Source organism: Paraburkholderia sp. J7, assembly GCF_905220155.1.
Lineage (GTDB): Bacteria > Pseudomonadota > Gammaproteobacteria > Burkholderiales > Burkholderiaceae > Paraburkholderia.
Window position 1 is genome coordinate 1 of record NZ_CAJMYZ010000036.1, and the last position, 56,519, is coordinate 56,519.

51 protein-coding genes and 1 tRNA gene (1 of these 52 running past the window's edge) are annotated in these 56,519 nt (G+C 64.3%); 15 read left to right on the forward strand and 37 right to left on the reverse strand.

Annotation, left to right across the window (positions count from 1 at the left end):
* The 7 genes from U5A58_RS36960 to U5A58_RS36990 form a co-directional block, all read right to left on the reverse strand.
* On the reverse strand, nt 1-210 hold a 210-nt coding region (locus tag U5A58_RS36960; RefSeq protein ID WP_321965055.1), incomplete at its 3' end, for a hypothetical protein.
* Between the two features lie 29 nt (nt 211-239).
* On the reverse strand, nt 240-557 hold the full coding sequence (locus U5A58_RS36965) for a hypothetical protein (protein ID WP_321916744.1): 318 nt from the start codon (nt 555-557) through the stop codon (nt 240-242).
* 93 nt (nt 558-650) lie between these two features.
* Nucleotides 651-1,874, reverse strand: coding sequence for a ribonucleotide-diphosphate reductase subunit beta (locus tag U5A58_RS36970; RefSeq protein ID WP_158758656.1), 1,224 nt, complete (start codon nt 1,872-1,874; stop codon nt 651-653).
* 561 nt (nt 1,875-2,435) lie between these two features.
* Nucleotides 2,436-5,426 (reverse strand): ribonucleoside-diphosphate reductase subunit alpha, encoded by a 2,991-nt coding sequence (locus U5A58_RS36975; RefSeq protein ID WP_321965056.1) that lies wholly within the window; start codon nt 5,424-5,426, stop codon nt 2,436-2,438.
* A 559-nt stretch (nt 5,427-5,985) separates the two neighbouring features.
* Nucleotides 5,986-6,624, reverse strand: coding sequence for a 1,6-anhydro-N-acetylmuramyl-L-alanine amidase AmpD (gene ampD / locus U5A58_RS36980; protein ID WP_321965057.1), 639 nt, complete (start codon nt 6,622-6,624; stop codon nt 5,986-5,988).
* The gene (locus U5A58_RS36985) at nt 6,621-6,947 is read right to left on the reverse strand and encodes a PP0621 family protein (RefSeq protein WP_321916750.1); all 327 of its coding nucleotides are present in this window, start codon (nt 6,945-6,947) and stop codon (nt 6,621-6,623) included. Before U5A58_RS36985 ends, ampD begins: the two co-directional genes overlap by 4 nt.
* Nucleotides 6,948-6,969: 22 nt before the next feature.
* A complete protein-coding gene (locus U5A58_RS36990) occupies nt 6,970-7,911 on the reverse strand; it encodes an inner membrane protein YpjD (protein ID WP_321916751.1) in 942 nt (313 codons plus the stop codon).
* A gap of 116 nt (nt 7,912-8,027) precedes the next feature.
* Between U5A58_RS36990 and ffh the strand changes: the two genes are divergently transcribed.
* Nucleotides 8,028-9,395 (forward strand): signal recognition particle protein, encoded by a 1,368-nt coding sequence (gene ffh, locus U5A58_RS36995; RefSeq protein ID WP_321916752.1) that lies wholly within the window; start codon nt 8,028-8,030, stop codon nt 9,393-9,395.
* Between the two features lie 146 nt (nt 9,396-9,541).
* Nucleotides 9,542-10,093: a hypoxanthine-guanine phosphoribosyltransferase gene (locus tag U5A58_RS37000; RefSeq protein ID WP_028207817.1), complete on the forward strand. Its 552-nt coding sequence runs from the start codon at nt 9,542-9,544 to the stop codon at nt 10,091-10,093.
* 87 nt (nt 10,094-10,180) lie between these two features.
* Here the strand turns inward: U5A58_RS37000 and U5A58_RS37005 are convergent, their stop codons facing one another.
* Nucleotides 10,181-10,780, reverse strand: a complete 600-nt coding sequence (locus tag U5A58_RS37005) for a MarC family protein (protein ID WP_321916754.1) — start codon at nt 10,778-10,780, stop codon at nt 10,181-10,183.
* 35 nt (nt 10,781-10,815) lie between these two features.
* On the reverse strand, nt 10,816-12,552 hold the full coding sequence (locus U5A58_RS37010; RefSeq protein ID WP_321965058.1) for a proline--tRNA ligase: 1,737 nt from the start codon (nt 12,550-12,552) through the stop codon (nt 10,816-10,818).
* A 251-nt stretch (nt 12,553-12,803) separates the two neighbouring features.
* Here U5A58_RS37010 and U5A58_RS37015 point away from each other — a divergent pair, with 251 nt between their 5' ends.
* Nucleotides 12,804-13,493, forward strand: coding sequence for an RNA pyrophosphohydrolase (locus U5A58_RS37015; protein ID WP_321965059.1), 690 nt, complete (start codon nt 12,804-12,806; stop codon nt 13,491-13,493).
* A gap of 119 nt (nt 13,494-13,612) precedes the next feature.
* The gene (locus tag U5A58_RS37020; RefSeq protein ID WP_321916758.1) at nt 13,613-14,182 is read left to right on the forward strand and encodes a CNP1-like family protein; all 570 of its coding nucleotides are present in this window, start codon (nt 13,613-13,615) and stop codon (nt 14,180-14,182) included.
* Between the two features lie 105 nt (nt 14,183-14,287).
* Here the strand turns inward: U5A58_RS37020 and proB are convergent, their stop codons facing one another.
* The 4 genes from proB to rplU form a co-directional block, all read right to left on the reverse strand.
* Nucleotides 14,288-15,406, reverse strand: a complete 1,119-nt coding sequence (gene proB, locus U5A58_RS37025; protein ID WP_321965060.1) for a glutamate 5-kinase — start codon at nt 15,404-15,406, stop codon at nt 14,288-14,290.
* Nucleotides 15,407-15,491: 85 nt separating this feature from the next.
* Nucleotides 15,492-16,595 carry an Obg family GTPase CgtA gene (gene cgtA, locus U5A58_RS37030; protein WP_321965061.1) on the reverse strand — a complete coding sequence of 368 codons (1,104 nt, stop codon included), beginning with the start codon at nt 16,593-16,595 and terminating at the stop codon, nt 15,492-15,494.
* Nucleotides 16,596-16,796: 201 nt separating this feature from the next.
* Nucleotides 16,797-17,060, reverse strand: a complete 264-nt coding sequence (rpmA, locus tag U5A58_RS37035; RefSeq protein WP_158758669.1) for a 50S ribosomal protein L27 — start codon at nt 17,058-17,060, stop codon at nt 16,797-16,799.
* Between the two features lie 26 nt (nt 17,061-17,086).
* Complete coding sequence (rplU, locus tag U5A58_RS37040; protein ID WP_007180329.1) at nt 17,087-17,398, reverse strand: 50S ribosomal protein L21; 312 nt, start codon at nt 17,396-17,398, stop codon at nt 17,087-17,089.
* Between the two features lie 291 nt (nt 17,399-17,689).
* Between rplU and U5A58_RS37045 the strand changes: the two genes are divergently transcribed.
* The 9 genes from U5A58_RS37045 (at nt 17,690) to U5A58_RS37085 (ending at nt 25,655) form a co-directional block, all read left to right on the forward strand.
* A complete protein-coding gene (locus tag U5A58_RS37045; protein WP_321916763.1) occupies nt 17,690-18,682 on the forward strand; it encodes a polyprenyl synthetase family protein in 993 nt (330 codons plus the stop codon).
* 37 nt (nt 18,683-18,719) lie between these two features.
* Nucleotides 18,720-18,796 (forward strand) — tRNA-Pro (locus tag U5A58_RS37050).
* Nucleotides 18,797-18,970: 174 nt separating this feature from the next.
* Nucleotides 18,971-20,290 (forward strand): HlyC/CorC family transporter, encoded by a 1,320-nt coding sequence (locus tag U5A58_RS37055; RefSeq protein WP_321916765.1) that lies wholly within the window; start codon nt 18,971-18,973, stop codon nt 20,288-20,290.
* A 141-nt stretch (nt 20,291-20,431) separates the two neighbouring features.
* On the forward strand, nt 20,432-21,661 hold the full coding sequence (locus tag U5A58_RS37060; RefSeq protein WP_321965081.1) for a GspE/PulE family protein: 1,230 nt from the start codon (nt 20,432-20,434) through the stop codon (nt 21,659-21,661).
* Nucleotides 21,658-22,887, forward strand: a complete 1,230-nt coding sequence (locus tag U5A58_RS37065; protein ID WP_321965062.1) for a type II secretion system F family protein — start codon at nt 21,658-21,660, stop codon at nt 22,885-22,887. The genes U5A58_RS37060 and U5A58_RS37065 overlap by 4 nt, the downstream gene beginning before the upstream one ends.
* A 28-nt stretch (nt 22,888-22,915) precedes the next feature.
* Nucleotides 22,916-23,833 (forward strand): A24 family peptidase, encoded by a 918-nt coding sequence (locus U5A58_RS37070; protein WP_321965063.1) that lies wholly within the window; start codon nt 22,916-22,918, stop codon nt 23,831-23,833.
* Nucleotides 23,834-23,837: 4 nt separating this feature from the next.
* Nucleotides 23,838-24,458, forward strand: coding sequence for a dephospho-CoA kinase (gene coaE, locus U5A58_RS37075; RefSeq protein ID WP_321965064.1), 621 nt, complete (start codon nt 23,838-23,840; stop codon nt 24,456-24,458).
* Nucleotides 24,459-24,643: 185 nt separating this feature from the next.
* A complete protein-coding gene (zapD, locus tag U5A58_RS37080) occupies nt 24,644-25,399 on the forward strand; it encodes a cell division protein ZapD (protein ID WP_028207804.1) in 756 nt (251 codons plus the stop codon).
* Between the two features lie 61 nt (nt 25,400-25,460).
* Nucleotides 25,461-25,655: a DNA gyrase inhibitor YacG gene (locus U5A58_RS37085; protein ID WP_069268498.1), complete on the forward strand. Its 195-nt coding sequence runs from the start codon at nt 25,461-25,463 to the stop codon at nt 25,653-25,655.
* A gap of 83 nt (nt 25,656-25,738) precedes the next feature.
* Here the strand turns inward: U5A58_RS37085 and mutT are convergent, their stop codons facing one another.
* The 4 genes from mutT to secA form a co-directional block, all read right to left on the reverse strand.
* Nucleotides 25,739-26,170, reverse strand: a complete 432-nt coding sequence (mutT, locus tag U5A58_RS37090; protein ID WP_321965065.1) for an 8-oxo-dGTP diphosphatase MutT — start codon at nt 26,168-26,170, stop codon at nt 25,739-25,741.
* On the reverse strand, nt 26,167-27,039 hold the full coding sequence (locus U5A58_RS37095) for an ATP-binding protein (protein WP_321965066.1): 873 nt from the start codon (nt 27,037-27,039) through the stop codon (nt 26,167-26,169). The genes mutT and U5A58_RS37095 overlap by 4 nt, the downstream gene beginning before the upstream one ends.
* 55 nt (nt 27,040-27,094) lie before the next feature.
* On the reverse strand, nt 27,095-28,336 hold the full coding sequence (gene argJ / locus U5A58_RS37100; RefSeq protein ID WP_321965067.1) for a bifunctional glutamate N-acetyltransferase/amino-acid acetyltransferase ArgJ: 1,242 nt from the start codon (nt 28,334-28,336) through the stop codon (nt 27,095-27,097).
* Nucleotides 28,337-28,454: 118 nt separating this feature from the next.
* Nucleotides 28,455-31,259, reverse strand: a complete 2,805-nt coding sequence (secA, locus tag U5A58_RS37105; protein ID WP_321965068.1) for a preprotein translocase subunit SecA — start codon at nt 31,257-31,259, stop codon at nt 28,455-28,457.
* Nucleotides 31,260-31,621: 362 nt separating this feature from the next.
* On the opposite strand from secA, the gene U5A58_RS37110 reads away from it, so the two are divergent.
* On the forward strand, nt 31,622-32,095 hold the full coding sequence (locus tag U5A58_RS37110; RefSeq protein ID WP_321965069.1) for a DciA family protein: 474 nt from the start codon (nt 31,622-31,624) through the stop codon (nt 32,093-32,095).
* A 115-nt stretch (nt 32,096-32,210) separates the two neighbouring features.
* On the opposite strand, the gene lpxC is transcribed toward U5A58_RS37110, so the two are convergent.
* The 18 genes from lpxC to coq7 all read right to left on the reverse strand — a co-directional run bounded on the left by lpxC (nt 32,211) and on the right by coq7 (nt 52,691).
* Complete coding sequence (gene lpxC, locus U5A58_RS37115) at nt 32,211-33,128, reverse strand: UDP-3-O-acyl-N-acetylglucosamine deacetylase (RefSeq protein WP_028207797.1); 918 nt, start codon at nt 33,126-33,128, stop codon at nt 32,211-32,213.
* A 259-nt stretch (nt 33,129-33,387) separates the two neighbouring features.
* Entirely contained in the window at nt 33,388-33,897 is a 510-nt protein-coding gene (locus tag U5A58_RS37120; protein WP_321965070.1) for a peroxiredoxin, read from the reverse strand.
* A gap of 271 nt (nt 33,898-34,168) precedes the next feature.
* Nucleotides 34,169-35,371, reverse strand: coding sequence for a cell division protein FtsZ (ftsZ, locus tag U5A58_RS37125; RefSeq protein WP_321916780.1), 1,203 nt, complete (start codon nt 35,369-35,371; stop codon nt 34,169-34,171).
* Between the two features lie 139 nt (nt 35,372-35,510).
* Nucleotides 35,511-36,743: a cell division protein FtsA gene (gene ftsA / locus U5A58_RS37130; protein WP_042270315.1), complete on the reverse strand. Its 1,233-nt coding sequence runs from the start codon at nt 36,741-36,743 to the stop codon at nt 35,511-35,513.
* Nucleotides 36,744-36,770: 27 nt separating this feature from the next.
* Complete coding sequence (locus U5A58_RS37135) at nt 36,771-37,526, reverse strand: cell division protein FtsQ/DivIB (protein ID WP_321916781.1); 756 nt, start codon at nt 37,524-37,526, stop codon at nt 36,771-36,773.
* A gap of 60 nt (nt 37,527-37,586) precedes the next feature.
* Entirely contained in the window at nt 37,587-38,540 is a 954-nt protein-coding gene (locus U5A58_RS37140) for a D-alanine--D-alanine ligase (RefSeq protein ID WP_321965071.1), read from the reverse strand.
* A 5-nt stretch (nt 38,541-38,545) separates the two neighbouring features.
* Nucleotides 38,546-39,940 carry a UDP-N-acetylmuramate--L-alanine ligase gene (gene murC, locus U5A58_RS37145; protein WP_321965072.1) on the reverse strand — a complete coding sequence of 465 codons (1,395 nt, stop codon included), beginning with the start codon at nt 39,938-39,940 and terminating at the stop codon, nt 38,546-38,548.
* A complete protein-coding gene (murG, locus tag U5A58_RS37150; RefSeq protein ID WP_321916786.1) occupies nt 39,937-41,040 on the reverse strand; it encodes an undecaprenyldiphospho-muramoylpentapeptide beta-N-acetylglucosaminyltransferase in 1,104 nt (367 codons plus the stop codon). Before murG ends, murC begins: the two co-directional genes overlap by 4 nt.
* Nucleotides 41,037-42,302 (reverse strand): putative lipid II flippase FtsW, encoded by a 1,266-nt coding sequence (gene ftsW, locus U5A58_RS37155; RefSeq protein WP_233882959.1) that lies wholly within the window; start codon nt 42,300-42,302, stop codon nt 41,037-41,039. Before ftsW ends, murG begins: the two co-directional genes overlap by 4 nt.
* Nucleotides 42,299-43,816 carry a UDP-N-acetylmuramoyl-L-alanine--D-glutamate ligase gene (murD, locus tag U5A58_RS37160; RefSeq protein WP_321965073.1) on the reverse strand — a complete coding sequence of 506 codons (1,518 nt, stop codon included), beginning with the start codon at nt 43,814-43,816 and terminating at the stop codon, nt 42,299-42,301. The genes ftsW and murD overlap by 4 nt, the downstream gene beginning before the upstream one ends.
* 26 nt (nt 43,817-43,842) lie before the next feature.
* Complete coding sequence (gene mraY / locus U5A58_RS37165) at nt 43,843-45,012, reverse strand: phospho-N-acetylmuramoyl-pentapeptide-transferase (RefSeq protein ID WP_028207787.1); 1,170 nt, start codon at nt 45,010-45,012, stop codon at nt 43,843-43,845.
* A 20-nt stretch (nt 45,013-45,032) separates the two neighbouring features.
* The gene (locus tag U5A58_RS37170; protein ID WP_321965074.1) at nt 45,033-46,445 is read right to left on the reverse strand and encodes a UDP-N-acetylmuramoyl-tripeptide--D-alanyl-D-alanine ligase; all 1,413 of its coding nucleotides are present in this window, start codon (nt 46,443-46,445) and stop codon (nt 45,033-45,035) included.
* Complete coding sequence (locus U5A58_RS37175) at nt 46,442-47,992, reverse strand: UDP-N-acetylmuramoyl-L-alanyl-D-glutamate--2,6-diaminopimelate ligase (protein WP_321965075.1); 1,551 nt, start codon at nt 47,990-47,992, stop codon at nt 46,442-46,444. Before U5A58_RS37175 ends, U5A58_RS37170 begins: the two co-directional genes overlap by 4 nt.
* Nucleotides 47,989-49,881: a penicillin-binding protein 2 gene (locus U5A58_RS37180; RefSeq protein WP_321916792.1), complete on the reverse strand. Its 1,893-nt coding sequence runs from the start codon at nt 49,879-49,881 to the stop codon at nt 47,989-47,991. The genes U5A58_RS37175 and U5A58_RS37180 overlap by 4 nt, the downstream gene beginning before the upstream one ends.
* Nucleotides 49,878-50,234, reverse strand: coding sequence for a cell division protein FtsL (ftsL, locus tag U5A58_RS37185; protein WP_158758689.1), 357 nt, complete (start codon nt 50,232-50,234; stop codon nt 49,878-49,880). The genes U5A58_RS37180 and ftsL overlap by 4 nt, the downstream gene beginning before the upstream one ends.
* A complete protein-coding gene (gene rsmH / locus U5A58_RS37190; RefSeq protein ID WP_321965076.1) occupies nt 50,231-51,172 on the reverse strand; it encodes a 16S rRNA (cytosine(1402)-N(4))-methyltransferase RsmH in 942 nt (313 codons plus the stop codon). Before rsmH ends, ftsL begins: the two co-directional genes overlap by 4 nt.
* A 28-nt stretch (nt 51,173-51,200) precedes the next feature.
* On the reverse strand, nt 51,201-51,629 hold the full coding sequence (gene mraZ / locus U5A58_RS37195) for a division/cell wall cluster transcriptional repressor MraZ (RefSeq protein WP_028207782.1): 429 nt from the start codon (nt 51,627-51,629) through the stop codon (nt 51,201-51,203).
* Between the two features lie 399 nt (nt 51,630-52,028).
* Nucleotides 52,029-52,691, reverse strand: a complete 663-nt coding sequence (gene coq7 / locus U5A58_RS37200; RefSeq protein WP_321916796.1) for a 2-polyprenyl-3-methyl-6-methoxy-1,4-benzoquinone monooxygenase — start codon at nt 52,689-52,691, stop codon at nt 52,029-52,031.
* Between the two features lie 308 nt (nt 52,692-52,999).
* On the opposite strand from coq7, the gene U5A58_RS37205 reads away from it, so the two are divergent.
* Nucleotides 53,000-54,193 carry a porin gene (locus U5A58_RS37205; protein WP_321965077.1) on the forward strand — a complete coding sequence of 398 codons (1,194 nt, stop codon included), beginning with the start codon at nt 53,000-53,002 and terminating at the stop codon, nt 54,191-54,193.
* A 167-nt stretch (nt 54,194-54,360) separates the two neighbouring features.
* On the opposite strand, the gene U5A58_RS37210 is transcribed toward U5A58_RS37205, so the two are convergent.
* Together U5A58_RS37210 and U5A58_RS37215 are read right to left on the reverse strand one after the other, a co-directional pair.
* The gene (locus U5A58_RS37210; protein WP_321965078.1) at nt 54,361-56,034 is read right to left on the reverse strand and encodes a long-chain fatty acid--CoA ligase; all 1,674 of its coding nucleotides are present in this window, start codon (nt 56,032-56,034) and stop codon (nt 54,361-54,363) included.
* Nucleotides 56,035-56,182: 148 nt separating this feature from the next.
* Nucleotides 56,183-56,519: the 3' portion of a molybdopterin oxidoreductase family protein gene (locus tag U5A58_RS37215; protein ID WP_321965079.1), read on the reverse strand. Its footprint extends 1,754 nt past the window's final position; only the last 337 of its 2,091 coding nucleotides appear in the window; its start codon lies beyond the right edge, outside the window — the gene reads right to left on this strand; its stop codon occupies nt 56,183-56,185.

A 56,519-nucleotide genomic window follows, 5' to 3' on the forward strand; every position in this document is an offset into this window, starting at 1 on the left:
GACTTTCTTGGCTGCAACCTTCTTCGCTGCGGCCTTCTTCGCCGGCGCTGCCTTCTTCGCAGCAACCTTCTTCACGGCGACTTTCTTGGCTGCGACCTTCTTGACCGCGACCTTCTTCGCTGCGGCCTTCTTCGCCGGAGCTGCCTTCTTCGCTGCAACCTTCTTCACTGCGGCCTTCTTAGCCGCCGGTTTCTTCTTGGCAGTAGCCATTTTTTTTCTCCTTCAGGTTCAGATGAGAGTCAGTTCAAACTACACCCTTCGTCAAAACCCGCTTCCCGCGAACGCTTCTCACGGCGCACGCTGCGAAGCGGGCTATTCATCGGCGTACGCTGATCCCGCGCGCTTACGCTAATGAATGCGGTAAGGCGCGCCGTGCCACGAGGCACAGCGCGCCAAGTCATTCCGGCGTCGGCTACCGACACCGGGCAACGTTCGTTGAAAGCGGCGGCTACATAGCCAGCACGCTTTTCCGGGGGGAAGTTTGCCCATCCCTCTGAAGGGTTCGCAAAGTGCCTGTCACGTCGGTGAGCCAACCTGGCTCCGGGCATGCTTTGCATCAGGCGTTCCTGCTCCTAATCATCATGCCGGTCGAGGCGGCTAGCGCGCCGCCTCCGGCAACCCCTAAAGACTTGCACCGCAGTGCGCCCGGGTTATTCCCAGGACAGCGCACCGCCCGTCTGATATTCGATCACGCGCGTCTCGAAGAAGTTGCGTTCCTTCTTCAAGTCGATCATCTCGCTCATCCACGGGAACGGATTCTCTTCGTTCGGGAACAGCTGATCGAGACCGATCTGCTGGCAACGGCGGTTGCAGATGAAGCGCAGATAGCTCTTGAACATCGATGCGTTCAGACCCAGCACGCCACGCGGCATGGTGTCTTCAGCATAGCGGTACTCGAGGTCGACCGCATGCTTGAACAGTTCGGTGATCTCCGCACGGAACGCCGGGGTCCACAGGTGCGGGTTTTCAAGCTTGATCTGGTTGATGAGGTCGATGCCGAAGTTGCAGTGCATCGACTCGTCGCGCAGGATGTACTGGTACTGCTCCGCGGCGCCGGTCATCTTGTTCTGGCGGCCGAGCGCCAGAATTTGCGTGAAGCCCACATAGAAGAACAGGCCTTCCATGATGCAGGCGAACACGATGAGCGACTTGAGCAGGCTCTGGTCGGCTTCGAGCGTGCCGGTCTTGAACGCGGGATCAGTCAGCGTCTGGATGAACGGGATCAGGAACTCGTCCTTGTCGCGGATCGACTTGACCTCGTGGTACGCGTTGAAGATCTCGCTCTCGTCCAGACCCAGCGACTCGACGATGTACTGGTAGGCGTGCGTGTGGATCGCCTCTTCGAACGCCTGGCGCAGCAGGAACTGGCGGCATTCGGGCGCCGTGATGTGCCGGTAGGTGCCGAGCACGATGTTGTTCGCGGCGAGCGAGTCGGCCGTCACGAAGAAGCCGAGGTTACGCTTGACGATGCGGCGCTCGTCCTCGGTCAGACCGTTCGGGTCCTTCCACAGGGCGATGTCGCGGGACATGTTGATTTCCTGGGGCATCCAGTGGTTCGCGCAGCCCGCCAGGTATTTTTCCCAAGCCCACTTGTACTTGAACGGGACCAACTGATTCACGTCGGTCTGGCCGTTGATGATGCGCTTGTCGGCGACATTCACGCGCGCTTCGGTCGAGACCGGTGCTTGCGGCGGCGGTGCAACGGCGAAGTCGCTGGCGAAGATGTTCGTCGCCGTGGAAGCCTGAGGAGCGGAACGCAGACCAAACTGCATCTCGGCAGCCTGGACAGCCTGACCCGCGGGGTTGCGCATTGCGTTTTGCTGCGCACCGCTCGACGGAGTTACGGCCGTGATCTCGTCATCCCAGTTGAGCATAAATGTCACCATCAATTTAGATCGGTTTGTACCATCTTTTCGTGAGCGATAAAAGGGTTCGCACACGAAAAATCCTGTTTTCGATTCGCGTTGCGACCTCGATACAACACTTTGTTATCGCATCGTGTCGATTGCATCGCATGAGCACTGCGTAGAGAGCACTGCTTCGTCATGCTCACTTCGCATGTGCGATGTGCTTCGAAGGTCTTCGCGACATCGAGAGCGTGTGTGAAAGACGGCGTTCGCCGCGCGATGTTCGCTCGCGCTGCGAGTGCGCTTCACTCGCCGCTCACTGCCTGCCGCGCGCGGCGCTAGATGCTCGCGCGGCCTTGGGTCTTGTCCCTGCGCGAAACTCCAGGGATTCCTTCCTGTTGCCTCTTTCGCGTACTGCAACGCGCGGGGTGCGAGTTGCCGGGAGAGTCGGCGCGCATTGCGCGCGCCTCTTTCGTTGTTACATCTCGCTACGACCAACTACTACTGTTTACTACCGACGCTTCGGTCCTCGCATGATGCGCGCGGCGTTGCACCGCACGCATCATGCGCAGCCAGCTCACCTCGTGGTTACTGGCAAGCCTCGCACTCTTCGAAGCCAGCATCGCCCGGACGCATCATGCACACCGGACCCTCTGCTTCCTGCGCGGCTTCGACCGCAGCTTCCGGCGCAGCCTGCATCGTGGTCGATCCTGCTGCACCGCCGAATGCGCCACCCGATGCGCCGCCGAATGCACCACCAGCATTGCCGCCGCCTTCGCCGCCCGTCGGCACGGCGTTGAGCGCGCCGTGCGCAACCGTCGACTTCTCGACGTGCGTCGCCGCCATCGTGCGCAGGTAGTACGTGGTCTTCAGGCCGCGCACCCAGGCGAGCTTGTAGATCTCGTCGAGCTTCTTGCCCGATGCACCCGCCATGAAGATGTTCAGCGACTGCGCCTGGTCGATCCACTTCTGACGACGCGAAGCGGCTTCGACGAGCCACGTCGGATCGACTTCGAACGCCGTTGCATACACAGCGCGTAGATCGGCCGGCACGCGGTCGATGCGCGAGAGCATGCCGTCGAAGTACTTCAGGTCGGCGACCATGACTTCGTCCCACAGGCCGCGCGACTTCAGATCGCGAACGAGGTAGTCGTTCACTACCGTGAATTCGCCCGAGAGGTTCGACTTCACATAGAGGTTCTGGAACGTCGGCTCGATGCAAGGCGACACGCCGATGATGTTCGAGATGGTCGCGGTCGGCGCGATCGCGATGCAGTTCGAATTGCGCATGCCGTGCTCTGCGATGCGCTCGCGCAGCGACGTCCAGTCCATCGACTCGCTCGAGTCGACTTCGACGTAGCCGCCGCGCGCTTCGGCCAGCAGCTTGAGCGTGTCTTGCGGGAGGATGCCGCGATCCCACAGCGAGCCGCGGTAGGTCGAGTAGCGGCCGCGCTCGGCTGCCAGCTCCGTCGACGCCCAGTATGCGTAGTAGCAGACGGCTTCCATCGAGCGGTCGGCGAACTCCACGGCTTCCTGCGAAGCAAACGGCGTGCGCAGAACGTGCAGGCAGTCCTGGAAGCCCATGATGCCCATGCCCACCGGACGGTGCTTCAGGTTCGAGTTGCGCGCCTTCGACACCGCGTAGTAGTTGATGTCGATGACGTTGTCGAGCATGCGCATCGCCACGCTGATGGTGCGCTTGAGCTTGTCGTGGTCGAGTGCGAACGTGCCGTCGGCCTGTTCGACCATGTGCGCGACCAGGTTCACCGAACCCAGGTTACACACGGCGATTTCGCTGTCGCTCGTGTTCAGCGTGATTTCCGTGCACAGGTTCGACGAGTGGACGACGCCCACGTGCTGCTGCGGCGAACGGATGTTGCACGGATCCTTGAACGTGATCCACGGGTGACCCGTTTCGAACAGCATGCCGAGCATCTTGCGCCACAGTTGCGCGGCCGGCAGCTTCTTGAACAGCTTGATCTCGCCGCGCGCGACCTTCTCTTCGTAAGCCGTGTAAGCCTGTTCGAATTCCGCGCCGAACTTGTCGTGCAGGTCCGGGCAGGTCGAGGGCGAGAAGAGCGTCCAGTCGCCGCCTTCCATCACGCGCTTCATGAACAGGTCGGGAATCCAGTTCGCCGTGTTCATGTCGTGGGTGCGGCGGCGGTCGTCGCCGGTGTTCTTGCGCAGCTCGAGGAATTCTTCGATGTCGAGGTGCCACGATTCCAGGTAGGCGCACACCGCGCCCTTGCGCTTGCCGCCCTGGTTCACGGCCACAGCCGTGTCGTTCACGACCTTCAGGAACGGCACCACGCCTTGCGATTTGCCGTTGGTGCCCTTGATGTGCGAACCGAGTGCACGCACGCGCGTCCAGTCGTTGCCCAGGCCGCCTGCAAACTTCGACAGCAGTGCGTTGTCCTTCAGCGCTTCGTAGATGCCGTCGAGGTCGTCTGCAACCGTCGTCAGGTAGCACGACGAGAGCTGCGAGCGGTGCGTGCCCGAGTTGAACAGCGTGGGCGTGGACGACATGAAGTCGAACGACGAGAGCACGTTGTAGAACTCGATCGCGCGCGCTTCGCGGTCGATCTCGTTGAGCGAGAGGCCCATCGCGACACGCATGAAGAATGCCTGCGGCATTTCAATGCGCGTGCCATGCACGTGCAGGAAGTAGCGGTCGTACAGCGTCTGCAGGCCGAGGTAGCCGAACTGCAGGTCGCGGCTCGCGTCGAGCGCGTTGCCGAGGCGCTTCAGGTCGAACTGCTGGAGCTTGTCGTCGAGCAGGCCGGCTTCCACGCCGCGCTTGATGAACTGCGGGAAGTAGTCCGCGTAACGCACGGCCATTTCGGCTTGCGTCACTTCCTCTTCGAGAATTTCGCGACGGATCGTGTGCAGCAGGATGCGCGAGGTCACCTGGCTATACGCCGGGTCCTTTTCGATCATCGTGCGCGCAGCGAGGATGGCCGAGTCGTAGACCTGGGTCATCGGCACGCCGTCGTACAGATTCTTCACCGTTTCCGCGACGATCGGGTCAGCGTTGACCGCGTCGCCGAGACCGTCGCACGACGACGCGATCAGCGCGCGCAGCGCTTGCATGTCGAGCGGGCGCGTCACGCCGTTGTCCGTCACGTTGATGCCAGGCGCTGCGGGCGCTGCCGTTTCCGGCGCGTGTGCGCGCTCCTGGTTGCGCTTCTCGCGATACAGCACGTAGGCGCGCGCGACGTTGTGCTCGCCGCCGCGCATCAGCGCGAGTTCGACCTGATCCTGGATGTCTTCGATATGGAACGTGCCGCCGTTCGGACGGCTGCGCACGAGTGCGCGCACGACGCTCTGCGTGAGCTGTTCGACCAGCTCGCGAATGCGCGCCGAAGCTGCGCCCTGGCCGCCGTTCACGGCGAGGAAAGCCTTCGTCATCGCGATCGCGACTTTCGAAGGTTCGAACGACACCACGCTACCGTTGCGGCGAATCACCTTGTGGTCGGCGAACTGCTGCGCGCTCGTCTGGCCGTCCTGCGTTTGGCCACCCAGCGTGTGCGCGGCGCTCGCGCTTTCATACCGGGTCGAGACGTTATCGGTCGTTTGCATGTGCAAAGCTCCTGGGTCCTGGAAAGGTGCGAAGAGAGTTCGCGGATTAGTACGGACGCCGACGCCGCGCCCCCGTGTGCGCGATCGATCGGGCAGAGAAAAAAGTCCAGCCTGGCGAGGCTGCCGGATGCGACAAGGCAGATGAATCACGGACTGCTTCGGTCTTCATCGTGGATGTCGCGATCATTGGCTGTACCTTCTCTCTCGATTACAGCCGGTGCGCCGGTTCTCTCGGCCGACGGCACCGTACAAAGTTTCTGTTTTTTCTATGCTGGTAACGCGCGCGGCGCCTTGCTCGTGAAGCGGGGCGCCGCGGTACAACACAACATATGGTGTGAAGCCTTGTTTCGGGTACCAAGTATAGTGGAAGAAACAAGACGATCAAATGGCTTTTTTTGCTGGTCCTATCTTGACAAGACCGCAAGCCAAGCAGCGCGGGCCTTACCGGCCAATGCGCTTTCGAGTGGTCTGCGAGGCGCGCGCCAAGACCCTGCTTTTGCGCGCGAGAGGTGCTTATTTCTTGTGCAAGCGGAGAGCGATTAGCCCACGTTCGAACGTGTCACGACGCCGCGTTTTGCGCATCGCGCCCCTGGATATAGGGGAAGCTGGCATCGGCGAGCTGCGTATCGTGTTTGAGGCGTGCCCAGTCGAAGTGTGGGCCGGGATCGGTCTTGCGCCCAGGAGCGATGTCCGAATGGCCCGCCAGCGCCTCAATCGGATAGTGGGCAACGAGCGCCTTCACGAGCGCCGCAAGCGTGGCGTATTGCGCCGCCTCGAAGGCCGTCGTGTCGCTGCCTTCCAGTTCGATGCCGATGGCGAAATCGTTGCAGCGCTCGCGCCCGAAGAAACTCGATGAGCCCGCGTGCCACGCGCGCTCGTCGCACGAGACGAACTGCTCGAGCGCGCCATCGCGATGAATGACGAAGTGCGCCGAGACGCGCACGCCGCGCAGGTTGGCGTCGAAGTACGGATGCGCGTCGCAGTCGAGTCGGTTGAGAAAAAGATCGGCGATCTCGGAGCCGCCGAACACGTTGGGCGGCAAGCTGATGTTGTGGACGACGATGAGTGTCGGCACGGCGCCTTGCGGACGCGCCTCGAAGTTCGGCGAAGGCAGATGGCGAGCGCCCGGCACCCAGCCTTGCGCATCGACTGCGTATGCGCGCGATCCTGGCCATTCTGGCGATGCAGCAGCGCTCATCGTGCGGGGCGATCCTGGGCGGTGGTGCGTGCGTCATAGGCGCGCGCATGCTCGGCGCTGCAGAACGAGCGCGCGCCGACATTCACCGATTCACTGCGCGGCGCATGCACGCCGCACTCGGCGCAGCGCACCATCGGCTCGGGCAGCGCGGCCTGGCCGCCCGCACTCGTGCCGCCATTGGCATTGCGCGCGGCGCCTTGCCCAGGCTGTGCGCCCTGCCCCGGCTGCGCACCGGGACGCGACTGTGTCTGCGCACGGCGCAGGGCCTTGACGAACCACTGTCCGATCACGAACAGCAGCACGAGGAGAAAAATCTGTCTCATCGGAACACGCGACTCAAACGACTCAAACTACGGGGCGGTGCAGCAGCACCTCGAAGACGAAACGGCTGCCCACATAAGCGAGCAGCAAGGCGATGAACGACGCGATCACCCAGCGCAGCGCGGCGCGTCCGCGCCAGCCGGAAATCTTGCGCGCGGTGAGCAGCGCACCGAACATCAGCCAGGACAAAATCGCGAAGACGGTCTTGTGATCGAGCGAGAGCGGCCGGTCGATCAACTGCTCGCTGAACACGATGCCGGAAACGAGCGTGGCCGTGAGCAGCACGAAGCCCGCGCCGATCAGGCGGAACAGCAGCTTCTCCATCGTGAGGAGCGGCGGCAACGTCTCGATCCAGTTCGACAGCCAGCCGCCGCCGCGATTGCTCGCATTGCGCTGGAAGCCCGCGCCCTTGAGCGCATGCAGCCGGCGCTCGACCGCGAGCATCAGCACTGCGTGCAACGCGGCGATCGCGAAGAGCCCATAGGCGACGTTCGCGATGACGAAGTGCAGCTTGAACATGGGCGCCGCCGCATAGGGCAGCACGCGCACACCGCCGAACACGAGCGGCAGGATCGACGCGACTGCGGCGAGCGGCAGCAGCAACAGACGCAGACCGTCGAGCGCAAAGAAAAAGCTCTCGATCCAGTAGATGCCCGCGCCGAGCCAGAACATGGCCGACAACGCGAAGGCGAAGCCGAACACCATTTCGTTGGCGGGGAAGATCGTCGTGTGCAGCAGCAGGCCGTGCGCGGCGAGCGCGCCAAAGAGCAGCGTGCGCGAAAGCGGGCCGAAGGTCCGTGCGCGCAGGGCGTCGCCACCCAGCCCCGCGCCCGCGCCGACCGTCACCGGAACGGGCGGCACGCTGCCGAGCAGCGGCGCGGTGCCCGCGCGGCGCAGCGCGCGCCAGTCGGCGGCGCACAATCCGCCGTACAGGAGGACGGTGAGGGCATACAGTACAATATCCATGTTCGAAGTTTACTATAGGCCCCCTGGCCGCGCGGCAAACACACAGAAGCGCGACGAAACGCGGCGCTTTGCCGTTTGACGCGCGCGGGCCGGGCCGCACTGCTCACCGCCTCCCCATGCTCGACAATCTCACTCAACGGATGGCGCGCGTCGTCAAGACGCTGCGCGGCGAAGCCCGGCTGACCGAAGCCAACACGCAGGAAATGCTGCGCGAGGTGCGTCTCGCCCTGCTCGAAGCGGACGTGGCGCTGCCCGTCGTGCGCGAATTCATCGCCAAGGTGAAGGAGAAGGCGCTCGGCGAGGAAGTGATCGCCAGCCTCTCGCCCGGCCAAGCGCTGGTCGGCGTGGTGCAGCGCGAGCTGACCGCCGTGATCGGCGGCGACTACGAAGGCAAGGCCGCCGAACTCGATCTCGCCGTCACGCCGCCTGCCGTCATCCTTATGGCGGGTCTGCAGGGCGCGGGTAAAACCACCACCACCGGCAAGCTCGCCAAGCTCCTGCGCGAGAAGTACAAGAAGAAGGTCCTCACCGTTTCGTGCGACGTCTACCGCCCTGCCGCCATCGCGCAGCTGAAGACGGTGACGGAACAGGTCGGCGCCGACTTCTTCCCCTCGCAGCCGGACCAGAAGCCCGTCGAGATCGCCGCCGCCGCGGTCGACTGGGCCAAGCGCCATTATCACGACGTGCTGCTCGTCGACACGGCCGGCCGCCTCGGTATCGACGAGGCGATGATGAACGAGATCACGGCGCTGCACGCGTCGCTCAAGCCGGCTGAAACGCTGTTCGTCGTCGACGCGATGCTCGGTCAGGACGCGGTCAACACCGCGAAAGCGTTCAACGACGCCCTGCCGCTCACCGGCGTCGTGCTCACCAAGCTCGACGGCGACTCGCGCGGTGGCGCGGCGCTCTCCGTGCGCCACATCACGGGCAAGCCGATCAAGTTCGTCGGCGTTGCGGAAAAGCTCGACGGCCTCGAGGTGTTCCACCCGGACCGCATGGCCAACCGTATTCTCGGCATGGGCGACATTCTCGCGCTCGTCGAGGAAGCGCAGCGCGGCGTGGACGTGCAGGCCGCGCAAAAGCTCGCCGACAAGGTCAAGAAAGGCGGCGACTTCGACCTCAACGACTTCCGCGCGCAGCTCTCGCAGATGAAGAACATGGGCGGCCTGTCGTCGCTCATGGACAAGCTGCCCGCCCAGTTCCAGCAGGCCGCCTCGGGCGCCGACATGGGCCAGGCCGAGAAGCAGATGCGCCGCATGGAAGGCATCATCAACTCGATGACGCCCGCCGAGCGCGCCAAGCCCGAACTCATCAAGGCCACGCGCAAGCGCCGCATCGCGGCGGGCGCGGGCGTGCAGGTCCAGGAAGTGAACCGCATGCTCAACCAGTACGAGCAGATGCGCACCATGATGAAGAAGCTGAAAGGCGGCAATCTGCAAAAGATGATGCGCGGCATGAAGGGCATGATGCCCGGCATGCGCTGATCCTGCGGGCCGCACGGCGCACATCGCGCGCACGGCGGCCCGACTCGACGCGGCGCGCGACGGAACAAATGCGCGGGTTTATGCTGTAGCGCGCGCCGCCGTTATTTTCCACACTTCATAGCTACAGCTACCTTCCCGCCAGAGTCATGAATCGCGAAGAAGCCCTGCACATTTTCCGCCACTCCGAAGAGATCGTTTCTGAGGGCGACGTCAATGCGTCGATCGGCCGGATGGCCGAAGCCATCCGCGCCGAGATCAGCGAGGACTTCCCGCTCGTGCTATCGGTGATGGGCGGCGCCGCCGTGTTCACCGGCATGCTGCTGCCGCACCTCGATTTCCCGCTCGAGTTCGACTACATCCACCTCACGCGCTACCGCAACGCGATCAAGGGCAGCGCCGAGATGCAATGGCGCGTGGCGCCGCGCGAGTCGGTGAAAGACCGCGTGGTGCTCGTGCTCGACGACATCCTCGACGAAGGCGAGACCATGGCCGCGATTCGCGACCGCATCATGGACATGGGCGCGAAGCGTTTCCTCTCGGCCGTGCTCTGCGAGAAGACGCTCACGAAGGCCAAGCCGCTGCATCCCGACTACTGCGGCTTTTCGGTGCCGGACCGCTACGTGTTCGGCTGCGGCATGGACGCCAAAGGTTACTGGCGCAATCTGCCGACCATCCGCGCACTGACCGAAGGCGCGTGAAGCGCGCGTCGACTAATCTGAAGCGCCATGAAAAAAGCAGCCCGCGGGCTGCTTTTTTATTGCCTGCGACGCCCGCTGCATGCCGCGTCAGAGGTGATGCACGAAGTTGGCGATACCCGCGAGGATCATCTCCACCGAGATCGCCACGAGCACGAGGCCCATCAGCCGCTCGAAGGCCGTCACGACACGCTCGCCCAGCCACTGCTGGATGCGCTCCGCCAGCACCAGCACGATCGCGCAGATCACCATCGTCACGACGAGCGCCGCGACCCATTCATAGAGTTTGCCGGGCGCCTGCGAGGTGAGCAGCATGACCGTGGCGAGCGCCGAAGGCCCCGCGAGCGCGGGAATGGCGAGCGGCACGATGAGCGGCTCGCCGCCCTTGTCGCCGCCGCCGAACGGCCCGCCCGGATGCGGGAAGATCATGCGCAGCGCGATGAGGAACAGCACGATGCCGCCGCCGATGCGCAGCGACGTGTCCGTGAGCCCCATCATGCGCAGGAAGGCGTTGCCCGCCACCATGAAGATGAGCAGGATCACGAACGCAATCGCGACCTCGCGCAGGATCACGATCGCGCGGCGCTGCTGGGCAACGCCGCGCAGGCAGGTGATGAAGAGCGGAATGTTACCGAGCGGGTCGGTGATAAGGAGCAGCAGGACCGTAGCGGACAGAAAACTGTACTCCACGCTCAGAGCGCTCCTTTAACCGTGATGGATCGTCGTTAAACCGCAAGCGCCGCGCGGATCTTCTGCGCCACCGTCTGCGCAGCCTCATCGGCGGCGAGCAGCGTCGCTTCAGTATCGCGGCGGCCCTGGTACTCGATCTTGCCGTCCTTCAGACCGCGCTCGCCAATCACGAGACGATGCGGCACGCCAATCAGCTCCCAGTCAGCGAACATCACGCCCGGGCGCTCGCCGCGGTCGTCGAGGATCACGTCCACGCCCGCTTCAACGAGTTCGTTGTACACGCGCTCGGCGTGCTCGCGCACGAGCTCGCTGCGGTCCATGCCCATCGGGCACACGACGACCTGGAACGGCGCAATCGACTCAGGCCAGATGATGCCCTTCTCGTCGAAGTTCTGCTCGATGGCTGCACCGAGAATACGCGTGATGCCGATGCCGTAGCAGCCCATCTGCATCGGCGCGGGCTTGCCGTTTTCGGCGAGGAACGTGGCGTTCATCGCTTCCGAGTACTTCGTGCCGAGCTGGAACACGTGGCCCACTTCGATGCCGCGGCAGATGTCGATCACGCCCTTGCCGTCCGGCGACGGGTCGCCCTTCTTCACGTTGCGGATATCGGCGACGACCGGCTCCGGCAGATCGCGGCCCCAGTTCACGCCCGTGGTGTGGAAGTCGACTTCGTTCGTGCCCACCACGAAGTCGCTCATGTTCGCGACCGTACGGTCGGCGATCACCTTGACCGGCTTCTTCGTGTTGAGCGGGCCGAGGTAACCCGGCGGCGTGCCGAACCACTCGACAATTTCGCTTTCCGTGGCGAAACGGAAGCCGCTCAGGCCTTCGAGCTTGCCGGCCTTGATCTCGTTCAGATCGTGGTCGCCGCGCAGCATCAGCAGCCAGATGGTCGGCTCGGCGCCTTCGTTGTCCGTCGCGAGAATGATCGACTTGATCGTGCTTTCGAGCGGAATGCCGAGCAGCTCAGCCACGGCCTCGCACTTGGCGGCGCCCGGCGTAGGCGTTTTCGTGAGTGCTTGCGTCGCGGCGCCGCGCTGCGCGATGAGCGGCAGCGCTTCGGCGGCTTCGACGTTGGCCGCGAATTCCGAGGTCGGGCAGTAGGCGATATCGTCCTCGCCCGTTTCCGCGATCACGTGGAATTCGTGCGAACCGCTACCACCGATCGAACCGTTGTCGGCCGCGACCGCGCGGAACTGCAGGCCAAGACGCGTGAAGATGCGCACGTAGGCGTCGTACATCTTCTGGTACGAGACCTTGAGACCTTCGACGTCCTTATCGAACGAATACGCGTCCTTCATGATGAATTCGCGCCCGCGCATCACGCCGAAACGGGGACGGATTTCGTCGCGGAACTTCGTTTGCACCTGATAGAAGTTCACCGGCAACTGGCGATAGCTCTTGATCTGGCCGCGCGCGATGTCGGTGACGACCTCTTCGTGCGTCGGGCCCATCACGAAGTCGCTCTGCTTGCGATCCTTGAAGCGCAGCAGTTCCGGCCCGTATTGCTCCCAGCGCCCCGATTCCTGCCACAGTTCGGCCGGCTGCACGGCCGGCATGAGCAGTTCGATTGCGCCGGCGCGGTTCATTTCCTCGCGCACGATCTGCTCGACCTTGCGGATCGAACGAAGGCCGATCGGCAAGTAGTTATAGATGCCGCCAGCGATGCGACGGATCATGCCCGCGCGAACCATCAGCTTGTGGCTGACGATTTCCGCGTCAGCGGGCGCTTCCTTCAGGGTGCCGATAAAGAAACGGGAGGCTTTCATTCAAATTATCCAAAAGCGGCGGCCCGGTGCAGACCGCCCGAAGAAGTGACCAACGGAGGAGTTCACGAACCCGCCATTATGACAACGCGCCACGTGCCGCGCCGATGACGCCTGCCAGATTCGAAGCCGATCGCGCCCCGAGACCGTTTTGCGCGGTCGCGGCCATTCGCTCAACTTTCCGGACGGCGGGTGCGTGAGGACCGTTATCTGTTTATAATCAAAGCAATTTTAAAGGATTCGAAGGTGGTTGTATGCTGGATCGTGAGGGGTTTCGCCCGAACGTCGGCATCATCCTCTTGAACGCGCGAAACGAGGTGTTTTGGGGCAAGCGGGTTCGCGAACATTCCTGGCAGTTTCCGCAAGGGGGCATCAAGTATGGTGAAACCCCCATGCAGGCAATGTTTCGGGAGTTGCACGAAGAAACCGGTTTGCATCCGGAGCACGTCAAGATCGTCGGTCGCACACGCGACTGGTTGCGTTATGAGGTGCCGGACAAGTTCATCAAGCGCGAAGTGCGCGGCCATTATCGCGGCCAGAAACAGATCTGGTTTCTGCTGCGTATGGTCGGGCGCGACTGCGATATCTGCCTGCGGGCAACGGAGCATCCCGAGTTCGATGCGTGGCGCTGGAACGAATACTGGGTGCCGCTCGAAGCGGTCATCGAGTTCAAGCGTGACGTCTATCAGCTCGCGCTGACCGAGCTCTCGCGCTTCCTGCGCCGGCCTGCGCCGCGCCAGGAGCGGCTGGGCGTGCAAGCTCACGAGGTGCGTTACCCGCGCATCGTGACGTCGGCGCACGCAGACGCGGTGCATGCCGAGCCGTACGAGGTTGCGACGGAAGGCGTGCCAGAACGTCCACCGCGTACGCCGATCGAAAGCGATTGCGCGTCGGCGCGGAGTATCATCGAGCCTGCGCAGGACGAGCAGGATCAGGGGGCTTGAGCCAACGCAAAGAACGCCCGAACCGGCGGGGTCCGGCGCATCACGCGCCAGGCCCCGCCGGTTCGCATTCGCGGCGCAGTTCGGTTGTAACGTGCGCCCGTGCTTCGAGGAAAACCAATTTGAAACGATTTGCTCTTGCTGCGGCATGCGCCGCAGGCGGTGTGCTGCTTGTGTCAGGACTGGCCGCGTGCTCCAGTTCCGGTCCCACGAACAAGGACGACAGCGCGTTCGTCTACCTTCTGGACCGCAAGGGCGAATGGCAGGAAAACAAGCTCGAAGGCCTGCCGCCTCTGCCACAGGCCGGCGCGAAGCTGCTGCCGTTCGACGTGTCGAACAATTCCCCGCTCCAGTTCGCGATCGACCCGGCTTCGCTCACGGTCGGCACAGATGGCGTCGTGCGCTACACGATCGTCATCACGAGCCCGACGGGCGCGCGTAACGTGAACTATGAAGGCATTCGCTGCGACACCTACGAGTGGCGCCTCTACGCGAGCCTCGACGCCGATCACAACGGCTGGGACCAGACCGTCGCGAACAACTGGTCGCGCATCGAGAACGGCACGCTCAACGCGTACCAGTCGAGGCTTTATCAGGACTATTTCTGCGCCAACAAGATGCCGATCGCGAAGGCGCCGACCCTCATCGAGAACCTGCGCTACGGCCGCACGCAGTCGACGCTGGTGCGTTAATAGCCGCGCCAACGCTTACGGCGACGGGCGTGAAAAAAGCCGCTGCGGCCATTGGCCACAGCGGCTTTTCAATTTTTGGCGATGCGCGGCTGGCCGGGACGGCCGTCAAACCAGCACGAGATTGTCGCGGTGAATCAGCTCCGGCTCGAGCATATAGCCGAGGATGCCCTCGATTTCGCCGCTCGGATGGCGCTGGATCAGCTTCGTTTCCGCGCTGCTGTAGTTGGTGATCCCGCGCGCGACTTCCGCGCCTGCGCCGTTCAGGCAAGCAATCACCTCACCGCGTGCGAATGCACCCTGCACGCCGGTCACGCCAATCGGTAGCAGGCTCTTGCCGTCTGCCCTGAGCTTCTGCACCGCGCCGTCATCGATCAGGACATGGCCGCGCACCTGCAGGTGGTCGGCCATCCACTGCTTGCGTGCCGCCATGCGCGCCGTGCGTGCGATGAGTTGCGTGCCGATCGCCTCACCCGCGGCCAGGCGCTCGAGCACCTGCGCTTCGCGCCCGCTCGCAATTACCGTGTTCGCGCCGCTGTGCGCGGCGCGCTTGGCCGCGAGGATCTTGGTGAGCATGCCGCCGCGGCCGATGCTCGACCCCGCGCCGCCCGCCATGGCCTCGAGTTCCGGCTTGCCTGCGTCGGCTTCCTGCACGAGTGTTGCGTTCGGGTCCTTGCGCGGATCGGCCGTATACAGGCCGCTCTGGTCGGTGAGGATGATGAGCGCATCGCCTTCGATCAGGTTCGCAACGAGCGCGCCGAGCGTGTCGTTGTCGCCGAACTTGATTTCGTCGGTGACCACGGTGTCGTTCTCGTTGATGATCGGCACGACGCCCAGACGCAGCAGCGTGAGCAACGTGGAGCGCGCATTGAGATAGCGTTCGCGGTCAGCGAGGTCGGCGTGCGTGAGCAGGATCTGCGCAGTGCGGATATCGTGCTCGGCAAAGCGGCTCTCATAAACCTGCGCGAGCCCCATCTGGCCGACCGCCGCAGCGGCCTGAAGCTCGTCGATCTCGCGCGGTCGCTTCGTCCAGCCAAGCCGCTGCATGCCTTCGGCGATCGCGCCCGAACTCACGAGCACGACTTCCTTGCCCTGTGCGCGCAGCGCCGCGATCTGCGCGGCCCAGCGGCCGATTGCCGCATGATCGAGCCCGCGGCCGTCGTTGGTGACGAGGCTCGAGCCGACTTTCACTACCAGACGCCGCGAATCGGCGATGACGGAACGCATGCTGCGCGGTCTCCCAAATGACTGATGACGCGTGAAGTTTCCTGGGCTGCGCCGGCGCGGCTCGCGCGCCGGGCGAGACGGCGAATTACTCCTGCGGCTGCTCCGCGTTTCCGCCTTGCCCCTCGCGGAAGCGCACGTCGGATGCGAGGTCTTCGGCTTCTTCAGCACGGCGTGCGTCGGAGTGCGCGGAGACGTAGTCGTATATCGCGTAACACAGGTTTTCGCAGCCCTGCCCCGTGAGCGCGGAGATCTCGAACACAGGCCCTTCCCACTCGAAGCGCTTCACGAAGTCGGCGATACGCGCTGCACGCTCATCTTCCGGCACCATGTCGAGCTTGTTCAGCACGAGCCAGCGCGGCTTCTCAAAGAGCGTCTCGTCGTACTTGCGCAGTTCGCCGACGATCGCCTTCGCCTCCGCAACCGGATCGACGCTTTCGTCGAACGGCGCGAGATCGACGAGATGCAGCAGCAGGTTCGTACGCTGCAGGTGGCGCAGGAACTGGTGACCGAGGCCCGCACCTTCGGCGGCGCCTTCGATCAGGCCCGGAATATCGGCGATCACGAAGCTCTTGCTCGGCCCCACGCGCACCACGCCCAGATTCGGCGCGAGCGTCGTGAACGGGTAGTCGGCAATCTTGGGCTTCGCGTTCGACACCGAGGCGATGAACGTGGATTTGCCCGCGTTCGGCATGCCGAGCAGGCCGACGTCGGCCAGCACCTTCAGTTCCAGCTTGAGCATGCGGCGCTCGCCGGGTTTGCCGTCGGTCTTTTGACGCGGCGCGCGGTTCGTGGACGACTTGAAATGCAGGTTGCCGAGGCCACCCGCGCCGCCCTTCGCGACCATGACCTGCTGCTCGTGCTCGGTCAGGTCGGCGATCAGCTCGCCCGTGTCCAGGTCGGTGATGACCGTGCCCACCGGCATGCGCAGCGTAATGTCGTCGCCGCCCTTGCCGTAGCAGTCCGAGCCGCGGCCGTTCTCGCCGTTGCGCGCCTGGTGTTTCTTCGTGTACCGGTAGTCAATGAGGGTGTTGATGTTGCGGTCGCCGACCGCGTAGACGCTGCCGCCGCGCCCGCCGTCACCGCCGTCCGGCCCGCCGAACGGGACGAACTTCTCGCGTCGCATCGACGCGCTGCCATCGCCCCCATCGCCGGCGATGACTTCGATCTTCGCTTCGTCAATGAACTTCATGAGTTACTCCGTCCCGTCAATTTCGATATTTTGCCCGCCATGGCCGAAACTGGCCAACCTGGCCGAACAGCCAACGACGCTCGCAAAGCCAGACGGAAGCCCGCTACGACCCCGAAAGCCTGCGGATAAACAAAAAGGCCCCGCAAACTTCGCGGGGCCTTCTTAGCGTCGCGTGTAGCCCGCTCGCGAGCGGTCTAAAGCTTAGGCCGCTGCCGGGACGACGTTGACCTGTTGCTTGTTGGCTGCGCCCTTGATCGAGAACGAGACGTGGCCGTCGACCAGCGCGTAGAGCGTGTGGTCCTTGCCGATGCCGACGTTCAGGCCCGGGTGCATACGCGTACCGCGCTGGCGAACGATGATGCCGCCTGCGAGGATAGCCTGGCCGCCGAACACCTTCACGCCAAGTCGTTTCGACTCTGAGTCGCGGCCGTTACGTGACGACCCGCCTGCCTTTTTGTGTGCCATTTGTTTGCTCCTTTACCTGCGTGCGCTTACGCGTTGATCGCGTCGATGCGCAGTTCGGTGTAGTTCTGGCGGTGGCCGCCATGCTTCTGGTAGTGCTTCCGGCGACGCATCTTGAAGATGGTCACTTTGGCGTGTCGGCCTTGCGACACAACGGTGGCCTTGACGGAAGCCCCACTGACCAGCGGCGTACCGAACTTAATCGATTCGCCTTCGCCCACTGCGAGAACCTGGTCGAGCGTGATTTCTGCGTCAATGTCAGCCGGTATCTGTTCTACTTTAAGTTTTTCGCCAACGGCAACTTTGTATTGCTTGCCGCCGGTTTTTATGACCGCGTACATTGAGAACCTCACTCTGAGTAATCTTTTCAGGCACACTGCGCGCCCGAAACCTTAGATTATACATAGAGTTAGCTGCGCGGTCAAAAGACATGCGAGTCCGTTGCGCTGATGCGCGAGGGCGCCTGGGGGTCGCCAGACAGGCCCGCGGCTGTCCGATCGGCATAGCGCCAACATCCATGCGCCCGCCCGGGCCGCGTGAAAATAGAGGGAGCCATCAGCCGGACGGCAGCGGAGCGTCCGGCATGCCGTCGATTCGCCTTATAATCCGCGGCACTACCCATATTTGCCATCATGTCGTCCACCGCCACCCCATCCCCCAGCGCAGCCACCCTGCTCGCCCCCATCGCCAGTGACATGGAGCAGGTGAATCGTGTCATCCGGCAAAGCCTGGCGTCCGAGGTGATGCTGATCAACCAGATCTCCGAGTACATCATCGGCGCGGGCGGCAAGCGGCTGCGTCCGGCGCTCCTGCTGATGGTGGCCGGCGCGCTCGGCGACGTCGGCACGCAGCGTCATGTGCTCGCGGCGGTCGTCGAGTTCATTCACACGGCTACGCTCCTGCACGACGATGTCGTCGACGAATCGGACCTGCGGCGCGGCCGCCAGACGGCCAATGCCCTTTTCGGCAACGCCGCCAGCGTGCTGGTGGGCGACTACCTGTACTCGCGCTCGTTCGAGATGATGGTGGGCGTCGGCAAGATGCGCGTGATGGAAATTCTTTCGGCGGCCACGACGATCATCTCCGAGGGTGAAGTCCTGCAGCTCCTGAACATGCACGACGCCGACGTGGACACCGACCGCTACATGCAGGTGATCCGCTACAAGACCGCCAAGCTTTTCGAAGCCGCGGCGCAGCTTGGCGCGGTGCTTTCGGGGGCGGATGCTCGCACCGAGGAGGCCGCGGCCGAATACGGGCGGCGCATCGGCACGGCATTCCAGATCATGGACGATTGGCTCGACTACACGGGCACGCCTGAATCGATGGGCAAGAACGCCGGCGACGACCTGCGCGAAGGCAAGCCCACGTTGCCGCTCATCTGGCTGATCGAACACGGCACGGCGGCGGAAGCCGCACTTGCACGCGAAGCGATCGAGCAAGGCGGCACGACGCGCTTCGACGAAATCTTCGCGGCAATTACCCGCTCGGGCGCGCTCGAACACACGCTGCAATGCGCGCGCGCCGAGGCGCAGGCTGCCGCCGATGCGATTTCAGCGTTCCCCCCTTCCATTTACAAAGATAGCCTGCTAGAATTATGTTCTTACTCGACGACGCGCCAGTCTTGAAACAGACGAAGCGGGTTGTGGAGTCCAGCAGTAAATTCGGGGTGTAGCTTAGCCTGGTAGAGCGCTACGTTCGGGACGTAGAGGCCGGAGGTTCGAATCCTCTCACCCCGACCAGAATTCAAAAAAAACCGCGCATGCAATGCGCGGTTTTTTTTCGTCTGTACCTCCTGTGTGCCGGGCCACGCGGGGGCGCGGCGGCCACGGCCTTGTCCGATCGGCCAGTGGCCCTGGAAGTGCGGAACCCCTCTGTTATAGTTTCCCCATCCGCCCCCCTCATTTTCTCGACGCGTGGACCACCTTCCCTTATGGGCGCAGATTTGCGCCGTCTTCGTCCTGCTCATCTGCTCCAGCTTTTTCTCCATCTCCGAAACGGCGATGATGGCGCTCAATCGCCATCGGCTCAAATACCTCGCCAATCACGGCACGCTCGGCGCGAAGACCACCCAGAAGCTGCTCGCGCGCACCGACCTGCTGCTTTCGGTCATCCTGATCGGCAACAATCTGTTCAACACCATCATCCCGGTGCTGACGACTTCGATCGCACTGCACACGTTCGGTCACGACAATCTCGTGCTCTCGGTCGCAACGGGCATCGTCGCGTTTCTCATCATCGTGTTCGCGGAAATCACGCCGAAGATTGTGGGCGCAACGTTCCCCGAGAAAATCGCGCTGCCCGCAAGCCTGTTGATCGCGCCGCTCATGCGTGTGACGAAGCCGCTCATCTGGTTCGTCAACATGTTCGCAAACGGCATTTTGCGCGTCCTGCACATCAATACGCACAAGGCACACGACCAGCGGCTCTCCACCGAGGAGTTGCGCACCATCGTGCTCGAATCGGGCAGCTTCATGCCGACCAAGCACCGCAGCATCTTGCTGAACCTGTTCGATCTGGAGAACATCACCGTCGACGACGTGATGATTCCGCGCCGGCGCATCGAGGCGCTCGACTACGACGCTCCTCTCGAAGATATCCTGCATCAGCTCGAGACCTGCTATCACAACAAGCTGATCGTCTATCAAGGCGACATCGACCGTGTACTCGGCGTGCTGCATGTGCGCAAGACGCTGGCCGCGCTGCATAACCAGGAGTTCGAGCGCGAGACCTTGCGCGAACTGCTCGCCGAGCCGTATTTCGTGCCTACGGGCACACCAGGGTTCCAGCAACTTCAGTACTTCCAGGAAAGCCGTCATCGCATCGCGCTCGTCGTGAACGAGTACGGCGAGATGGAAGGGCTCGTGACGCCCGAAGACATCATCGAGGAGTTGATCGGCGAATTCACCACGTCGATGCCGCGCAGCGGCACCGGGCGCGGCGGCTGGAACGAAGAAGGCGAATGCATCGTGCCGGGCAGCATGCCTTTGCGCGAACTCAATCGCTGGCTTCACATCAAGCTGCCCACCGACGGTCCCAAGACGCTCAACGGCTTGATTCTCGAAGTGCTCGAAGAGATTCCCGAGGGCGACGTGTGCCTGCAGATCGGCGACGTGAAGCTCGAAGTGCTGCGCAGCGACGACCAGGCTGTGCGCACGGTCAAGCTCTTCAAGCCAGGCGCCAAAGCACGCCCGAGCACGCTGCAAAAGGCGAAGAAGCTGCTTCCGGGACGTTAGCCGTTCGGCCAGGTGGCGGCGCAGTGCCCCGCACGCCATGATGAAAGCGTCATTTGTTCGAGGCGGCTTCGCGCTGGCATGTCGATGCTTTCTACTCCTTATCGTGCGCGCCCTTTCGCCCCCATGCCTGCCGAAGGCGGCATGGGCGGCGGGGCAACGGCACGCGCACCCGCGCCTATTTCTGCACCGCAGCTCGACGACGCCCCGGCCGTTCGCCTGCTCTCCGAGACGCTGCGCGAAGCCACACGGCGCAACGCCTCGGATCTGCACATCGAGCCAATGGAACACGGCTGGCGCGTGCGTCTGCGCATCGACGGCGTGCTGCATGAATTGGCGAGGCCGCCCGCGCATCTGCGCGATGCCTTCGTCACACGCATCAAGGTGCTCGCACGCATGGACATCGCCGAGCGGCGCATTCCGCAGGACGGCAGGCTGCGGCTCGCGGCCTCCACGACGTCGCAAGCCGCCGAGGACTATCGCGTGAATTCGCTGCCCACGCTTCACGGCGAAAAGCTCGTGTTGCGCAGGCTCGAAGCGCTACCCGCGGACCTCACCCTTGCCGAACTCGGGCTCGACGAAGCGCAACAGTGCACGCTTGCCGATGCGATCAGCGCGCCGCATGGTCTCGTGCTCGTCACGGGGCCCACGGGCAGCGGCAAGACGCTCTCGCTCTACTGCTTCCTGCAGAGACTCAACGGCACGGCACGCAATCTCTGCTCGGTGGAAGACCCCGCCGAAATCCAGCTCGCGGGCATCAATCAGGTCAACGTGCGCGAGAAGGCCGGGCTCACTTTTGCGGTGGCACTGCGCGCGCTGCTGCGCCAGGACCCGGACGTCATCATGATCGGCGAAATTCGCGACGAAGAAACCGCCAGCGTCGCCGTGAAGGCCGCGCAGACCGGCCATCTCGTGCTCTCGACCGTGCACACGAACGACGCGAGCGCGGCCTGCGCACGGCTCGTCGACATCGGTGTCGAGCCGTACAACCTGGCGGGCTCGCTGCGGCTCGTCACGGCGCAACGTCTCGTGCGGCGGTTATGTCCACAATGCCGCGTGCGCGGCGAAGCTTCGCAGGCGGTGCTCGTCGCGGCGGGACTGAGCACGCAAGAGAGTGACATTGCGCAACCTTATGTTGCGCGCGGCTGCGAAGCTTGCCACGGCATTGGCTATCGCGGCCGCGTGGGCATACACGAAGTCTTGCCGATATCAGAGGCCATACGTGACCTGATCGTCGCCGGGCGCGGCGCTCACGAAATCGCTCGCGAAGCACGCACAAACGGTGTGGCGACCTTGCGCGAAGCGGCGCTCGCCCGCGTGCGCGACGGCACCACGAGCCTGGCCGAAGCGCTCGCCGCAACGGAAGCGTCATGAGCACCCTGGGCACCACGCGCGCCCATCGCGGTCCATCCGAGTGGCGCTTCGCGTGGCGCGGTCTCGATGCGTCGGGCACCGCGAAACGCGGCACGATGATCGCGCTCGACGCCGCCGCTGTGCGCCTCGCACTCAAGCGCGAACGCATCACCGTGCTCGCCATCGAGCGCAAGTCGAGCGCAGGCGCGCCCAAGGCAAGCCACGCGGACGTCACCCGCTTTACGCGTCAACTCGCGAGCCTCCTGCGCGCCGGCCTGCCGCTCGTGAACGCGCTCGACCTGCTCGCACTCTCACCGGGGCCGCACGGCATGCCGCGTATTGCCGCTGCGCTCGCGCGCGATATCGCCGGCGGCCTGCGTTTTGCCGACTCGCTCGCTCAGCACCCCGCGCGCTTCAACGCGCTCTATTGCCAGCTCGTCGCCGTTGGCGAAGCCTCGGGTGCGCTCGCAGACGTACTCGGGCGTCTCGCCGACGACCGCGAGCGCGCCGCCGCGCAGCGCGCCAAAGTACGCGCGGCGCTCACCTACCCCGTCGCGGTGCTGCTGCTCGCGTTCGTCATTACCGCGGCGCTGCTGGTCTGGGTCGTGCCCACGTTCAAGCAGATCTTCGACGGCTTCGGCGCCGCACTTCCCGCGCCCACGCAGTTCGTGCTGATGCTCTCGGCGAGTGCCGCACGTTGGAGCGTGCCGGCCGCCGTCGCTGCCGCGACCGGCGCGCTCGCCCTGCAAGCGTGCTTACGCCGCTCGGAAGCCGCGCGCATCGCGTTCGGACGAACGATGCTGAAGCTCCCGCTTTGCGGCGCACTGCTCACCACGCTGTGCGCCGCCCGCTGGAGCCGTGCGCTCGGTACGCTGCTCGCCGCCGGCACACCGCTCGCCGACGCCTTCGATTCGCTCGCACACGCGAGCGGCAACGCATTCTTCGATCGCGCGAGCGCGGGCATCAGCGAGCGCCTGCGGCACGGCGAGCGGCTCGCCGCCGCCATGCGCGCGGCGGGATGCTTTCCCGTCGACGTGGTTCAGCCCGTTGCAGTCGCGGAAGAGTCGGGCGCGCTCGACGCCATGCTGCTCGATGTGGCCTCACTCGCCGACCGTCAGGTCGACGAAAAGATCGCGCTCGTGTCGAGTCTGTGCGAGCCACTCGTGATTGTCGTGCTGGGTGCGCTGGTCGGTGGCCTCGTCGTGGCGATGTATCTTCCCATCATTCAACTGGGCAACGTGGTGTAGCATCGCTGCCAGACTCCGGTTCCGTCTCATGCCCGTCCAACTTCTTTCCGCGCCCGACACCGCAACGCCGCTCGCCGCCGCTCTCGCCGGCCTGCCCTTCGGCGTGCTCATGGGCTTCACCATCGCATTCGGGCTCGTCATCGGCAGCTTTCTCAACGTGGTCGTGCACCGGCTGCCGATCATGCTGGAGCGCGCGTGGCGCGCCGATGTGGCGGAAGCCACCGGCACACCCGGCCCGCTCTTCGAAGAAGACGGGCTGCCCGCGCGCTACAACCTCTGGCTCCCGCGCAGCGCGTGCCCGCACTGCGGCCACGTCTTGCGCGCCTGGGAAAACATTCCCGTGATCAGCTGGGTCGCGCTGCGCGGGCGCTGCTCGCACTGTCATGCGCGCGTGAGCATGCGCTATCCGGTCATTGAAATCGCGAGCGCGGCTTGCGCAGCCGGCGCGTTGCTCGCCTTCGGGCCCACTGGCAAGGCGCTCGCCGCCTTCGTGCTGTGCGCCGCGCTCATCGCGGCGAGCGCCATCGACCTCGAACACCAGATGCTGCACGACGAGATCACGCAGCCGCTGTTGTGGGCCGGGCTGCTGGTCAACTTTGCGGGCACCTTCGTCACACTGCGCGAAGCCGTGATTGGTGCGGTCGCGGGCTATCTGGCGCTCTGGTGCGTCTATTGGGTCTTCAAGCTGTTGCGTGGCGTAGAAGGCATGGGCCACGGTGACTTCAAACTGCTCGCCGCGATCGGCGCATGGCTCGGCTGGAGCGCGCTGCCGCAAATCGTCGTGATCGCAGCCGTAGCCGGCGCGCTCGTCGGCATCATCGCTACGTTGACGGGACGCATGCGCTACGAGGAGCCGCTGCCGTTCGGCCCGTATCTGGCCGCAGGCGCGCTCGTCACGTTGTTTGCCGGCACACCGCTGTATGGCGTATTTGCGTGGGGGAACTGATCAAATGTTCGCGGTCGGATTGACAGGTGGCATCGGCAGCGGCAAGTCCACCGTTGCGGATTGCTTTGCCGCGCGCGGCGTGACGATCGTCGACACCGATCTCATCGCGCATCGCATTACCGCGCCACATGGCGTCGCGATGGCGCAGATCGCCGCTGAATTCGGGGCTGAATTCGTCGCGCCGGACGGCTCGATGGACCGCGCGCGCATGCGCACACTCGTATTCGGCGACGAAGCCGCGCGCAAGCGGCTCGAGGCCATCACGCACCCGTTGATCCGCTCCGAGACAGAACGCGAAACGCGAGAGGCGAGCGGCCCTTACGTGATCGTGGTCGTGCCCCTGCTCGTGGAGTCGGGCACCTGGAAGACACGTGTCGATCGCGTGCTTACCGTCGATTGCAGCGTGGAAACCCAGATCGCCCGCGTCATGCGCCGCAATGCATTTACGCGCGAGCAGGTGCTCGCGATCATCGCGCGGCAAGCCACGCGCGAGGCACGCCTCGCGGCCGCCGACAATGTGGTGGTGAACGACAACGGGTCCACGCTCGAAACACTCGCCCAGGACGTCGACGCATTGCATCAGACGTATCTCAAGCTCGCTGCCGCAAAGGCCAGTCAAACTTAAAGCGCGCCACCTGCGCGCAGGAAACTCACGCTCGCCACGCCAGTCGAAACGCATCGCGGGACAATGCTCAGGGCAAATTAGCGGGACATATCGGCAAAGGGCCGAGCCGGCGCGATTGCGACCGTAGTCCCACGGCATTAGAATGTCCTGCAATCCGTCACCTACCACGCCCGAGGCGAGCGCGCTTGATTCTTTACGAGTATCCCTTCAACGAGCGAATCCGAACGCTGCTGCGCCTCGAAGACCTGTTCGAGCGCTTCACGTTTTTCCTGACCCAGGAGGATCCGAGGGAACATCACGTCGCGCTCACGACGCTCTTCGAAATCGCCGAAGTCGCAGGCCGTGCCGACCTGAAGTCGGACCTCATGAAGGAACTCGAGCGGCAGCGCCAAACGCTTGCGCCGTTCCGCGGCAATCCCGGCATCGAGCAGAATGCGCTCGAAACCGTGCTGGGCGAAATCGAGCAAACGCTGGCCGGCCTCACGCAGATGCAAGGCAAAACAGGCCAGCATTTGATGGACAACGAGTGGCTCACGAGCATCCGCAGCCGCGCGATCATTCCCGGCGGCACCTGCAAGTTCGATCTGCCGTCGTATTACGCGTGGCAGCAACTACATCCCGATCAACGCCGTCAGGACATCGCGAAGTGGGTCACGCCGCTGCTGCCGCTGCGCGACGCCGCCGCCATCGTGCTGCGCCTCGCGCGCGAGTCGGGCCAGGCGTCGAAAGTGATGGCCATGCAGGGCAGCTATCAGCAAATGCTGTCGGGCCGTGCGTATCAGCTCATGCAAGTGCGCGTGGCACCGGAGCTGCGCATGATTCCCGAAGCGAGCGCCAACAAGTACATGCTGTGGGTGCGCTTCACCGTGCAGGACGGCGATCTGCGTCCGCGCGCCGTCGATCAGGACGTGCCGTTCCAGCTCACGCTCTGCAGCCTGTGAATCAGCCTGTGAAGCCGAAAGCCTCGCCACGCCAGACACAACGCAACCCAAGTTCTATCGCATGACCACTGTCGTCAAATGTCCGAGCTGCGGCAAGGAAGTCCGCTGGGTACCGGAAAACCGCTTCAGGCCTTTCTGCTCCGAACGCTGCAAGCAGATGGATCTCGGCGCATGGGCGGCCGAAAAGTACCGCATCGGCGGCGCCGACGACGAAACGCCGCCCGAAGACGCGCCGCCCACGGATACGCGTCAATAAGCGAAGCGACGCGCGCACCAAACGAAAAAGGCCGCTGTGCATCACGCACAGCGGCCTTTTGCATCGTAGCGGCCCGGAAGGTGTTACTCGGCAGCCAGCCAGTCCAGCACGGGAATCGTCGCGGGCAAGAGCGGCTCGACGCTCGCCGGCAACGACTGCCAGACAAACGCCTGACCTTCGCGGCCATGCGGCTCGCCAGTCCACTCCGTCACCTTGCAGAAGAAGAGCCGCACATAGGCGTGCGGGTAATCGTGCTCAAGCGTGTGCCACAGGTGGCACGCCTTCACGTCGATGCCCAGTTCCTCATGCAGTTCGCGCGCAAGCGCGGCTTCGACCGTCTCGCCCGCTTCCAGCTTGCCGCCCGGGAACTCCCAGTAGCCTGCGTACGGTTTGCCTTCGGGGCGCTGCGCGAGCAGATAGCGGCCATCGGGCTGCACCAGCACGCCCACCGCGACTTCCGTCACCGGGCGTGCGTTTGCGGACGCGTCCTTCGCGGCGTTGCCTTCTGCGCTCATGCCTCTTGCGCCTTCTTGCCCGACCAGTCGCGCGCGAACTGCCATGCCACGCGGCCCGAACGCGAGCCGCGCTCCAGCGCCCAGACGAGCGCGTCGCCGCGCGCCGATTCGACTTCGGCGTCGTCGCAGCCGAAATGGCGCAGCCAGTGGCCGACGATCGTCAGATAGTCGTCCTGCTTGAACGGATAGAAGCTCACCCAAAGGCCAAATCGCTCGGAAAGCGAAATCTTCTCTTCCACCACTTCGCCCGGATGAATCTCGCCGTCGGGCATGTGCTTGTACGTCTCGTTGTCGCTCATGTACTCGGGCAGCAAATGGCGGCGGTTCGAGGTCGCATAAATGAGCACGTTGTCCGACTGGGCGGCCACCGAGCCGTCCAGCGCCACCTTCAGCGCCTTGTAGCCCGATTCGCCTTCCTCGAACGAGAGGTCATCGCAGAACACGATGAAGCGCTCGGGGCGCGTCGAGATCAGATCGACGATATCACCGAGGTCATGCAGATCGTCCTTGTCGACTTCGATCAGGCGCAGGCCGTCCTTCGCGTACGCGTTCAGGCAGGCCTTGATCAGCGACGACTTGCCGGTGCCGCGCGCGCCGGTGAGCAGCACGTTGTTCGCCGGCTTCTTCTGCACGAACTGGCGCGTGTTGCGGTCGATCAGATCTTTCTGTCGGTCGATGTTCTGCAGGTCGTCGAGCGAGATCAGCGAGATCGCGGGCACCGGCTGCAGGAAGCCGCGGCCCTGGCGCTTGCGCCAGCGAAACGCAACAGCCGTGTTCCAGTCGACATCGGGTGCCGACGGCGGCAGCACGGCTTCGAGGCGGCCGAGCAGCGCTTCCGCGCGGGTCAGAAACTGTTCGAGCTTGTCCATGTGATAGAGGCGTGAATCAGGAGCAGCAGTTAGGAACCGCAGTTAGGAACCGCAGTTAGGAACGATAGTCGGCGTTGATGCTCACGTAGTCGTGCGAGAGGTCGCAGGTCCAGATCGTGGCCTGCGCGTCGCCGCGGCCGAGCAGCACGCGAATCAGGATTTCGCTCTTCTTCATGACGCGCTGGCCGTCCTCTTCGCGGTACGCCGGGTTACGGCCGCCCGCCTTGGCGACGAGCACGTCGTCGAGATAGAGATCGATCTTGTCGACGTCGAGGTCAGTCACGCCCGCGTAGCCGATCGCGGCGAGAATACGGCCGAGGTTCGGGTCCGAGGCGTAGAACGCCGTCTTTACGAGCGGCGAATGGCCGATTGCGTAGGCGATCTGACGGCACTCCGCCACGTCCTTGCCGCCTTCCACCTGCACGGTCATGAACTTGGTCGCGCCTTCGCCGTCGCGCACGATCAGTTGCGAGAGTTCCTGGGCGACGGCCGTCACGGCGTCGCGCAGCGCGGCGTAGGCGGGCGCGTCCGTCGACGTGATCGCGGGCAGGCTCGACTTGCCCGAGGCGATCATGATGAACGAGTCGTTGGTCGAAGTATCGCCGTCGATCGTGACGCAGTTGAACGAGCGGTCGGCCACGTACTTCACGAGCTCGTCGAGCACGGGCTGCGCGACGTTCGCGTCGAAGGCGAGGAAGCCGAGCATGGTCGCCATGTTCGGCTTGATCATGCCCGCGCCCTTGCTGATGCCCGTGAACGTGATTGTGTGCCCGTCGATCGCGACCTGGCGCGACACGGCCTTCGGCAGCGTGTCGGTCGTCATGATCGCCTGCGCGGCGTCGTACCAGTTTGCGGCCTTGCGGTTCTCCAGCGCGGCGGGCAGGCCCGCCTTCAGACGGTCGATGGGCAGCGGCTCGAGAATCACGCCCGTCGAGAACGGCAGCACCTGCGAGGACTCGAGGCCCGCGAGGCGCGCGAGTTCATCGCAGGTCTCGCGCGCGTGCTTCATGCCCGGCTCGCCGGTGCCGGCGTTCGCGTTGCCGGTGTTCACGACCAGCGCGCGGATACCCTTGCCGCCCGCGCGCACCTTCGCGAGATGCTCGCGGCACACCGTCACCGGCGCGGCGCAGAAGCGGTTCAGCGTGAACACGCCGGCCACGCTCGCGCCTTCGTCGACGGAAATCACCAGCATGTCCTTGCGATTGGGCTTGCGGATGTTGGCTTCCGCCCAGCCGAGCGTCACGCCGGCGACCGGATGAAGTTGAGCGGGATCAATCGAGGGGAAATTGACAGCCATGATGGCGACCTGTCGAAAAGGCGATGCCGGCCAAGGCGCTGGGGCCTGGCCGGCATCGGGATTCAAAACGCAAGGCCCGCCTGAAGGAAGCGGGCCACCGGAATCTATTAAGCCTGCGTCACGCGATCTTGCCGTGACACTGCTTGTACTTCTTGCCGCTGCCGCACGGGCACGGATCGTTGCGGCCCACCTTGGGCAGCTCGCTGCCCACCGGCGGCGTATGGCTCATGGCCGCGCCCACCATGGCGGCGGCGGCGTCGGCGGCCACCGGTGCGGCACCCGCGGGGGCCGATGCTGTGTCGGCTTCGGCGAATTCGGCATGGCGGAACTCGACGTTCTCGACGTGATGGCCCTGCTCTTCGATCTGCTCGGCCGCCTGTTCGAGCTGCTCCGGCGACTGGATCTGCACGTTCATCACGATACGCGTGACTTCGAGCTTCACGGCTTCGAGCATGGCGGCGAACAGTTCGAACGCCTCGCGCTTGTACTCCTGCTTCGGGTTCTTCTGCGCATAGCCGCGCAGATGGATGCCCTGGCGCAGGTGGTCGAGCGCCGCGAGGTGTTCGCGCCAGCTGCGGTCGAGCGTCTGCAGCATGACCGAGCGCTCGAACGCGCTGAACGATTCGCGGCCCACGAGCCCGACCTTCTGCTCGTACGCTTCGTCGCCGGCGGCCTGCACCGCTTCGAGAATCTCATCGGCGTCGATCGACGACGACTCGTTGATCATCTCCTGGATCGCGAGGTCGAGCTGCCATTCGTTGCGCAGCACTTCTTCGAGCTCGGGCACGTCCCACTGCTCTTCGATACTGCCGTGCGGCACGAACTGGCGCACGATGTCGGTGATCACACCATGACGCATCGCGCCGATCGTTTCGGTGATGTCATGCGCTTCGAGCAGTTCGTTGCGCTGCTGGTAGATCACCTTGCGCTGGTCGTTCGACACGTCGTCGTATTCGAGCAGCTGCTTGCGGATGTCGAAGTTGCGCGCTTCGACCTTGCGCTGCGCCGACTCGATCGAACGCGTGACGATGCCCGCCTCGATCGCCTCGCCTTCCGGCATCTTCAGGCGGTCCATGATCGCGCGCACGCGGTCGCCCGCGAAAATGCGCAGCAGCGGGTCTTCGAGCGAGAGATAGAAGCGCGACGAACCCGGGTCGCCCTGACGGCCCGCACGGCCGCGCAGCTGGTTGTCGATCCGGCGCGACTCGTGACGCTCGGTGCCGATGATGTGCAGGCCGCCCGCGGCCTTCACCCGATCGTGCAGCGTCTGCCACTCGTCGTTCAGTTGCTGGATGCGGCGCGCCTTTTCGTCGGCGGGAATGGCTTCGTCGGCTTCGATGAACGACGACTGCTTCTCGACGTTGCCGCCGAGCACGATGTCGGTACCGCGGCCCGCCATGTTGGTGGCGATGGTCACGCGCTGCGGACGGCCGGCTTCAGCAACGATCGCGGCTTCACGCGCGTGCTGCTTCGCGTTGAGCACTTCGTGCGGCAGAGCGGCCTTGGTCAGCAGGTTCGAAAGCAGTTCGGAGTTTTCGATCGACGTCGTGCCGACCAGCACCGGCTGGCCACGCTCGTAGCAGTCGCGGATATCGCGAATCACGGCGTCGTAGCGTTCCTTCGCCGTCTTGTAGATCTGGTCCTGCTTGTCGATCCGCTTGGGCGTGCGGTTCGTCGGGATCACGACCGTTTCGAGGCCGTAGATCTCGTTGAATTCGTACGCTTCGGTGTCGGCCGTACCCGTCATGCCCGAGAGCTTCGCGTACATGCGGAAGTAGTTCTGGAACGTGATCGAAGCGAGCGTCTGGTTCTCGCTCTGGATCTTCACGTGCTCCTTCGCTTCCACGGCCTGGTGCAGACCGTCCGACCAGCGGCGGCCGGCCATGAGACGGCCGGTGAATTCGTCGACGATGATGACTTCGCCGTTCTGCACCACGTAGTGCTGGTCCTTGTGGAACAGCGTGTGGGCGCGCAGTGCGGCGTACACGTGGTGCATCAGCGTGATGTTCTGCGGCGCGTAAAGGCTCTCGCCCTGGCCGATCAGGCCCCACTCGGCGAGCATGCGCTCGGCCTTCTCGTGGCCCGATTCGGTCAGGAAGACCTGACGCGCCTTTTCGTCGAGCGTGTAGTCGCCCGGCTTTTCCACGCCCGTGCCGTCGGCCTTCTCTTCGCCGATCTGCTGCTCGAGCAGCGGCGGCAGCGCGTTCATGCGCACGTAGAGTTCGGTGTGGTCTTCGGCCTGGCCCGAGATGATGAGCGGCGTACGCGCTTCGTCGATCAGGATCGAGTCCACCTCGTCGACCACGGCGAAGTTCAGCGCGCGCTGCACGCGCGCCTCGGTCTCGTAGACCATGTTGTCGCGCAGGTAGTCGAAGCCGAACTCGTTGTTCGTACCGTAGGTGATGTCCGCCGCGTAAGCTTCCTGCTTCGTCGCGTGGTCCATCTGCGACAGATTGATGCCGACCGAGAGACCGAGGAAGTTGTAGAGGCGCGCCATCCATTCGGCGTCGCGCTGGGCGAGGTAGTCATTGACCGTCACGACGTGGACGCCGCGGCCCGACAGCGCATTCAGATACACGGGCAGCGTGGCGACGAGCGTCTTGCCTTCGCCGGTGCGCATTTCAGCGATCTTGCCGTAATGCAGCACCATGCCGCCGATCAGCTGCACGTCGAAGTGGCGCATCTTCAGCACGCGCTTGCTCGCCTCGCGGCAAACGGCGAACGCCTCGGGCAGCAGTTCGTCGAGCGAGGTGCCTTTGGCCACGCGCTCGCGGAACTCGACCGTCTTCGCGCGCAGTTGCTCGTCGGTGTACTGCTCGATCTTCGGTTCGAGCGCGTTGATCGCCACGACCGTCTTCTGATATTGCTTGATCAGGCGCTGATTGCGGCTGCCAAAGATTTTCTGTAAGAAACCGGTGGTCATCGGATCGGTGTCTGCGTCGCGGCTTCGGCCGGGATTCCTGAGGGTGGGTTCAGCGGGTTGCGCAACGTCTACCGACGTCGGCACTACGCATCCGGACCGGAGGGACCTCGGCGGCTTTAGCCCAAAATTGGTGGATTCGAATCGGGCATTTTAGCACGCGCCCTCTCACCCGCCTGTGTCAGCGCGAAGACGGCTCTGGCGCGTGCGATGCCCGCACGGACGGCCTTCCCGCCGTGCGGCGAAGGGCCGCGATGCGGCCCTGGCCGAATGGCCTGAAGGCGCTTGGATGAGCGATGCGCAGGCTACAATGACGGCATCGCAGGCAACGAGACGCCGCTTGCGCTCTCCCATCCTTACGCCACATGAGCCGTTTCTCGCCGTTTTCAAGGTCCAGGGCACCACGCGCCCCGCAGCCGCTCGCCGAAGTGCTGAGCCGCACGGACGCGTTCGCGCCACTGCGCGCCGGCGTCGAGCAGATCGCGGCGATCCAGCGCGACCTGAACGCCCTGCTGCCCGACTATCTCGCGGCGAGCGTGGAACCCGGCTTCATCAAGGACGGCACGCTGGCCCTTTTCACTGCGCACAACGCGCTCGCGGCGCGGCTGCGGCATCTGGAGCCGCGGCTCGTGGCCGACCTGCAGGCGCGCGGCTGGGCGTTGAACACCGTGCGCATCCGTGTGCGTCCGCAGGCCGTGAAAGATCCCGCGCCGCCCAAGCAGGCGCGCATGACACCGGCTGGCGCGGCAGCGCTCCAGGCGCTCAGCGAAACGCTCGAGGCCTCGCCGCTGCAAGCGGCCCTCGCGAAGATGGCGGCGCGCCACACCAAAAAGCGCTAATCCGGCGGCCGCAAAATCTTACGAAACTGCGCTCACGGCACTGCACAGCAAAGCGCACAAAAAGAAAAAGGGCAGCTCGAAGCTGCCCTTTTTACTGGCAAAACGCGCCTGAAACTCAGGCGAATGCCGTCTGCGCCTCGTAACCGAAGCCGCGCGGCGCCTTTTGCGGATCGTCGAACGTGACAATCTCGTAGGCGTCCTCATTCGCGAGCAGCTCGCGCAGCAGCGCGTTGTTCAGGCCGTGGCCCGACTTGTACGCGTCGTATGCCGCCAGCAGCGGATGGCCGACCACGTAAAGGTCGCCGATCGCGTCGAGCATCTTGTGCTTCACGAACTCGTCGTCGTAGCGCAGGCCGTCGTTGTTCAAGATGCGGTACTCGTCCAGCACGATCGCGTTGTCCATGCTGCCGCCGCGCGCGAGGCCCAGCTCGCGCATCATCTCGACTTCATGCGCGAAGCCGAACGTGCGGGCGCGCGCGATTTCGCGCACGTACGAGGTATTCGCGAAGTCCACTTCGAGCGCCTGGCCCGTCTTGTCGACGGCCGGGTGGCGGAAGTCAATCGTGAACTTGAGCTTGAAGCCGAAGTAAGGCTCGAGGCGTGCGAACTTGTCGCCGTCGCGGATCTCCACCGGTTTCTTGACCTTGATGAACTTCTTCGGAGCGTTCTGCTCCTCAATACCCGCCGACTGGATCAGGAACACGAACGAAGCCGCGCTGCCGTCCATGATCGGAATTTCTTCGGCGGTCACATCCACATAGAGGTTGTCGATGCCAAGGCCTGCGCAGGCGGACATCAGGTGCTCGATCGTCGAGACACGTGCGCCGTCTTTCTGCAGCACCGAGGCGAGGCGAGTGTCGCCGATCGCCATCGCCGATGCGGGGATGTCAACCGGCGTCGGCAAATCCACGCGCGAAAACACGATGCCCGTGTTCGGCGCCGCCGGACGGAGCGTCAGGTCGACCTTGCGGCCCGAGTGCAGGCCGATGCCGACTGTCTTCACGATTGATTTGATGGTTCGCTGCTTCAACATGGTCTTCTTGCTCATTGAAAATCCCAATCGGGATTTTTTAATTCATAGCACGAATTATACTCCAGTTGCACCGAGTCCGTTGTTTTCACCGGCGTGACAAACTGTTTCCCTGTATTACCCACCAGGGATGGACCGCGGGCCGATGCCCGGAACGGAGGCGTTCCCGGGGTGATCGGCCCGCTGGGCTCACGTAACCGCCTGTCACATTTGCGCAGCAGGTGCGCGTTGCATCAGGGCAACGCAGCGCCCGCAAACGCGCTCATGGGCGGGTCAACGTGACAAGTATGCTCGCAGCATCGCTCACTTCGAACTTGCCGGGTGCTTCGACGTGCAGCGTCTTGACCACGCCGTCGTCGACCACCATCGCATAGCGCTGGGAGCGGATTCCCATGCCACGCGCCGACAAATCCTGCTCCAGTCCGAGTGCACGAGTCAACGCTGCGCTGCCGTCGGCCATCATGCGTACCTTGCCCGAGGTACGCTGATCGCGTCCCCACGCGCCCATGACGAACGCGTCGTTGACGGACACGCACCAGATCTCGTCGACACCGGCCGCGCGCAGCGCGTCAAAGTGTTCGACGTAACCCGGCACGTGCTTCGCAGAGCACGTAGGCGTGAATGCGCCAGGCAATCCGAAGATCACCACGCGCTTGCCCGCCGCTTCCTTTCGCACGTCGAAGCTGTTAGGCCCCAGCGTGCAACCCTCGCGTGCGTCTTCGACGAACTCGAAGAGGGTCGCTTCGGGCAGCGTTTCACCCTGTTTGATCATGACTCGTCCTTCGCAACGATGTTCAAGCTTGTTCAAGCCTCATGCGCTTACAGATTGCAATGTTGGGCAACGATGTACTCCAAGGTTACACAGGTTCGCCTGGCGACACCGCGCCTGTCCCCCACGCTCAACGCGTGGCGGGCAACTGTCCCTGCCGCGCATCCTCGCGGATGCGGCCTTGCTGGTCTTGCTCGCCTTCATTGCACCGCCGCGCACTATCTGTCTGCGGGCGAGGGCAACGCGTGCCCTGCCGCAGTCAGATTGGCTCGCGTCAGTCCGCCTGCTTGCGCAGGAACGCCGGGATATCGTACGTGTCGACGCCCTTTTCCTGCAGCGCCTGCACGTGCGAAGCCGCGGTGTCGCGCGACGTGCGCCACACAGCCGGCGTGTCGAGCGCGCCGTAGTCGGCCGTGTTGCCGTGGCCGCTGTGCTGCGGTGCGTACGCACCTGCCGCAGCCGGGATCGGCTGATTGTCCGTGCCCGTGCGCAGCAGTTGCATCGGCGCGGCTTGCTGCTTCTTCGCAGCGCGGCCAAGGCCCGTTGCCACCACCGTCACGCGCAGCGCGTCGCCCATCGCGTCGTCGTACACCGCACCGAAGATCACCGTTGCGTCTTCTGCCGCGTAGCTCTTGATGGTGTTCATGACTTCGCGCGTTTCCGACAGACGCAGCGAACGGCTCGACGTGATGTTGACCAGCACGCCGCGCGCGCCCGACAGATCGACGCCTTCGAGCAGCGGGCTCGCCACGGCCTGTTCGGCCGCGAGGCGTGCGCGATCGACGCCGGCAACCGTCGCCGTGCCCATCATCGCCTTGCCTTGCTCGCCCATCACCGTCTTCACGTCTTCAAAGTCGACGTTCACGAGACCGTCGACGTTGATGATTTCGGCGATACCGGCAACTGCGTTGTTCAGAACGTCGTCCGCGCACTGGAAGCACTTGTCCATCTCGGCGTCATCGCCCATCACGTCGAACAGCTTGTCGTTCAGGACGACGATCAGCGAGTCGACGTGATCCTCCAGTTGCTGCGAGCCGGCTTCCGCCACGCGCATACGCTTGCCGCCTTCGAACTCGAACGGCTTGCTCACCACGCCAACGGTGAGAATGCCCATTTCCTTGGCGATTTGAGCGACGACCGGGGCTGCGCCCGTGCCGGTGCCACCGCCCATGCCGGCAGTGATGAAGACCATGTGCGCGCCGCGCAGTGCGTCGGCGATGCGCTCACGGGCTTCTTCAGCGGCCGCGCGACCCATCTCCGGCTTTGCACCGGCGCCGAGGCCCGTGTTGCCGAGCTGAATCACAGCCGATGCACGCGAGCGCGAGAGCGCCTGTGCGTCCGTGTTCATCACGATGAAATCGACGCCTTGCACGCCGCGGTTGATCATGTGCTGCACGGCATTGCCGCCAGCACCACCAACGCCTACCACCTTGATGATGGTGCCGTTGGTTTCCGTTTCCAGCATCTGGAATTCCATGTTGCCTCCGTCAAGAAAAAGATTCCGCTCCTCGGCCGTTATCCAGTGGAAGATCGGGCAACCTTCCACTGCGCGCTAGCCGCCGTCACCAGCGCGATTTTTCGAAGCTTGTACTTCGCCTTCTGTCCTGCGCCTGCCTTTAGAAGTTGCCGAGGAACCAGTCCTTCATGCGTGAGAAGACCTGGCCCATCGACCCCGACTGCACTGCAACCTTGCGCCCGCGCATGCGCTGCGAGCGGCCTTCGACGAGCAAGCCCATCGCCGTCGAGTAGCGCGGATTGCGCACCACGTCGGCCAGACCGCCCGCGTATTCCGGCACGCCAATGCGCACCGGCTTCAGGAAAATGTCCTCGCCCAACTCGACCATGCCCGGCATCATCGCGGCGCCGCCCGTGAGCACGACGCCCGAGCTCAGCAGCTCCTCGTAGCCTGACTCGCGCACCACCTGCTGCACGAGCGAAAACAGCTCTTCCACGCGCGGCTCGATCACGGCGGCAAGCGCCTGGCGCGACAGCGTGCGCGGACCGCGCTCGCCAAGCCCCGGCACTTCGATCATCTCGTCCGGATCGGCCAGTGCCTGCTTCGCGATGCCGTAGCTCACCTTGATGTCTTCCGCGTCGGGCGTGGGCGTGCGCAGCGCCATCGCGATGTCGCTCGTCACCTGGTCGCCCGCGATCGGAATCACCGCGGTGTGGCGGATCGCGCCTTCGCTGAAGATCGCGATGTCAGTCGTGCCGCCGCCGACATCGACGAGCACCACGCCCAGTTCCTTCTCGTCCTCGGTCAGCACCGCCAGCGACGACGCGAGCGGCTGCAGAATGAGGTCGTTCACTTCAAGCCCGCAGCGGCGCACACACTTCACGATGTTCTGTGCCGCGCTCACCGCGCCCGTCACGATATGCACCTTCACTTCCAGACGGATGCCGCTCATGCCGATCGGCTCGCGCACATCTTCCTGGCCGTCGATGATGAATTCCTGCGTGAGGATATGCAGCACCTGCTGGTCAGTCGGGATGTTGATCGCCTTCGCCGTTTCGATCACACGCGCGACATCGGCCTGCGTGACTTCCTTCTCCTTGATGGCGACCATGCCGCTCGAGTTGAAGCTGCGAATGTGGCTGCCCGCAATGCCGGTGAATACGTTAGTGATCTTGCAGTCGGCCATGAGTTCCGCTTCTTCGAGCGCTCGCTGGATAGACTGCACAGTGGCCTCGATGTTCACCACCACGCCCTTCTTGAGACCTTTCGATTCGCTCTGGCCGAGACCGATCACTTCGTAGTGGCCTTCGCCCTTTAGTTCGGCGACGACGGCCACCACCTTCGACGTCCCGATGTCGAGGCTGACCAGCAGATCCTTATAGTCTTTACTCATATCGTGCTCGTTGCGTGTGATGTCTTGTTACTTCTTGCCCGGAGCGGGCGTGTCACTGATGAAGCGCATGCCGGCCGCTCTTATCGCAAACCCGTTCGGATAACGCAAGTCCGCGTATTCGATCTCTTTGCCCCAACGTTGCGTGACTGCCGTCCATGCCGCGATGAGGCGGTGCGAACGCTCGCTCAATGTGTCGGCGTTGCGCTCGCGGCCCAGCTCCAGCTGCATGCCGTTCGAGAGCTTCACCGTCCACGCGTAGCGCGCCGAGAGCGTCACCTCATCGGGCGTGAGCCCGATTGGCGCGAACCACTTCTCGAGATCCCGGTAGCGCGCGACCACTTCGGGCGCGGTGCCGTCGGGGCCATCGAACGCGGGCAGTTCTTCGTCGAGCTCGCCCTGGTTCGCCGTGAACAGCTCGCCGTCCGTGCTCACGAGCTGATCGCTGCCCCACGTGCCCAGCGGTTTGTACTCCTCGAGCGTGACAGCCAGCGCGTTGGGCCACACGCGGCGCACGCTCGCGTGGCGCACCCACGGCATCTGTTCGAACGCGGCGCGTGCCGCGTCGAGATCAACCGTGAAGAAGTTGCCCTTCAACCGGCCGACCACGCTTGCGCGCACGGTAGGCGAATTGATGTGCTCGGTGTCGCCCTCGATGCGGATCTCTCGCAGCGCGAAGTTCGGGCGCTGCACGAGCCAGTAGCAGCCAGCCGCCAGAAGCGCGAGCGCGAGCAGCGCGTGCAACGCGTTGGCGGCAAGGTTGAGCTGGCGTACGTTATTCCACATTTCGAGATTGTCGGGTTAATACGGGTTCGGCAATTCGTCGGTCAGCGATTATTTAGGGGTTCAATCTTTCAGCGTCAGCGCAAGCACGCGCACCACGAGGTCGCGATATTCGATGCCCACCGAGCGCGCGGCCTTCGGCGGCAGCGAGTGATCGGTCATGCCGGGCGCCGTGTTCACTTCGAGGAAATACGCGTTGCCCGCGCCGTCCATCATGAAATCGGCGCGGCCCCAGTCGGTGCAGCCAAGCACGTCGAACGCGCGGCGCGCGAGCTTCTTCAGTTCGGCTTCCTTCTCGGGCGCAACGCCACAGGGAATCAGATACTGCGTCGTGTCGAGGATGTACTTCGCGTCGTAGTCGTAGAACTCGCCCGCCGGCACGATCTTGATGATCGGCAAATCGAGGTCGCCCGCGATGCACGCGGTGTACTCGCCACCGCCTTCGATGCTCTTTTCCACCAGCACGATCTTGTCGAACCTCGCGGCTTCTTCGAGCGCCGGCACGAGTTCGGCTTCGGCCTTCACCTTGATCACGGCCACGCTCGAGCCTTCGCTCGCGGGCTTCACGAAGAGCGGCAGGCCGAGCTTCGCGACGATCTGCGGCGCGCGCGCGGCGTAGTCGTCGCCACGCAGCACCGCTTCGAACGGCGGCGTGGGAATGCCGAGTTGCTGCCACACGAGCTTGCTGCGGAACTTGTCGAGGCCGAGCGCCGAGCCGAGCACGCCCGTGCCCGTATAGCGGATGCCGTAGAAGTCGAGCGCGCCCTGGATCTGGCCGTTCTCGCCATAGCCGCCATGCAGCGCGTTGAACGCGCGCACGAAGCCTTCGTCCTTCAACGCCGAAAGCGGACGCACGGACGGATCGAACGGATGCGCGTCGATGCCGGCGCTCTGCAGCGCCTGCAGCACCAGCGTGCCCGACTTGAGCGATACCTCGCGCTCGGCGGACACGCCGCCGAACAGCACGGCTACCTTGCCAAATTGCTTCGGATCGAAATTGGGATCGATACTGCTCATGTCACTCACGCCTTCTGTTCCTGGGCTGCGATCCGGCCCGGCACACCGCCGATCGAACCCGCGCCCATCGTAATCACCACGTCGCCGTCGCGCACCACTGCCGCGAGCGCCTCCGGCACTTCATCCACGGTCTCGACGAATACCGGCTCGACCTTGCCCGCCACACGAATCGCGCGTGCGAGCGCGCGGCCATCCGCGGCGACGATCGGCGCTTCGCCGGCTGCATAGACATCGGTCAGCACGAGCGCATCGACGGTCGAGAGCACGCGCACGAAGTCTTCGAAGCAGTCGCGCGTGCGCGTATAGCGGTGCGGCTGGAACGCCAGCACGAGACGCCGGTCGGGAAACGCACCGCGCGCCGCTGCAATGGTCGCCGCCATTTCCACCGGGTGATGGCCATAGTCGTCGATCAACGTCCAGGCACCGCCGCCGTTGACGGGAATCTCACCGTAGCGCTGAAAACGGCGGCCCACGCCGTTGAATTCCGCGAGCGCGCGTTGGATGTCGGCGTCCCTCACTTCGAGTTCGGTCGCGATCGCAATCGCGGCCAGCGCGTTCTGCACGTTGTGCGTGCCCGGCAGGTTCAGCACGATGTCGAGCGACGGCGCGTCTTCGCGCATCACCGTGAAGTACATCTTGCCGTCGCGCGCGACCGCGTTCACTGCGCGCACCTGCGCGTCGGATGCAAAGCCGTAGCGAATGATCGGCTTCGAGACGAACGGCAGAATCTCCTTCACGTTCGGGTCGTCCACGCACAGCACGGCAATGCCATAGAACGGAAGGCGGTGCGTGAATTCGATGAACGCCTGCTTCAGGCGCGCGAAGTCGTGCCCGTAGGTGTCCATATGATCGGCGTCGATGTTCGTAATGACTTCGATCACCGGGAAGAGGTTCAGGAACGACGCATCGGATTCATCGGCTTCCGCCACGATGAAGTCGCCCGTGCCGAGACGCGCATTCGCGCCCGCGCTGATGAGCCGCCCGCCGATCACGAAGGTCGGATCGAGCCCGCCCGCCGCCAGCACGCTCGCCACGAGTGAAGTCGTGGTGGTCTTGCCGTGCGTGCCCGCGATCGCGATGCCCTGTTTCAGGCGCATCAGTTCCGCAAGCATCACGGCGCGCGGCACGATGGGAATGCGACGATGGCGCGCCGCGAGCACTTCGGGGTTGTCGCTGCGCACCGCGGTCGAAACGACCACGGCATTGGCGCCTTCGATGTTCTCTTCGGCATGGCCGATCGCGATGCGCGCGCCGAGCGCGGCGAGTCGATCGGTGACCGCGTTCCTCGCGAGGTCCGAGCCGCTTACCTGATAGCCGAGATTGACGAGCACTTCGGCGATGCCGCTCATGCCCGCGCCGCCGATGCCGACGAAATGGATATGTTTGACGATGTGTTTCATTGCTTTCCTCCCGCACTTACGCCCGCCACGGCCGCGCAGATGCGCGCGACCTGATCGGCGGCGTCGGGTTTCGCGAGCGCGCGGGCGCGCCCGGCCATTTCCGCCAGCGATATTCTGGTCTGATGCCGCAACCAGTCGGCGAGTCCTTCCGCCGTCAGGTCGCGCTGTTGCACCACGAGCGCTGCGTCCTTGTCGGCAAGGAACGCGGCGTTGGTGGTCTGGTGGTCGTCCACGGCGTAGGGGAACGGCACGAAGCATGCCGCCACGCCCACTGCCGCGATCTCGGCCACCGTCATTGCGCCCGAACGGCAGACCACGAGGTCCGCGTTCCGGTACGCGCTCGCCATGTCGTCGATGAACGGCACGAGCTGCACCGTGTCATTCAGTTCGAGTCCGGCGTCGAGATAGTTTTGACGCAAGGCGTCGATGTGCTTCGCGCCCGCCTGATGCACGATGTGCGGACGCTCTTCAGGCGCGAGCAGCGACAGTGCGCGCGGCACCACTTCGTTGAGCGCCGTGGCGCCGAGACTGCCGCCCACCACGAGCACGCGCAGCGGACCGCTGCGCGCCGCATAGCGCGCCGCCGGGGCGTCGACGTGTTCAAGTGCCTCGCGAATCGGGTTGCCCGTCCACTCGGCGTTCGGGAGCGCGCCCGGAAACGCCACGAGCACACGCTTGGCCAGCTTCGCGAGCACCTTGTTCGCGAGACCGGCAATCGAATTCTGTTCATGCAGCACGAGCGGACGGCCCGAAAGTGCGCTCATCACACCCGCCGGGAACGTGATATAGCCGCCCATGCCGAGCACGACATCGGGCTTCACGCGGCGCAACGCCGCGAGGCTTTGCATGCACGCGCGCAGCAGGTTCAGCGGCAACATCAGCTTGGTCTTGATGCCCTTGCCGCGCACGCCGCCAAAGCGCACGTACTCCATGGTGATGCCGTGCTTGGGCACGAGCGTCGCTTCCATGCCTGCGGGATTGCCGAGCCACACCACGCGCCAGCCCCACTGCTCCATGCGATGCGCGACGGCGAGACCCGGGAACACGTGTCCCCCGGTGCCACCGGCCATCACCATGAGCGTGCGCGTTGCTGCGGTCATACTTTGCCCCCACGCATCAATACCCGGTTCTCGTAATCGACACGCAGCAGCAGCGCCACTGCGACACAGTTCAACAGGATGCCCGAGCCGCCGTAGCTCACGAGCGGCAGCGTGAGCCCCTTGGTCGGCAGCAGTCCCAGGTTCACACCCATGTTGATGAAGGCCTGCGCGCCGAACCACACGCCAAGACCCTTGGCGACGAGGCCCGCGAACGTGCGGTCGAGCGCGAGCGCCTGGCGGCCGATCTCGAACGCGCGGCGCACGATCCAGTAGAACAGCAGGATCACGACGAGCACGCCGACAAAACCGAGTTCCTCGCCGATCACGGCGAGAATGAAGTCGGTGTGCGCTTCCGGCAGATAGTTGAGCTTCTCGACGCTGCCGCCGAGACCCACGCCGAACCATTCGCCGCGGCCGAACGCGATCAGCGAGTGCGTGAGCTGGTACGCCTTGCCCTGCGCGTAGCGGTCGTCCCACGGATCGAGGTACGCGAAGATCCGCTCGCGACGCCACGGCGAGGCCCACACGAGCAGCGTGAAGGTGCCCACGGCCGTTGCGACGAGACCGCCGAACAGCTTGCCGTTCACACCGCCGAGGAACAGCACGCCCATGGCGATCGCGGCGATCACCATGAACGCGCCCATGTCGGGCTCGAGCAGCAGCAACGCGCCGACCACACCCACGGCAAATGCCATCGGCAAAAAGCCCTTCGCGAAGCTATGCATGTATTCCTGCTTGCGCACCGTGTAGTTCGCCGCGTAGATCGTCACGGCGAGTTTCATGATTTCCGACGGCTGCATATTCGTGACGCCGAGCGGAATCCAGCGCCGCGCGCCGTTCACGCCCTTGCCGATGTGCGGAATCAGCACGACCACCAGCATGGCGAGCGCGATGAGAAAGAGCTTCGGCGCGTAGCGGTCCCACGTGGAAACGGGAATGCGGAACGCGATGAGCGCCGCGACCGTGGCGATCGCGAGCGAAACGATGTGGCGCACGAGAAACGCCCAGTCGCGGTACGAGGCGTACTTCGGCGAATCGGGCATCGCGATCGAGGCCGAGTAGACCATCACGACGCCAAGACCAAGCAGCGCGATCACGGCCCAAAGCAGCGAGTGATCGTAGTCGAGCATGCGCGAGCGGCCGGGACGCACGCCGTTGACGACGCTCGCAAGACCGCCCGAACGCGCGCCGCCGCCCGACGAACCGCCGGCCTGACCGCCTTCGCGCGAGAGGCGCGCACCGAATCGCTCGGACCAGCTCATATCATCGTCCCCCGTTCTGCGGCGATTTCTTCCACCGTGTCATGGAACACAGCCGCGCGATGGGCGTAGCCCTTGAACATGTCGAAGCTTGCGCACGCAGGCGAGAGCAGCACGACGTCGCCGGGTTGCGCAAGCGCCGTGGCCGCGCGCGTGGCGTCTTCGAGCGTCGCGTGGTCGCTCATCGCGATGCCCGTTTCTTCGAGCGCCGCGCGGATCTTCGGCGCGTCGCGGCCGATCAGCATCACGGCGCGGCACCAGCGCGCAACCGGCGCCGCGAGCGGGCCGAAGTCCTGGCCCTTGCCGTCGCCGCCGGCGATCAGCACCGCGCGCTGCGCGAGGCCGTCGAGCGCCGCAACCGTCGCGCCCACGTTCGTGCCCTTGCTGTCGTCCACGTAGTCGATGCCGTCGATCGACGCGATCAGCTCCACGCGATGCGGCTCGCCGCGATACTCGCGCAAGCCATGGAGCAGCGGCGCGGGCGCCAGGTCGATCGCGCGCGTGAGCGCAAACGCCGCGAGCGCGTTCGCCGCGTTGTGCAGGCCGCGAATGCGCAGAGCGTCGGCGGGCATGAGACGCTTCATGCCGAGATTCACCGGCGCCGCTTCCTGCTGCTTGCGGCGACGCGGGGACACAGGCACATCAGCCGGGTCGAGATCGTGAGCCTGCACGAGCCACTGCATGCCGTTCTCGCGCAGCAGACCCAGGTCGCCGTCGCTCTCAGGCTCGTTCAGGCCGAAGGTCACGACCTTCGCGTCGCCACTCGCCTTCACGCTCGCGAGCGACATGACGCGCGCGTCGTCGCGGTTGAGCACACGCGTCGTGCGCGGCCCGAAGATGCGGCCCTTCGCGGCAGCGTAGGCGTCGAGACCGCCGTGCCAGTCGAGGTGGTCCTGCGTGATGTTGAGGACCGCTGCGGCGTCCGGCTCGAACGTATGCGCCGTCTCCAGCTGGAAGCTCGACAGCTCGAGCACCCAGACGTCGGGCAGCGCGGTGTTGTCGATGGCTTCGGCGAGCTTGTCGAGCATGGCCGGGCTGATGTTGCCTGCCACCGCCACGCGCTTGCCCGCACGCTCGCAGAGCATGCCGGTGAGGCTCGTCGTGGTGGTCTTGCCGTTCGTACCTGTGATCGCCAGCACCTTCGGTGCGTAGCCGCTCTCGCCGAGATGACGCAGCGCCTGAGCAAAGAGTTCGAGTTCGCCCCACACTTCGATGCCGCGCTCGCGCGCCGCCGCGATCAGCGGCACGAGATCCTCCGCGAGCGGCGAGAGGCCAGGACTGATCGCCACGAGTTCTACGCCGTCGAGCAGCGCGGTCGTGAACGGGCCGCCCGTGAAATCGGCGTCGATGCCGCGCGCGGCGAGTTCCGGCAAGTTCGGCGGCGCTTCGCGCGTGTCGGCAATGCGCAGGCGGCAACCATGCCGCGCGCACCAGCGCGCCATCGCGAGACCCGATTCCCCGAGTCCCAGCACGAGCACCATCGGCTTTTGCCGATCCCGAAACTTCTCGCCAAACATCGCTTGCTTCCCTTGTGTTTAAAGGCTCAACGCAGCTTGAGCGTGGACAGACCGATCAGACACAGCATCAGCGTGATGACCCAGAAACGCACGACAACCTGCGTCTCTTTCCAGCCAGACAGCTCGAAATGGTGATGCAGCGGCGCCATCTTGAAGATGCGGCGCCCTTCGCCGTAACGCTTTTTCGTGTACTTGAACCAGGTGACCTGGAGCATCACGGAGAGCGTCTCCGCGACGAAAATGCCGCCCATGATGAAGAGCACGATTTCCTGACGCACGATCACCGCAATGGTTCCGAGCGCGCCGCCGAGCGCGAGCGCGCCCACGTCGCCCATGAACACCTGCGCCGGATACGTGTTGAACCAGAGGAACGCGAGCCCTGCCCCGCCCATCGCCGAGCAGAAGATGAGCAGTTCGCCCGCGCCGGCAATGTGCGGAAAGAGCAGATACTTCGAATAGACCGAGCTGCCCATCACATAGGCGAACACGCCGAGCGACGCGCCGACCAGCACGACGGGCATGATGACGAGACCGTCGAGGCCGTCGGTGAGGTTCACGGCGTTGCTCGCGCCGACGATCACGAAGTACGTGAGCGCGATGAAGCCCCACACGCCGAGCGGATAGCTGATCGACTTGAGGAACGGCAGCAGCAGGTCGGCGCGTGCGGGAAGACCCATCGACAGGCCGCTGCGCACCCACGCCATGAAGAGATCGAACACGCGCACGTTGCTCGCTTCGGATACGCTGAACGCGAGGTACACCGCCGCGAACAAGCCGATCACCGACTGCCAGAAGTACTTTTCGCGCGAAGACATGCCGCGCGGGTCCTTGTAGACGACCTTGCGATAGTCGTCGACCCAGCCGATCGCGCCGAAGCCGAACGTGACGAGCATCACGATCCAGATAAAGCGGTTCGTGAGGTCGCCCCACAGCAAGGTGGACACCGCGATGCCCAGCAGAATCAGCACGCCGCCCATGGTGGGCGTGCCGGACTTCACGAGGTGAGTTTGCGGGCCGTCCGTCCGCACGGCCTGGCCGACCTTCATTGCGGTGAGCTTGCGGATCACCCAGGGGCCGAGGAAAAGCCCGATCGCCATCGCGGTGATGGTGGCCATCACCGCACGGAACGTCAGATAACTGAACACGCGCAAGAAGCTTGCGTCATTCTGCAGCCATTGCGCCAGCGCCAGTAGCATGCCTTGTATTCCTTAGTATTTCAGTGCGCACCGGACTTGGCGTCCGGTGCAGGGTTTTGCGGATTCGTCAAAGCCGCCACCACGCGCTCCATCTGCATGAAGCGCGAGCCTTTCACGAGAATCACTGCGCCGGCGCCGTAACCGGCGCCAGCCAGCGAGCGCACGAGTTCGCCCACGTCCGCCGAATGCAGCGCCTGCGCGCCGAACGCCGCTGCGCTGTCACGCGCTGCGTCGCCGAGCGTGTAGAGCGCGTCGATGCCGCGCTCCTTCGCGTAAGCGCCCACCTCGCGGTGAAACGCGGGACCGTCGTCGCCGACTTCGCCCATGTCGCCCAGCACGAGCACGCGCGGCGACACGCTCGAAGCGAGCACGTCGATCGCCGCACGCACCGAGTCAGGATTCGCGTTGTAGGTGTCGTCGATCACGGTTGCACCTGCCAACTCGCCGAGCGCCGCGCGCTTCACCTGCAAGCGGCCCTTCACCGGTTCGAACGCCTCCAGCCCGCGGCCAATCGCTTCGAGCGATACGCCCGACGCAATCGCCGCCGCCGTGGCCGCAAGCGCGTTGTGCGCGTTGTGCGCGCCCAGCACCTTCAACTCCACGTCGAGATGACCTTCCGGCGTCGAGATCGCGAGACGGTTGCCACCCAGCTTGCCGGTGACGGCCGCTTCGACCGCGCTCGTCTGCGTATGCAGCGCGAAGTCGAGAATGCGCGACCCCGTTGCCGCCACGCGCCAGATGCTCGCGTAAGCATCGTCAGCGGGAAACACTGCGACGCCCGTGGGCTTGAGCGCATGGATCACGCTCGCATGCTCGAGTGCGACGGCTTCCACCGTTGCCATGAATTCCTGATGCTCGCGCTGCGCGTTGTTCACCACCGCGACCGTCGGCTCGGCGAATTTCGCGAGCAACTCAGTCTCGCCCGGGTGATTCATGCCGAGTTCGACGACGGCCAGCCGATGAGCGCCGCTCAAACGCAGCAACGTTAACGGCACGCCGATGTCGTTATTGAGGTTTCCGGTAGTCGCAAGACGCAAATTTTCACCAACGGCCGCCGCGAAGATCGACGCGATCATTTCCTTGACCGTCGTCTTGCCGTTGCTGCCCGTCACGGCGACGAGCGGCATCGAGAAGCGGCGGCGCCAGCCGAGCGCGAGCGCGCCGAGCGCCTTGCGCGTGTCGTCCACGCGCAGCGCGGGAATGCGCCAGTCGCCGGGGCTGCGCGAAACGAGCGCAGCGCTCACGTGGCGGTTCGCCACTTCGCCGAGAAAGTCGTGCGCGTCGAAGCGGTCGCCCTTGAGCGCGACGAAGAGATCGCCGGGGCCCGTGGTGCGGCTGTCGGTCGAAATGCGCTCGAACGTCGCGTTCTCGTCGCCGAGCACGCTCGCGCCGGGAATCAACGCCGCGGCTTCGCGCAGGGAAAGCATCGTCATTCACCACCTCCGCGCCCGTGCGTGGCACGAGCGGCGAGTGCAAGCCGCGCGTGGTCCTGATCGGAGAACGCGCGCTTCTTGCCCATGATTTCCTGGGTCGCCTCGTGGCCTTTGCCGGCCAGCAAGACGACGTCCTCGCGCGCCGCGCCGCGCACCGCTTGCAGGATCGCGCTCGCGCGGTCCTCGATGCGGCGCGCCTTCGCGGGCTCGCGCATGCCTTGCGCGATCTGGTCGATGATCGCGGCGGGCGATTCGCTGCGCGGGTTATCGCTCGTCACGACAACCTGATCGCCGAGGCGCTCCGCAATCGCGCCCATGAGCGGGCGCTTGGTCGCGTCGCGATCGCCGCCGCAGCCGAACATGCAGATGAGTTGCCCGCCGCGCGCGGCTGCCATCGGGCGCAGCGCTTCGAGCGTTTTTTCGAGCGCGTCCGGCGTATGCGCGTAGTCGATCACGACGAGCGGCTCGTCGTGGTCGGCGCGGCCGCCAAGGCGCTCCATGCGGCCGTTCACCGGTTGCAGCTTCGCGATCTCGTTGAGCGCGGCGAGGAGCGGCACATTCGCAGCAAGCAGCGCCCCGAGCACGCCGAGCAGATTGCTCACGTTGAAGAGGCCGAGAACATGCACCTCGACTTGCGCCTCGCCCCAGTCCGACGTTTCCAGGTGGAACGCCGTGCCCGTAGCGGTCGCCCGCACATCGTTCGCGCGCAGCCAGGCGTCGGCAACGGGTGCGTCGGCGGCAGGCGTTGCCACGCCATAGGCGATCGTGCGCGCCTTGCCGCGCGTGGCGGCGATCAGGCGGCGACCCGCCGCGTCGTCGGCATTGATGATCGCCGCACGCAGGCCCGGCCACGCGAACAGGCGCGCCTTCGCGGCTTCATAGGCCTCGAACGTGTGGTGATAATCGAGATGGTCTTGCGTGAGATTCGTGAAAACGGCGATGTCGAACGAGGTACCGTTGACGCGGCCCTGATGCAGCGCGTGCGAGGATACTTCCATCGCAATAACCTGTGCGCCTTCGCCGCGCAATTGCGCGAGACTGCGCTGCAGTTGCGGCGCATCGGGCGTGGTGAAGCCCGTGTGCACGAGTTGGCCCGGAAAACCCGTGCCCAGCGTGCCGACGATCGCGCACTTCTGGCCGATGGCCGTGAACGCCGAGGCGATCCACTGGCTGCACGACGTCTTGCCGTTCGTGCCCGTCACGCCGACCACGAGCATCGCATCGCTCGGGTCGCCGTACCAGCCGCTGGCGATTTCCCCTGCGAGCGCGTCGAGTTGCGGCACGGCGAGCGCGATCGACGCGTCGAGCTTCTCGCCCGTATAGCCTTCCGGCTGATACAGCACGGCTGAGGCGCCACGCTCGATGGCGCCCGCGATGTGCGGGCGATTGTCCGCGCCCTCGACGGCGTAAGCGAGAAACACGTCGCCCGGCTTGAGCGAGCGCGTGTCGGCGTGCAGGCCAGCCGCGGGCGCGACGTGCGCGCGCAGCCATGCGAGCGCGTCCGCGATCTGCCGTTGCGCGGGATGCTGGTTGCGCGTGGCGCTCATCGGACGACTCCGGGTCGATTTTTCGCGTTGTCCGCGACGGTCATGTGATGCGCAGCTGCGGTGCTCTTGTTTGCAGGTGCGTTCGCCACGCGCTTCACTGGCGCAGCCGGCGCGTTCGCAACGGCCGGGGCCGAAGCGGCGGCGCTATTGTCTTCGACGACGAGCTGCTTCACCGGCATATCCGGCGGCACGTTGAGCGAGCGCAGCGTATCGCCGACGATGCCCGAGAACACCGGACCCGACACCGCGCCGCCGAAGTGGCTGCCAGCAGTCGGTTCGTCGACCGTGACGGCCACGACGATGCGCGGATTCGGCATCGGCGCCATGCCGACGAACGACGCGCGGTACTTCGAATGATCGTAGCCGTGCGGACCATGCTTGTACGCCGTACCGGACTTGCCGCCCACGCGGTAGCCGGGCACGGCGGCGTCGGGCGAGGTGCCGTCTTTCGACACCACGCTCTCCAGCATCGTGCGCACTTCGCGCGCCGTGGTCGGCGCAAAGACCTGGGTGCCCTGCACGGGTTGCGTGTCGCCAGCGTGGCGGAAGATCGTGACCGGCAGAATCTGGCCGTCGTGCGCGATCGCCGTGTACGCGCGCGCGAGCTGGAACAGCGAAACGGAGAGGCCGTAGCCGTAGGACATCGTCGCCTGCTCGATGCGGCGCCAGCTTTTCCACGGACGCAGACGGCCCGCCGCCGCGCCGGGGAACCCGACCTTCGGCGCCTGACCGAGACCGATGCTGGTGTACATGTCCCACATTTCTTCGGGCTTGAGCGTCATCGCGATCTTCGTCGCGCCGATATTGCTCGACTTCTGGATCACGCCACCGACCGTGAGGACGCCGAACGCCGCGTCGTCGGTGATGGTCGCGCCGTCTAGCGTGAAGTGGCCCGGGCCCGTATCCACCAGTGTACTCGGCGAGACGCGGTGCAGATCGAGCGCGAGCGACACCGTAAACGGCTTCATGATCGAGCCCGGCTCGAACACGTCGGTGAGAATGCGGTTGCGCAACTGCTCGCCCGTAAGGTGCGAGCGGTCGTTCGGGTTGTAGGTCGGATAATTCACGAGCGCGAGCACTTCGCCCGTGCGCACGTCCACCACCACCGCCGCGCCGGCCTTGGCCTTGAACTTCTCGACGGCGGCCTTCAGGTTCGAATAGGCGATGTACTGGATCTTGCTGTCGATCGACAGTTCGACGTCCTTGCCATCGTGAGGCACGACCGTTTCGTCGACGTCCTCGATGATGTGACCCATGCGGTCCTTGATGACGTGGCGAATGCCGGGCACGCCCGCGAGCACCTTCTGGTCGGACAGCTCGACGCCTTCCTGGCCTTCGTCCTCGACGTTGGTGAAGCCGATCAAGTGCGCGGTGACGTCGCCTTCCGGATAGAAGCGCTTGTACTCGTTGCGCTGATACACGCCGGGAATGTCGAGCGCCGTCACTTGCTGCGCGACATCGAGCGGCACCTGGCGCTTTACATAGACGAACGTCTTGTCTTCGGAGAGCTTCGCGCGCAGCTCTTTCGTGTTCATGCCGAGCAGCGTGCCGAGCTGGTTGAGCTTGTCGGCACCGAGATCGTCGGGCACGGCTTCGGGAATCGCCCAGATTGCGCGCACTGGCAAGCTCGTGGCGAGCACGAGCCCGTTGCGGTCGAGAATCTTGCCGCGCGTGGCCGGCAACTCGATCGTGCGCTGGTAGCGGCTTTCGCCCTGCTTCTGATAAAACGCGTTGCCCGGGCCCTGAATCCAGAACGCGCGCGCGGCAAGCGCGACGAACGCCATGAACAGCAGGAACACGACGAGCTTCGAGCGCCACATCGGCAGGCGCACGGAGAGAATGGGGTTGGCGCTAAAGGCGACGCTCTTGCGGCGATTGTCCTTTTTCATCGCGTGCCTCCGCGGCGGGCAGGCGTGGGCGCGGCGCCCTGCGCGGGCGCCGAGGTCGGCACGGGAGCGTCGACGGCACTGGCGCTGCCGGGCGCGAGCGTCAGATATTGCGTGCGTCCGGTCGTGACAGGCTGCATCTTGAGCGAGTCGGTGGCGATCTGTTCGATGCGCGACGTTCTCGACAGCGCGCTTTGCTGATATTGAAGCTGTGCGTAGTCCTGCTGAAGCTGATGCTCCTGCGACTGCGCGCGTTGCAACTGGATGAAGATCTGGCGCTGCTGATTGGTGGCGTTCACGACGGAAAGCGCGCACCCCATGACGACGATCAGCAGGAAGATGTTCAGACGATTCATGGCGTGACGCGCTCCGCGGTGCGCATCACGGCCGAGCGGGCGCGCGGGTTCGCGGCGACTTCCTCGTCGCTCGCGAACACGCGGCCGAGCAGCTTGAGCGGCGGGCTCGGCAGGTCGACGGCGCGGATCGGCAAGCGGCGGTCCACCGCCGGCGCAGTCGAATGCGCCTGCATGAACCGCTTGACGATCCGGTCTTCGAGCGAATGAAAGCTGATGACCACCAGCCGCCCCCCCTGTTCCAGCAACGACAGTGCTGCTTCTAGAACGACCTGCAGCTCCGCAAGCTCTTGATTGACGTGAATCCGTATAGCTTGAAAGGTGCGGGTTGCCGGGTCCTTACCCTTCTCACGGGTTTTGACGACGTTAGCCACGATTTGGGCAAGCTCGCCCGTGCTGTCGAGAGGCCCGAGACGGTCGGACTCTGCCCGGCGAGCAACAAGCGCCTTTGCAATCTGAAAAGCAAACCGTTCTTCCCCATAATCCCGAATTACCTCCGTCAGTTCCTGCACCGTGGCCCGAGCGAGCCAGTCAGCGGCGGACTCGCCGCGCGTCGGGTCCATCCGCATGTCGAGCGGGCCATCTGCGCGGAAACTGAAACCGCGCTGCGGATCGTCGAACTGCGGCGACGACACGCCAAGGTCCAGCAGCACTCCCGACACACGCCCTACCCCGCGCGACGCGAGCTCGTCGCGCAGCGAAGCAAAACTCTCATGCACGATCGAAAACCGCGCGTCGCCAACGGTTTGCGCCGTGGCGATTGCCAGCGGGTCCTTGTCGAACGCGATCAACCGCCCCGCCTCTGCGAGGCGAGCGAGGATCGCGCGACTGTGCCCGCCGCGGCCGAATGTGCCGTCCACATAAATGCCGTCCGCGCGCGTGATCAGCGCGTTGACCGCTTCGTCTAGCAGCACCGTGCGATGCTGCAGTCCCTGTCCCATCGCAGATGCCATAGCTTTTTAACCGCGATCAGAACGTGAAATTTTTCAGGGCGTCGGGCATGCCCTGAGCCATCGCCGCCTGTTCCTTGGCGGCGTAGGTCTGCGCATCCCACAACTCAAAATGACTACCCATGCCGAGCAGCATGACTTCCTTTTCCATTCCTGCCGCCAGACGCAATTCAGGTGAGACGAGTACGCGGCCCGCACTGTCGACATCGACGTCGGACGCATTGCCGAGAAAAATTCGGCGCCACCAGTGCGCGTCCATCGGCAAGGCGGCGACTTTCGAGCGGAACACTTCCCATTCGGGGCGCGGAAATAGCAACAGGCAGCCGTCCGGGTGCTTGGTGATCGTCACCCGTCCTTCTGCCTGTTGTTGCAGCGCTTCCCGATAGCGGGACGGAATAGACATCCGTCCTTTCGCATCGAGTGTCAGCGCCGACGCCCCCTGGAACAATTTGCTCCCCCTAATGCGGCGCTTTTCGCCGCCCGCCTAAATCTCGGAAAATCTACCTGAATACGCGCCTGAAATCACACAAAAATACACTTTCTCACACTGTCTCCCACTTTAGAGGAACGCCCAACGAGGGTCAAGGGAGACCGGACGTTTTTTGACGAAATTTATCCGCTAGAACAAGGACTTAGCGGCACTTGTTGAAGTCGCGACAAAAGCCAAAAACCGTTATGAATGAATGAGCTAACGCAGGTTCTGAAGGTGATACGTGAAAAGCGCGGCGATAAACGGCCTATGGCGGGATCGAGCGGGGGCTTGCGGGGATTAAAACCGGGGGGCTGAAAGCTCTGAAAGATTAATACGGGTTTGGGCCGACAGCGATTGCCGGCCCAAGTCGTCTAATCAGATGTAATAGGCCGTGCGCGTCATGACTTTCGATGCTACACGCATAAGCGAACGCACTGGCAACGGCAATTCGACTCCGCCCAGATCGGCGGCCGATTTCGCGTGCGCGATTTCGTCGGCACGCATTTGCTCGACGACCGCACGCGACTCGAGATCGGCGGGCGGGAGGCTATCGAGATGGCTGTCGAGATGATGCTCGACCTGGCGCTCGGTTTCGGCCATGAAGCCGAGGCTCACCTTGTCGCCGAGGCGGCCGGCGGCAAAGCCGATCGCGAGCGCGCCAGCGTACCAAAGCGGATTGAGCAGGCTCGGACGCGAGTCGAGCGCCTGCAGACGGCGAGAGGTCCACGCAAGATGATCCTCTTCTTCGCGCGCGGCCTGCTCGAAGGCAGCCTTGAGCGAGGGTGAGCGCGCCGAGATTTTTTGCGCCTGATACAGCGCCTGGGCACACACTTCACCCACATGATTCACGCGCATGAGGCCGGCGGCATGCGTGCGCTCGGCGGCCGTGAGTTCGCTGCCGGCCGGCGCGGCTTCGCCCTCGGGCGTCACTTCGATGGTAACGGGGGAAGGCTGCGGCATCGGACGCGTCATGCGCGACACGCCGGTGAGGGAGCGCAGGCCCCGGTCGAATTCGGTAATCAAGTCGTCTAGCAGCATCCAGCCTCCCATTTGTTTCTTCGGCGAGCCGGAATTTCCCGCGCGCCCGGACTGCCCTCCCACCACTACACAAACTCACGGAGTTCCGTCAATCCGGGGCAGCGCCGATAGATAGCCGCGTATTCTAGACCATGTTGTGTAAACGAAACAGGTACTTAGCGGTGCCCTGGCTTTTCCTTTGTGACTATTAACCCTTTTGTTACATTACGTGGCAACTTCTCGCGAAGTTCGAAGGACAGGACCCCGCACTATAAAAAACCGGTCTTGTTAAAAGACGCAAAAGATTCGCAAACACTGGAGATCATTCAATGAAGAAGTCGCTTCTCGCGCTGGCTGCGCTGGGCGCGTTCGCGGGCGTTGCTCACGCTCAGAGCAGCGTCACGCTGTACGGTATCATCGACGAAGGTTTCAACATCAACACCAACTACGGTGGCAAGCACCTGTACAACCTGTCGAGCGGCGTTCTGCAAGGCAGCCGTTTCGGCCTGCGCGGCGCTGAAGACCTCGGTGGCGGCTTGAAGGCAGTCTTCGTACTCGAAAATGGTTTTGACGTGAACAACGGCAAGCTCGGCCAGGGTGGCCTGCTGTTTGGCCGTCAAGCGTACGTCGGCCTCTCGAGCTCGCAGTTCGGCACGGTCACGCTGGGTCGCCAGTACGACTCCGTCGTCGACTATGTCGGCCCGCTCGAAGCAGGCGATCAGTGGGGCGGCTACATCGTGGCTCACCCGCAAGACCTGGACAACTTCAACAACGCCTACCGCACGAACAACACGGTCAAGTTCACCAGCGTGAACTACGCTGGCCTGACGTTCGGCGGCACGTATAGCTTCGGTGGCCAGGCAGGCAACTTCACGCAAAACCAGATCTGGTCGTTGGGCGCTGGTTACAACAACGGCCCCCTCGTCCTCGGTGTTGGTTACCTGAACGCACGCACGCCGAACAACTTTGGCGGCCTGTTCAACAATGGCTCCACCAGCACGCCGCTCTCGAACGCAGCTACTTCGGCTAGCACCGTGTACGGCGGCTTCTCGACCGCCAACACGTACCAGGTCATCGGCGCAGGCGGCGCTTACACGTTTGGCGCAGCAACGTTCGGCCTGACGTATTCGAACGTCAGCTTCCGCGATCTGGGTACGACCACGGGTGTGGCCGCGTCACGCTATCAGCGTGGTTCGAACGCTACGTTCAACAACGTCGAAGCGAACTTCAAGTACCAGTTCACCCCGGCTCTGCTGGCTGGCTTCGCGTTCGACTACACGGACGGCAGCAGCGTTACGCTGGCGAACGGCTCGAGCCAGAGCGGCGCGAAGTACTTCCAGTACGCGTTGGGCACGGACTACTTCCTGTCGAAGCGCACGGACGTCTACCTGATCGGCGTGTACCAGCACGCAACGGGTACGGACTCGCTCGGTTCGTCGGCTGTCGCGTCGATCAACAACCTGACGCCGTCGAGCACGAACAACGTGTTCACGGCTCGCGTTGGTATCCGTCACAAGTTCTAATAAGAACATTCGCTGTAACCTCGAAGGCGCCTCCGGGCGCCTTTTTTCTTTGGCGCGACGCCTTGTTTCGCGCCGGCGCGCACGGCAAAAAAAAGCGGCCTGCCCTCGACGGGCAGGCCGCTTTTTTCGCTTATAACTCGCTAGCCTTTCGCTTCGTTCTTTCGCGTTCAGGCGCGACCGTCGCGCAACTCGCGGCGCAGGATCTTGCCGACGTTGCTCTTGGGCAGATCGTTGCGGAACTCGATGATCTTCGGCCGCTTGTAGCCGGTGAGCTGAGTCTTGCAGTAGTCGAACACGTCCTTGTCGGTGAGCGCCGGGTCCTTCTTGACGATATAGAGCTTCACCGCTTCGCCCGAGTTCTGGTCGGGTACACCCACCGCCGCCACTTCGAACACGCCCGGCAGCTTCGCCACGACGTCCTCGACTTCGTTCGGATAGACATTGAAGCCCGAGACCAGAATCATGTCCTTCTTGCGGTCGACGAGCTTGATGTAGCCGCGCGCATTCACGAGCCCGACGTCGCCCGACTTGAAGAAGCCGTCGGGCGTCATGACTTTCGCCGTTTCTTCCGGACGCTGCCAGTAGCCCGCCATCACCTGCGGCCCGCGGATGCAAATCTCACCGGCTTCACCAATCGGCAGCTCGTTGCCGGCGTCGTCACGAATCGAGATTTCAGTGGAGGGCAAAGGCAAGCCGATCGTGCCGGTGTATTCCGTTGCCGTGACCGGATTGCAGGTCACGCTGGGCGAGGTTTCCGAGAGCCCATAGCCTTCGACGATAGGCGTATGCGTGCGCTCGTACCAGCGCTTGGCCACGGCTTCCTGCACGGCCATGCCGCCACCGTTTGCAACGAGCAGGTGCGTGAAGTCCAGATTGGCGAAATCCGGATGGTTGAGCATCGCGTTGTAGAGCGTGTTGACCGCAGGAAAACACGTGATCGAGTAGCCGTGCAGTTCCTTGATCATGCCGCCGATGTCGCGCGGATTCGGAATCAGAATCGCGAGACCGCCGGTGCGCAGCGTCAGCAGCCCGCAAACGGTCAGCGCGAACACGTGATAGAGCGGCAACGCCGCGACCGTCACCGGCTGCGTACCGGATGGCAGTTTCGCAAGCGCGGGCTCGGTCCATGCCGCCGACTGCAGCACGTTGGCAATCAGGTTGCTATGCAGCAACGTCGCGCCCTTGGCCACACCGGTCGTGCCGCCCGTGTACTGAAGGAAGGCGACGTCCTCGGGCGTCTGCTCGACGCGCTTGAAGCCTTTGCGTGCACCTTCGGCGAGTGCGTCGTTAAAGCGCACGTGGCCGGGCAGACTCCAGGCGGGCACCATCTTCTTCACGCGCCGCACGACGAAGTTGACGACGAAGCCCTTCGCGCCAAGCAGATCGCCCATCGCTGCGACCAGCACGTGCTTCACGCGCGTATTGGCGATGACCGCGCTCACGGTCCCGGCGAAGTTCTCGAGGACGACGATCGCTTCTGTGCCGCTGTCCTTCAACTGGTGTTCGAGCTCGCGCGGCGTGTAGAGCGGGTTCACGTTGACGACGACATAGCCCGCGCGCAGTACTGCTGCCAGCGCGACCGGATACTGCAGCACGTTGGGCATCATGAGCGCGATGCGCGCGCCACGTGCAATACCGCGCGACTGAAACCATGCGGCCAGACGCTGGGAGAGTTGGTCCAGCTCACCGTAGGTAATCGTCTTGCCCATGCACGCGAAGGCGGGCTTTGCACGGAATTCACTGAAGCTCTCTTCGAGCAGCGCCGTGATGGACGCGTAACGGCTCGCGTCGATTTCAGCGGGAACGCCGGGCGGGTACGATTTCAGCCAGACTTTTTCCATGCAGCGTCTCCTCCTTGATTTTTCGAATGGTCGTGCTAAAAAATTGGATCGTAGCATGGCGACCCAGCTTTTATGTCAGCAAATCAGCGAGTTAGAAAGGCCCCTCGAACGGGCGTCGCGGGGCCGTTAGCTATGCCATGAAGCGCTTTCAGATGCGCTCGACCTCGACGAGGCAATCGTAGAAAGTCGCCGAACCGCCCAGGTCGGTGAGCGCCTGGCTCGTCACTTCGTTGGCGTTGCGGCCGTCCGGCGCCAGTTTCTTCCACCAGATCGACAAGCCCACCACGAGGCCGCTGCGCGCCCGGTCGGTCACGCGCGCCCGCGCGCGCATCGAGCCGCGGTCGTTGAATACGCGAACCTCGTCGCCGTCGGCAATCTCGCGGCGGGCGGCATCGGCCGGATGAAGGTCCACGTGCGGCTCGCCTTCGGTCGCGCGCAGGCTCTCCACGTTCACGAAGGTGCTGTTCAGAAAGTTGCGCGCGGGC

What these genes read in the sequence shown, in the direction of transcription:
- U5A58_RS37015 (WP_321965059.1), top strand. Translation starts at nt 12,804, where the DNA reads ATGCTGGATCGTGAGGGGTTTCGCCCGAACGTCGGCATCATCCTCTTG.
- rsmH (WP_321965076.1), bottom strand. Translation starts at nt 51,172, where the DNA reads ATGGGACAGGGACTGCAGCATCGCACGGTGCTGCTAGACGAAGCGGTC.
- lpxC (WP_028207797.1), bottom strand. Translation starts at nt 33,128, where the DNA reads ATGTTGAAGCAGCGAACCATCAAATCAATCGTGAAGACAGTCGGCATC.
- U5A58_RS37060 (WP_321965081.1), top strand. Translation starts at nt 20,432, where the DNA reads ATGGGCGGCGGGGCAACGGCACGCGCACCCGCGCCTATTTCTGCACCG.
- rplU (WP_007180329.1), bottom strand. Translation starts at nt 17,398, where the DNA reads ATGTACGCGGTCATAAAAACCGGCGGCAAGCAATACAAAGTTGCCGTT.
- U5A58_RS36990 (WP_321916751.1), bottom strand. Translation starts at nt 7,911, where the DNA reads ATGGATATTGTACTGTATGCCCTCACCGTCCTCCTGTACGGCGGATTG.
- U5A58_RS37175 (WP_321965075.1), bottom strand. Translation starts at nt 47,992, where the DNA reads ATGAGCGCCACGCGCAACCAGCATCCCGCGCAACGGCAGATCGCGGAC.
- secA (WP_321965068.1), bottom strand. Translation starts at nt 31,259, where the DNA reads ATGACCACCGGTTTCTTACAGAAAATCTTTGGCAGCCGCAATCAGCGC.
- rpmA (WP_158758669.1), bottom strand. Translation starts at nt 17,060, where the DNA reads ATGGCACACAAAAAGGCAGGCGGGTCGTCACGTAACGGCCGCGACTCA.
- U5A58_RS37085 (WP_069268498.1), top strand. Translation starts at nt 25,461, where the DNA reads ATGACCACTGTCGTCAAATGTCCGAGCTGCGGCAAGGAAGTCCGCTGG.
- ftsZ (WP_321916780.1), bottom strand. Translation starts at nt 35,371, where the DNA reads ATGGAATTCCAGATGCTGGAAACGGAAACCAACGGCACCATCATCAAG.
- ftsL (WP_158758689.1), bottom strand. Translation starts at nt 50,234, where the DNA reads ATGAATCGTCTGAACATCTTCCTGCTGATCGTCGTCATGGGGTGCGCG.
- U5A58_RS37135 (WP_321916781.1), bottom strand. Translation starts at nt 37,526, where the DNA reads ATGTGGAATAACGTACGCCAGCTCAACCTTGCCGCCAACGCGTTGCAC.
- mraY (WP_028207787.1), bottom strand. Translation starts at nt 45,012, where the DNA reads ATGCTACTGGCGCTGGCGCAATGGCTGCAGAATGACGCAAGCTTCTTG.
- U5A58_RS37070 (WP_321965063.1), top strand. Translation starts at nt 22,916, where the DNA reads ATGCCCGTCCAACTTCTTTCCGCGCCCGACACCGCAACGCCGCTCGCC.
- coaE (WP_321965064.1), top strand. Translation starts at nt 23,838, where the DNA reads ATGTTCGCGGTCGGATTGACAGGTGGCATCGGCAGCGGCAAGTCCACC.
- argJ (WP_321965067.1), bottom strand. Translation starts at nt 28,336, where the DNA reads ATGGCTGTCAATTTCCCCTCGATTGATCCCGCTCAACTTCATCCGGTC.
- mutT (WP_321965065.1), bottom strand. Translation starts at nt 26,170, where the DNA reads ATGAGCGCAGAAGGCAACGCCGCGAAGGACGCGTCCGCAAACGCACGC.
- U5A58_RS36985 (WP_321916750.1), bottom strand. Translation starts at nt 6,947, where the DNA reads ATGAGACAGATTTTTCTCCTCGTGCTGCTGTTCGTGATCGGACAGTGG.
- U5A58_RS37140 (WP_321965071.1), bottom strand. Translation starts at nt 38,540, where the DNA reads ATGAGCAGTATCGATCCCAATTTCGATCCGAAGCAATTTGGCAAGGTA.
- U5A58_RS37170 (WP_321965074.1), bottom strand. Translation starts at nt 46,445, where the DNA reads ATGACGATGCTTTCCCTGCGCGAAGCCGCGGCGTTGATTCCCGGCGCG.
- U5A58_RS37180 (WP_321916792.1), bottom strand. Translation starts at nt 49,881, where the DNA reads ATGAAAAAGGACAATCGCCGCAAGAGCGTCGCCTTTAGCGCCAACCCC.
- cgtA (WP_321965061.1), bottom strand. Translation starts at nt 16,595, where the DNA reads ATGAAGTTCATTGACGAAGCGAAGATCGAAGTCATCGCCGGCGATGGG.
- U5A58_RS37010 (WP_321965058.1), bottom strand. Translation starts at nt 12,552, where the DNA reads ATGAAAGCCTCCCGTTTCTTTATCGGCACCCTGAAGGAAGCGCCCGCT.
- U5A58_RS37000 (WP_028207817.1), top strand. Translation starts at nt 9,542, where the DNA reads ATGAATCGCGAAGAAGCCCTGCACATTTTCCGCCACTCCGAAGAGATC.
- U5A58_RS36975 (WP_321965056.1), bottom strand. Translation starts at nt 5,426, where the DNA reads ATGCAAACGACCGATAACGTCTCGACCCGGTATGAAAGCGCGAGCGCC.
- U5A58_RS36965 (WP_321916744.1), bottom strand. Translation starts at nt 557, where the DNA reads ATGCAAAGCATGCCCGGAGCCAGGTTGGCTCACCGACGTGACAGGCAC.
- U5A58_RS37045 (WP_321916763.1), top strand. Translation starts at nt 17,690, where the DNA reads ATGTCGTCCACCGCCACCCCATCCCCCAGCGCAGCCACCCTGCTCGCC.
- U5A58_RS37205 (WP_321965077.1), top strand. Translation starts at nt 53,000, where the DNA reads ATGAAGAAGTCGCTTCTCGCGCTGGCTGCGCTGGGCGCGTTCGCGGGC.
- coq7 (WP_321916796.1), bottom strand. Translation starts at nt 52,691, where the DNA reads ATGCTGCTAGACGACTTGATTACCGAATTCGACCGGGGCCTGCGCTCC.
- ffh (WP_321916752.1), top strand. Translation starts at nt 8,028, where the DNA reads ATGCTCGACAATCTCACTCAACGGATGGCGCGCGTCGTCAAGACGCTG.
- U5A58_RS37095 (WP_321965066.1), bottom strand. Translation starts at nt 27,039, where the DNA reads ATGGACAAGCTCGAACAGTTTCTGACCCGCGCGGAAGCGCTGCTCGGC.
- murD (WP_321965073.1), bottom strand. Translation starts at nt 43,816, where the DNA reads ATGTTTGGCGAGAAGTTTCGGGATCGGCAAAAGCCGATGGTGCTCGTG.
- murC (WP_321965072.1), bottom strand. Translation starts at nt 39,940, where the DNA reads ATGAAACACATCGTCAAACATATCCATTTCGTCGGCATCGGCGGCGCG.
- murG (WP_321916786.1), bottom strand. Translation starts at nt 41,040, where the DNA reads ATGACCGCAGCAACGCGCACGCTCATGGTGATGGCCGGTGGCACCGGG.
- ftsA (WP_042270315.1), bottom strand. Translation starts at nt 36,743, where the DNA reads ATGAGTAAAGACTATAAGGATCTGCTGGTCAGCCTCGACATCGGGACG.
- U5A58_RS37210 (WP_321965078.1), bottom strand. Translation starts at nt 56,034, where the DNA reads ATGGAAAAAGTCTGGCTGAAATCGTACCCGCCCGGCGTTCCCGCTGAA.
- U5A58_RS36970 (WP_158758656.1), bottom strand. Translation starts at nt 1,874, where the DNA reads ATGCTCAACTGGGATGACGAGATCACGGCCGTAACTCCGTCGAGCGGT.
- proB (WP_321965060.1), bottom strand. Translation starts at nt 15,406, where the DNA reads ATGCGTTCCGTCATCGCCGATTCGCGGCGTCTGGTAGTGAAAGTCGGC.
- U5A58_RS37110 (WP_321965069.1), top strand. Translation starts at nt 31,622, where the DNA reads ATGAGCCGTTTCTCGCCGTTTTCAAGGTCCAGGGCACCACGCGCCCCG.
- ampD (WP_321965057.1), bottom strand. Translation starts at nt 6,624, where the DNA reads ATGAGCGCTGCTGCATCGCCAGAATGGCCAGGATCGCGCGCATACGCA.
- U5A58_RS37120 (WP_321965070.1), bottom strand. Translation starts at nt 33,897, where the DNA reads ATGATCAAACAGGGTGAAACGCTGCCCGAAGCGACCCTCTTCGAGTTC.
- ftsW (WP_233882959.1), bottom strand. Translation starts at nt 42,302, where the DNA reads ATGAGCTGGTCCGAGCGATTCGGTGCGCGCCTCTCGCGCGAAGGCGGT.
- U5A58_RS37065 (WP_321965062.1), top strand. Translation starts at nt 21,658, where the DNA reads ATGAGCACCCTGGGCACCACGCGCGCCCATCGCGGTCCATCCGAGTGG.